Source organism: Arcobacter caeni (assembly GCF_003063245.1).
Taxonomy (GTDB): Bacteria; Campylobacterota; Campylobacteria; order Campylobacterales; family Arcobacteraceae; genus Aliarcobacter; species Aliarcobacter caeni.
In genome coordinates, this window is record NZ_MUXE01000013.1 from 1 (window position 1) to 57,671 (window position 57,671).

The 57,671-nt window shown below is 26.5% G+C and carries 58 protein-coding genes, 1 tRNA gene and 1 other RNA gene (1 of these 60 running past the window's edge); 32 read left to right on the forward strand and 28 right to left on the reverse strand.

All coding sequences use genetic code 11. The features are described from left to right. Positions 1 to 204 precede the first annotated feature (204 nt). The 5 genes from B0174_RS08955 to pgeF form a co-directional block, all read right to left on the reverse strand. On the reverse strand, positions 205 to 2,562 hold the full coding sequence (locus tag B0174_RS08955; RefSeq protein ID WP_108559858.1) for a methyl-accepting chemotaxis protein: 2,358 nt from the start codon (positions 2,560 to 2,562) through the stop codon (positions 205 to 207). A 73-nt stretch (positions 2,563 to 2,635) separates the two neighbouring features. Next, positions 2,636 to 3,100 (reverse strand): tRNA (cytidine(34)-2'-O)-methyltransferase, encoded by a 465-nt coding sequence (locus B0174_RS08960; protein WP_108559860.1) that lies wholly within the window; start codon positions 3,098 to 3,100, stop codon positions 2,636 to 2,638. Further along, positions 3,100 to 3,933 (reverse strand): formyltetrahydrofolate deformylase, encoded by an 834-nt coding sequence (gene purU / locus B0174_RS08965; protein ID WP_108559862.1) that lies wholly within the window; start codon positions 3,931 to 3,933, stop codon positions 3,100 to 3,102. The genes B0174_RS08960 and purU overlap by 1 nt, the downstream gene beginning before the upstream one ends. A gap of 82 nt (positions 3,934 to 4,015) precedes the next feature. Then, positions 4,016 to 5,275, reverse strand: coding sequence for a malic enzyme-like NAD(P)-binding protein (locus B0174_RS08970; protein ID WP_108559864.1), 1,260 nt, complete (start codon positions 5,273 to 5,275; stop codon positions 4,016 to 4,018). 142 nt (positions 5,276 to 5,417) lie between these two features. Beyond that, positions 5,418 to 6,089 carry a peptidoglycan editing factor PgeF gene (gene pgeF, locus B0174_RS08975; protein ID WP_108559866.1) on the reverse strand — a complete coding sequence of 224 codons (672 nt, stop codon included), beginning with the start codon at positions 6,087 to 6,089 and terminating at the stop codon, positions 5,418 to 5,420. A 68-nt stretch (positions 6,090 to 6,157) separates the two neighbouring features. Between pgeF and B0174_RS08980 the strand changes: the two genes are divergently transcribed. The 7 genes from B0174_RS08980 (at position 6,158) to B0174_RS09005 (ending at position 10,646) form a co-directional block, all read left to right on the forward strand. Beyond that, on the forward strand, positions 6,158 to 6,772 hold the full coding sequence (locus tag B0174_RS08980) for a class I SAM-dependent methyltransferase (protein ID WP_108559868.1): 615 nt from the start codon (positions 6,158 to 6,160) through the stop codon (positions 6,770 to 6,772). Between the two features lie 27 nt (positions 6,773 to 6,799). After that, the gene (locus tag B0174_RS08985; protein WP_108559870.1) at positions 6,800 to 7,081 is read left to right on the forward strand and encodes a DUF3144 domain-containing protein; all 282 of its coding nucleotides are present in this window, start codon (positions 6,800 to 6,802) and stop codon (positions 7,079 to 7,081) included. An 18-nt stretch (positions 7,082 to 7,099) separates the two neighbouring features. Then, complete coding sequence (locus B0174_RS08990) at positions 7,100 to 7,903, forward strand: shikimate dehydrogenase (RefSeq protein ID WP_108559872.1); 804 nt, start codon at positions 7,100 to 7,102, stop codon at positions 7,901 to 7,903. A 79-nt stretch (positions 7,904 to 7,982) separates the two neighbouring features. Next, a complete protein-coding gene (locus tag B0174_RS12205) occupies positions 7,983 to 8,153 on the forward strand; it encodes a hypothetical protein (protein ID WP_165790410.1) in 171 nt (56 codons plus the stop codon). Between the two features lie 20 nt (positions 8,154 to 8,173). After that, positions 8,174 to 8,866 (forward strand): UPF0323 family lipoprotein, encoded by a 693-nt coding sequence (locus B0174_RS08995; protein ID WP_108559874.1) that lies wholly within the window; start codon positions 8,174 to 8,176, stop codon positions 8,864 to 8,866. A gap of 3 nt (positions 8,867 to 8,869) precedes the next feature. Then, positions 8,870 to 10,048, forward strand: a complete 1,179-nt coding sequence (locus B0174_RS09000; protein WP_108559876.1) for a glutathionylspermidine synthase family protein — start codon at positions 8,870 to 8,872, stop codon at positions 10,046 to 10,048. Positions 10,049 to 10,160: 112 nt separating this feature from the next. Continuing rightward, positions 10,161 to 10,646: a hypothetical protein gene (locus B0174_RS09005; protein WP_108559878.1), complete on the forward strand. Its 486-nt coding sequence runs from the start codon at positions 10,161 to 10,163 to the stop codon at positions 10,644 to 10,646. Positions 10,647 to 10,677: 31 nt separating this feature from the next. On the opposite strand, the gene rnpB is transcribed toward B0174_RS09005, so the two are convergent. After that, an RNA gene (gene rnpB, locus B0174_RS09010) (RNase P RNA component class A) lies at positions 10,678 to 11,004 on the reverse strand. A gap of 30 nt (positions 11,005 to 11,034) precedes the next feature. After that, complete coding sequence (lolA, locus tag B0174_RS09015; protein ID WP_108559880.1) at positions 11,035 to 11,568, reverse strand: LolA-like outer membrane lipoprotein chaperone; 534 nt, start codon at positions 11,566 to 11,568, stop codon at positions 11,035 to 11,037. Between the two features lie 57 nt (positions 11,569 to 11,625). Between lolA and secA the strand changes: the two genes are divergently transcribed. Both secA and B0174_RS09025 read left to right on the forward strand, forming a co-directional pair. Then, positions 11,626 to 14,244 (forward strand): preprotein translocase subunit SecA, encoded by a 2,619-nt coding sequence (gene secA, locus B0174_RS09020; protein WP_108559882.1) that lies wholly within the window; start codon positions 11,626 to 11,628, stop codon positions 14,242 to 14,244. Position 14,245: 1 nt separating this feature from the next. Beyond that, positions 14,246 to 15,451: an ABC transporter permease gene (locus tag B0174_RS09025; protein WP_108559884.1), complete on the forward strand. Its 1,206-nt coding sequence runs from the start codon at positions 14,246 to 14,248 to the stop codon at positions 15,449 to 15,451. Positions 15,452 to 15,460: 9 nt separating this feature from the next. Here the strand turns inward: B0174_RS09025 and B0174_RS09030 are convergent, their stop codons facing one another. Continuing rightward, a complete protein-coding gene (locus B0174_RS09030) occupies positions 15,461 to 18,277 on the reverse strand; it encodes a YhdP family protein (RefSeq protein WP_108559886.1) in 2,817 nt (938 codons plus the stop codon). A gap of 55 nt (positions 18,278 to 18,332) precedes the next feature. Here B0174_RS09030 and mltG point away from each other — a divergent pair, with 55 nt between their 5' ends. From mltG to B0174_RS09050, 4 genes are all read left to right on the forward strand, one after another. Continuing rightward, complete coding sequence (gene mltG / locus B0174_RS09035) at positions 18,333 to 19,454, forward strand: endolytic transglycosylase MltG (RefSeq protein WP_108559888.1); 1,122 nt, start codon at positions 18,333 to 18,335, stop codon at positions 19,452 to 19,454. Between the two features lie 122 nt (positions 19,455 to 19,576). Then, positions 19,577 to 21,769, forward strand: a complete 2,193-nt coding sequence (locus B0174_RS09040) for an NADP-dependent isocitrate dehydrogenase (RefSeq protein WP_108559890.1) — start codon at positions 19,577 to 19,579, stop codon at positions 21,767 to 21,769. 150 nt (positions 21,770 to 21,919) lie between these two features. Beyond that, positions 21,920 to 22,870, forward strand: coding sequence for a malate dehydrogenase (locus B0174_RS09045; RefSeq protein WP_108559892.1), 951 nt, complete (start codon positions 21,920 to 21,922; stop codon positions 22,868 to 22,870). A gap of 11 nt (positions 22,871 to 22,881) precedes the next feature. Next, entirely contained in the window at positions 22,882 to 23,160 is a 279-nt protein-coding gene (locus B0174_RS09050; RefSeq protein WP_108559894.1) for a heavy-metal-associated domain-containing protein, read from the forward strand. 66 nt (positions 23,161 to 23,226) lie between these two features. On the opposite strand, the gene B0174_RS09055 is transcribed toward B0174_RS09050, so the two are convergent. The 5 genes from B0174_RS09055 to B0174_RS09075 form a co-directional block, all read right to left on the reverse strand. Beyond that, positions 23,227 to 24,375 (reverse strand): acyltransferase family protein, encoded by a 1,149-nt coding sequence (locus B0174_RS09055; RefSeq protein WP_108559896.1) that lies wholly within the window; start codon positions 24,373 to 24,375, stop codon positions 23,227 to 23,229. A gap of 103 nt (positions 24,376 to 24,478) precedes the next feature. Continuing rightward, positions 24,479 to 25,447, reverse strand: coding sequence for a L,D-transpeptidase (locus B0174_RS12315; RefSeq protein ID WP_205663517.1), 969 nt, complete (start codon positions 25,445 to 25,447; stop codon positions 24,479 to 24,481). A 7-nt stretch (positions 25,448 to 25,454) separates the two neighbouring features. After that, the gene (locus B0174_RS09065; RefSeq protein ID WP_108559899.1) at positions 25,455 to 26,033 is read right to left on the reverse strand and encodes a hypothetical protein; all 579 of its coding nucleotides are present in this window, start codon (positions 26,031 to 26,033) and stop codon (positions 25,455 to 25,457) included. Continuing rightward, the gene (locus B0174_RS09070) at positions 26,030 to 27,220 is read right to left on the reverse strand and encodes an FAD-dependent oxidoreductase (protein ID WP_108559901.1); all 1,191 of its coding nucleotides are present in this window, start codon (positions 27,218 to 27,220) and stop codon (positions 26,030 to 26,032) included. The genes B0174_RS09065 and B0174_RS09070 overlap by 4 nt, the downstream gene beginning before the upstream one ends. Further along, a complete protein-coding gene (locus B0174_RS09075; RefSeq protein WP_108559903.1) occupies positions 27,213 to 27,542 on the reverse strand; it encodes a hypothetical protein in 330 nt (109 codons plus the stop codon). Before B0174_RS09075 ends, B0174_RS09070 begins: the two co-directional genes overlap by 8 nt. Before the next feature lie 116 nt (positions 27,543 to 27,658). On the opposite strand from B0174_RS09075, the gene B0174_RS09080 reads away from it, so the two are divergent. The 9 genes from B0174_RS09080 to B0174_RS09120 all read left to right on the forward strand — a co-directional run bounded on the left by B0174_RS09080 (position 27,659) and on the right by B0174_RS09120 (position 34,993). After that, positions 27,659 to 28,030, forward strand: a complete 372-nt coding sequence (locus B0174_RS09080; protein ID WP_108559905.1) for a response regulator — start codon at positions 27,659 to 27,661, stop codon at positions 28,028 to 28,030. Next, positions 28,030 to 28,647 carry a chemotaxis protein CheX gene (locus tag B0174_RS09085; RefSeq protein ID WP_108559907.1) on the forward strand — a complete coding sequence of 206 codons (618 nt, stop codon included), beginning with the start codon at positions 28,030 to 28,032 and terminating at the stop codon, positions 28,645 to 28,647. The genes B0174_RS09080 and B0174_RS09085 overlap by 1 nt, the downstream gene beginning before the upstream one ends. Positions 28,648 to 28,649: 2 nt before the next feature. Continuing rightward, positions 28,650 to 30,131: a sensor histidine kinase gene (locus tag B0174_RS09090; RefSeq protein WP_205663518.1), complete on the forward strand. Its 1,482-nt coding sequence runs from the start codon at positions 28,650 to 28,652 to the stop codon at positions 30,129 to 30,131. Between the two features lie 77 nt (positions 30,132 to 30,208). Next, on the forward strand, positions 30,209 to 31,069 hold the full coding sequence (locus B0174_RS09095; protein ID WP_108559911.1) for a DnaJ C-terminal domain-containing protein: 861 nt from the start codon (positions 30,209 to 30,211) through the stop codon (positions 31,067 to 31,069). Positions 31,070 to 31,080: 11 nt separating this feature from the next. Further along, the gene (locus tag B0174_RS09100; protein ID WP_108559913.1) at positions 31,081 to 31,467 is read left to right on the forward strand and encodes a heat shock protein transcriptional repressor HspR; all 387 of its coding nucleotides are present in this window, start codon (positions 31,081 to 31,083) and stop codon (positions 31,465 to 31,467) included. A 39-nt stretch (positions 31,468 to 31,506) separates the two neighbouring features. Beyond that, the gene (locus B0174_RS09105; protein WP_108559915.1) at positions 31,507 to 31,848 is read left to right on the forward strand and encodes a hypothetical protein; all 342 of its coding nucleotides are present in this window, start codon (positions 31,507 to 31,509) and stop codon (positions 31,846 to 31,848) included. A gap of 161 nt (positions 31,849 to 32,009) precedes the next feature. Beyond that, positions 32,010 to 33,134, forward strand: a complete 1,125-nt coding sequence (gene dnaJ, locus B0174_RS09110) for a molecular chaperone DnaJ (RefSeq protein WP_108559917.1) — start codon at positions 32,010 to 32,012, stop codon at positions 33,132 to 33,134. 30 nt (positions 33,135 to 33,164) lie between these two features. Continuing rightward, on the forward strand, positions 33,165 to 34,382 hold the full coding sequence (gene trpB / locus B0174_RS09115; protein WP_108559919.1) for a tryptophan synthase subunit beta: 1,218 nt from the start codon (positions 33,165 to 33,167) through the stop codon (positions 34,380 to 34,382). 17 nt (positions 34,383 to 34,399) lie between these two features. Beyond that, on the forward strand, positions 34,400 to 34,993 hold the full coding sequence (locus B0174_RS09120; RefSeq protein WP_108559921.1) for a hypothetical protein: 594 nt from the start codon (positions 34,400 to 34,402) through the stop codon (positions 34,991 to 34,993). On the opposite strand, the gene B0174_RS09125 is transcribed toward B0174_RS09120, so the two are convergent. Both B0174_RS09125 and B0174_RS09130 read right to left on the reverse strand, forming a co-directional pair. After that, on the reverse strand, positions 34,990 to 35,655 hold the full coding sequence (locus B0174_RS09125) for a hypothetical protein (RefSeq protein WP_108559923.1): 666 nt from the start codon (positions 35,653 to 35,655) through the stop codon (positions 34,990 to 34,992). The genes B0174_RS09120 and B0174_RS09125 overlap by 4 nt on opposite strands. Then, entirely contained in the window at positions 35,655 to 36,473 is an 819-nt protein-coding gene (locus tag B0174_RS09130) for a ferritin-like domain-containing protein (protein ID WP_108559925.1), read from the reverse strand. The genes B0174_RS09125 and B0174_RS09130 overlap by 1 nt, the downstream gene beginning before the upstream one ends. 54 nt (positions 36,474 to 36,527) lie before the next feature. On the opposite strand from B0174_RS09130, the gene B0174_RS09135 reads away from it, so the two are divergent. Genes B0174_RS09135 through B0174_RS09145 form a run of 3 tightly spaced genes read left to right on the forward strand, consistent with a single transcriptional unit; the run spans position 36,528 to position 39,021 of the window. Next, positions 36,528 to 37,121, forward strand: coding sequence for an MBL fold metallo-hydrolase (locus B0174_RS09135; RefSeq protein WP_108559927.1), 594 nt, complete (start codon positions 36,528 to 36,530; stop codon positions 37,119 to 37,121). A 15-nt stretch (positions 37,122 to 37,136) separates the two neighbouring features. Continuing rightward, positions 37,137 to 38,039 (forward strand): GGDEF domain-containing protein, encoded by a 903-nt coding sequence (locus tag B0174_RS09140; RefSeq protein WP_108559929.1) that lies wholly within the window; start codon positions 37,137 to 37,139, stop codon positions 38,037 to 38,039. A 7-nt stretch (positions 38,040 to 38,046) separates the two neighbouring features. Next, the gene (locus B0174_RS09145; RefSeq protein WP_108559931.1) at positions 38,047 to 39,021 is read left to right on the forward strand and encodes a GGDEF domain-containing protein; all 975 of its coding nucleotides are present in this window, start codon (positions 38,047 to 38,049) and stop codon (positions 39,019 to 39,021) included. A 37-nt stretch (positions 39,022 to 39,058) separates the two neighbouring features. Here the strand turns inward: B0174_RS09145 and cmoB are convergent, their stop codons facing one another. Continuing rightward, positions 39,059 to 39,973: a tRNA 5-methoxyuridine(34)/uridine 5-oxyacetic acid(34) synthase CmoB gene (cmoB, locus tag B0174_RS09150; protein ID WP_108559933.1), complete on the reverse strand. Its 915-nt coding sequence runs from the start codon at positions 39,971 to 39,973 to the stop codon at positions 39,059 to 39,061. 133 nt (positions 39,974 to 40,106) lie between these two features. Here cmoB and ccsA point away from each other — a divergent pair, with 133 nt between their 5' ends. Together ccsA and B0174_RS09160 are read left to right on the forward strand one after the other, a co-directional pair. Further along, the gene (gene ccsA / locus B0174_RS09155; protein WP_108559935.1) at positions 40,107 to 42,866 is read left to right on the forward strand and encodes a cytochrome c biogenesis protein CcsA; all 2,760 of its coding nucleotides are present in this window, start codon (positions 40,107 to 40,109) and stop codon (positions 42,864 to 42,866) included. Between the two features lie 89 nt (positions 42,867 to 42,955). Further along, positions 42,956 to 44,248 (forward strand): M20/M25/M40 family metallo-hydrolase, encoded by a 1,293-nt coding sequence (locus B0174_RS09160; protein ID WP_108559937.1) that lies wholly within the window; start codon positions 42,956 to 42,958, stop codon positions 44,246 to 44,248. A 3-nt stretch (positions 44,249 to 44,251) separates the two neighbouring features. On the opposite strand, the gene B0174_RS09165 is transcribed toward B0174_RS09160, so the two are convergent. From B0174_RS09165 to B0174_RS09175, 3 genes are all read right to left on the reverse strand, one after another. Next, positions 44,252 to 44,336: transfer RNA gene (locus B0174_RS09165), tRNA-Leu, on the reverse strand. A 39-nt stretch (positions 44,337 to 44,375) separates the two neighbouring features. Further along, entirely contained in the window at positions 44,376 to 44,654 is a 279-nt protein-coding gene (locus B0174_RS09170) for an HU family DNA-binding protein (protein WP_108559939.1), read from the reverse strand. Between the two features lie 121 nt (positions 44,655 to 44,775). After that, positions 44,776 to 45,354 carry a class II aldolase and adducin N-terminal domain-containing protein gene (locus tag B0174_RS09175; protein WP_108559941.1) on the reverse strand — a complete coding sequence of 193 codons (579 nt, stop codon included), beginning with the start codon at positions 45,352 to 45,354 and terminating at the stop codon, positions 44,776 to 44,778. Positions 45,355 to 45,414: 60 nt separating this feature from the next. Between B0174_RS09175 and rsmH the strand changes: the two genes are divergently transcribed. Both rsmH and B0174_RS09185 read left to right on the forward strand, forming a co-directional pair. Further along, complete coding sequence (gene rsmH / locus B0174_RS09180) at positions 45,415 to 46,317, forward strand: 16S rRNA (cytosine(1402)-N(4))-methyltransferase RsmH (RefSeq protein WP_108559944.1); 903 nt, start codon at positions 45,415 to 45,417, stop codon at positions 46,315 to 46,317. Then, a complete protein-coding gene (locus B0174_RS09185; RefSeq protein ID WP_108559946.1) occupies positions 46,310 to 46,570 on the forward strand; it encodes a hypothetical protein in 261 nt (86 codons plus the stop codon). The genes rsmH and B0174_RS09185 overlap by 8 nt, the downstream gene beginning before the upstream one ends. Positions 46,571 to 46,606: 36 nt before the next feature. On the opposite strand, the gene B0174_RS09190 is transcribed toward B0174_RS09185, so the two are convergent. Further along, positions 46,607 to 47,884, reverse strand: a complete 1,278-nt coding sequence (locus tag B0174_RS09190) for a C40 family peptidase (protein WP_108559948.1) — start codon at positions 47,882 to 47,884, stop codon at positions 46,607 to 46,609. Positions 47,885 to 48,043: 159 nt separating this feature from the next. On the opposite strand from B0174_RS09190, the gene B0174_RS09195 reads away from it, so the two are divergent. After that, the gene (locus B0174_RS09195) at positions 48,044 to 48,442 is read left to right on the forward strand and encodes a hypothetical protein (protein WP_108559950.1); all 399 of its coding nucleotides are present in this window, start codon (positions 48,044 to 48,046) and stop codon (positions 48,440 to 48,442) included. A 28-nt stretch (positions 48,443 to 48,470) separates the two neighbouring features. On the opposite strand, the gene B0174_RS09200 is transcribed toward B0174_RS09195, so the two are convergent. The 6 genes from B0174_RS09200 to B0174_RS09225 all read right to left on the reverse strand — a co-directional run bounded on the left by B0174_RS09200 (position 48,471) and on the right by B0174_RS09225 (position 53,765). Continuing rightward, the gene (locus B0174_RS09200; RefSeq protein ID WP_108559952.1) at positions 48,471 to 48,749 is read right to left on the reverse strand and encodes a c-type cytochrome; all 279 of its coding nucleotides are present in this window, start codon (positions 48,747 to 48,749) and stop codon (positions 48,471 to 48,473) included. A 62-nt stretch (positions 48,750 to 48,811) separates the two neighbouring features. Beyond that, positions 48,812 to 50,392, reverse strand: a complete 1,581-nt coding sequence (locus tag B0174_RS09205; protein ID WP_108559955.1) for an AMP-binding protein — start codon at positions 50,390 to 50,392, stop codon at positions 48,812 to 48,814. A 10-nt stretch (positions 50,393 to 50,402) separates the two neighbouring features. Next, the gene (locus B0174_RS09210) at positions 50,403 to 51,587 is read right to left on the reverse strand and encodes a glutamate mutase L (RefSeq protein WP_108559957.1); all 1,185 of its coding nucleotides are present in this window, start codon (positions 51,585 to 51,587) and stop codon (positions 50,403 to 50,405) included. Then, complete coding sequence (locus B0174_RS09215; RefSeq protein ID WP_108559959.1) at positions 51,584 to 52,948, reverse strand: methylaspartate mutase; 1,365 nt, start codon at positions 52,946 to 52,948, stop codon at positions 51,584 to 51,586. The genes B0174_RS09210 and B0174_RS09215 overlap by 4 nt, the downstream gene beginning before the upstream one ends. Beyond that, positions 52,945 to 53,352, reverse strand: a complete 408-nt coding sequence (gene glmS / locus B0174_RS09220) for a methylaspartate mutase subunit S (protein WP_108559962.1) — start codon at positions 53,350 to 53,352, stop codon at positions 52,945 to 52,947. The genes B0174_RS09215 and glmS overlap by 4 nt, the downstream gene beginning before the upstream one ends. Positions 53,353 to 53,417: 65 nt before the next feature. Then, entirely contained in the window at positions 53,418 to 53,765 is a 348-nt protein-coding gene (locus tag B0174_RS09225) for a hypothetical protein (protein WP_108559964.1), read from the reverse strand. Between the two features lie 105 nt (positions 53,766 to 53,870). Between B0174_RS09225 and ligA the strand changes: the two genes are divergently transcribed. Both ligA and B0174_RS09235 read left to right on the forward strand, forming a co-directional pair. Then, positions 53,871 to 55,817 (forward strand): NAD-dependent DNA ligase LigA, encoded by a 1,947-nt coding sequence (ligA, locus tag B0174_RS09230; RefSeq protein ID WP_108559966.1) that lies wholly within the window; start codon positions 53,871 to 53,873, stop codon positions 55,815 to 55,817. A 75-nt stretch (positions 55,818 to 55,892) separates the two neighbouring features. Continuing rightward, positions 55,893 to 56,687: a hypothetical protein gene (locus B0174_RS09235; RefSeq protein WP_108559968.1), complete on the forward strand. Its 795-nt coding sequence runs from the start codon at positions 55,893 to 55,895 to the stop codon at positions 56,685 to 56,687. On the opposite strand, the gene B0174_RS09240 is transcribed toward B0174_RS09235, so the two are convergent. Both B0174_RS09240 and B0174_RS09245 read right to left on the reverse strand, forming a co-directional pair. Further along, positions 56,684 to 57,604, reverse strand: coding sequence for a Ppx/GppA phosphatase family protein (locus B0174_RS09240; RefSeq protein ID WP_108559970.1), 921 nt, complete (start codon positions 57,602 to 57,604; stop codon positions 56,684 to 56,686). The genes B0174_RS09235 and B0174_RS09240 overlap by 4 nt on opposite strands. Positions 57,605 to 57,612: 8 nt before the next feature. After that, positions 57,613 to 57,671, reverse strand: the final stretch of a protein-coding gene (locus tag B0174_RS09245) for a CDP-alcohol phosphatidyltransferase family protein (protein WP_108559972.1). 499 nt of this gene lie beyond the right edge of the window; the window shows 59 of its 558 coding nt (coding positions 500-558); the start codon falls outside the window, past its right edge; it ends in the stop codon at positions 57,613 to 57,615.

The following is a 57,671-nucleotide window of genomic DNA, read 5'->3' on the forward strand; positions in this document are numbered from 1 at the left end:
AGTTTGTATAACTTCTTTGAGTATATTTTTAAACTCATTTGTTATCTCATCTAGAGAAGTTAATTCTCCAGATTTTAATTGTCTTATTAGCTCTTCGTGGTTTATTAAACTCATGTAAATCCTTTACAATTATTTACTTGATTATATATCAAATAAATCTATTTTTTTAGGTTTACACAGTTATTTTTACACTCTCAAAAGCTGTTAAGCTTTTCCATCAAAGTTGTTTTCATTTACATTTTTAACAATATCATTTGCTATTTCATTTGTTTCTTTTGCAATGTTATTTGTTTTATCAGCAATTGCTGCATTTTCCTGTGTAAATTTATCTAATTGATTAACAGCATCACTGATTTGATTCATACCTATATTTTGTTCTCTAGCGGCATTTGCAACATCATTAATTAAATGATTTGTATTAATGATTTTTTCTTCTAGTTCACCAAATCCTTCAATCATCGTTGTACTAACTTTTTTTCCTTCATTAGCTTTTACTGTTGCTAATTCAACTAGATTTTTAATTTCTTTTGCAGCTTCGGCTGATCTACTTGCAAGGTTTCTAACTTCAGCAGCAACAACAGCAAATCCTTTTCCTACTTCTCCAGCAGTTGCTGCTTCTACGGCTGCATTTAAAGAAAGGATATTTGTTTGGAATGCAATTTGATCAATAACTGTAATTGCTTCATTAATTGCAATTACTGTATTGTTTATATCTTCCATTGAATTAGCAGTTTTACTCGCAAGCTCTTTTCCTACATGTGCAGATTCTTGAGTTGTAGTAGATATTAAAAGCATTTCTTGCGCTTTTTCACTTGTTTGTCTAATATTTCCAGTAATTTCTTCGATTGAAGCAGCTGTTTCTTCTAATGAAGCTGCTTGTCTTGTAGCATTTTCATTTAATATTCTTACATTTAATGTAAGTTCATTTGATCTACCTTGTAAACTAATACCATCTTTTTGATTGTCTTGTAAAATTTTTGTAATCATTTTATTCATATTAATAATATCAGTTCCAATTTTACCACTATTTGAAGAGTCTATTTTTTCTAAGAAATTTCTATTTGCATATTCTTCTAAAACATTACTCAATGAATTTATATTTGTACCTACAAGTTCTTGAATATTATCAAGCATATTATTAAGTAATAACTTTAATTCTTCTAATGATTCATTATTCGTAGAATGAGAGATTCTCTTATCTAAATAACCTTTACTAACATGATTTACAATCTCTTTTACATCATGAATTAAAATATTATCTTGTTCTAATATAGCTTTTGTTTTTATTATATTATCATTAATTAAAGAAGCCATAATTCCTATTTCATCATTTGAAGTAATTTCTAAGGCTTTAATATCTTTTTCTTCTTTATTTACATATTTAAAAAAGTGTAATAAACCATCTTGAAATTTATTAAGAGGTTTAATAATAACACTATTCATAACAAAAATTGCAAGTAAAGACATAAGAATTATAATAACAGCTATTGTGATAATTGATATAATAATTTCTTTATTAATAGTTTCATCAACCTCTTTTTTCATATTATTCATTTGGTCATCAATATCAACTACATAAACTCCAGTACCAACAATTAAATCCCAAGGTTCAAATTTTTTTACATAAGATATTTTTTTAAAATCACCTTTTTTATCAGGAATTGTCCAATAATAATTTACTACTCCACCCTCTTTATTGGCATTAGCAGTTTTTACTATTTCTCTATAAAGATATGTTCCTTTTAAATCTTTTACATCTGTCATATCTTTACCAACTAAAGATGGATTTGCTCCATGAACTTTAACAACTTGATTAGAATCATTTATCCAAAAGTAACCATTTACTCCATATTTCATTTTTTCAATTGCATCTAAGGCATCTTGTTTCATTTGAGATGATATATCATCAATGTAAGCACCTGTTCCTAAAATCCAATTATAAGGTTTGAATACTTTTACCATAGAAGATTTATAAACTGTACTTTGACTACTAGGATTAAAAAATGAGTATTCAATAAAACCTACATTATTTTTTGTTTTATTTAATTCTGCAATTCCTAGTTCTACGAAAGGAACATCAGGTGTATTTTTAAAAATTTGTCCTGTAAGTTCTTTTTTTATTGGATGCATTACCATTTTATAATTAAAATCATTAATCCAAAAGTATCCAGATTTTCCATATCTTGTTGCTTCTACAATAGCTTTTATTCTTGATTTTAATTCTTCTTCACTCATTGTATTTTTATTTTTTTCATATTCAGAATTTATAATAGAAAAAAGATAATCTGTTTGTTCAGTTAAATATTCTTCAACAGAAGCTTTTATTTTTTCTTTTGAAGTTTTTGCATAATAACCTTCTATCGTTTTATATGCTAAAGAAACATAATTTTTAACTTCATCTTCTTTTGCTTTATATATAAGATTTTCACTATTAGAAATCATAAAATTCGATTCTTTTTTTAAAGAATTGATTGCACCTATTTCGATAACCAATGCAACTATTAAAATAGCACCTATTACAGTTGTAAGTAATTTCATTTTAATTGATAATTGTTTAAACATATTTGCTCCTATTTTTACCCATTTTACTATAAATTTTATCTATTTTATTAGACCAATATCAAGTTTTCTTAAATTATTTAAAGTCTTTAAAATTTTGTCGTAAAGCTTCATAAGCTACAATTGAAACAGAGTTTGCGATATTTAAACTTCTTGCTTCATTTGTCATAGGAATTGTAATACAAGTTTTTTGGCTTTTGTCTAGGATAGATTGAGGAAGACCTGCATCTTCTCTTCCAAAATAAAAATAATCTCCTACTTCAAAAGAAGCATCAAAATAAATTTGTTTTGTTTTTGTAGTAGCTAAAAAATGTCTATCATTAAATGGATTTTTTACCCAAAAATCTTCTATATTTTCATACTCTCTTACATCTAATTCAAACCAATAATCAAGCCCTGCTCTTCTTACTTCTTTCTCCGTAATCTCACCAAAACCATAAGGTTTGATTAGATGCAAAGTACAATTCAAAGCAAAAGCTAATCTTCCAATAGTTCCCACATTTCCAGGAATTCTGGGTTCTAATAAAACTATATTAAACATTATAAAATCACCGTTTTATTTCCATGAACAAAAACTCTATCATTTAATAACATTTCAAAAGCATTTGAAAGTACGATTTTTTCTACATTTCTTCCTGCATTTCTCATATCTTCCCAAGAATAACTATGATCAACTCTTACAACATCTTGGAATATAATCGGACCTTCATCCAAATCATTTGTAACATAATGAGCAGTTGCTCCAATAATCTTAACACCTCTTTCGTGTGCTTGTTTATATGGATTTGCTCCAATGAATGCTGGTAAAAATGAATGGTGAATATTTAAAACTTTTTTAGGAAAAACATCTACAAATTTTGGAGTTAAAATTCTCATATATTTTGCTAAAACAATTAATTCAGGTTCATATTCAGAGATTTTTTTTATCATTTTATCTTCATGTTCTTCACGACTTAATCCATCTGCACTAATACAAGTAAAAGGAATATTGAACTTTTCTACTAAATCTTTTAAATGGTCATGATTTGCAATAACAGCTTTGATATTTGCGTTTAATTCCCCTGCAATATAACGAATCAACAAATCTCCTAAAACATGAAACTCTTTAGTTGCTAAAATAACAACATCTTTTTTTTCTTTTTTGTTTAGTTTAATTGAAGCACCTGATGGTAAAACTTCTGTTAATTCTTTTAATAAGATATTTTTAGAAACTTTTCCAGAAACGATACTTCTCATAAAAAATTTCTTTGTATCAGGGTCTACATATTCGGCATTTTGTTCTATATTTAGATTATTCGCGAAAAGAACTTTTGAGATGTTATAAACAAGTCCTTTTGAATCTTCTGTGTCAATTAAAAGTATATACTCTTCCATTTTTATCCTATAATTATTATTCAAGCTTAAAATTTTAAAAACTTGAATAATATCATTTTATTGATTAATAGCTAGTTTGAGCTTATATCATAGAAGCTAGTTTTTCTCTATATTTTCCTAAATCAAAATCTTTAACTCTAGCAACGCCTGTTTCAACAGCTCCAAATGCCACAGCAGATGAAACTTCAACCATCAATCTTTTATCAAAAGGAATTGGAATAATATATTCTCTTCCATAAGTTAAATTACCAAATGAAGCTCTTAATTCCTCAGTAATTGGCTCTTTTGCTAGGTTAGCAATAGCAGATGCAGCAGCTTTTTTCATATGCATATTTATAGTTCTAGCTTGAACATCTAAAGCACCTCTAAATATAAAAGGGAAACCTAATACATTATTTACTTGATTTGGATAATCTGATCTTCCAGTTCCTATAATTGCTTTTGGTTTTACAGCTTTTATCTCTTCAGGAAATAGTTCAGGTGTTGGATTTGCTAAAGTAAATACAATTGGTTCTTCACTCATAAGTTTTATATGTTCAACAGTAAAAGTTCCTGGTTTTGATAAACCTAAAACCATATCAGCATCTTTAAATGCTTCATTCATAGTTGTTATATCATTTTTATTAATGAACTCTTTTTTGTATTTATTTAAATCAGTTCTTCCTTTATGAATAACACCTTTAGAGTCACACATAATTAAGTTTTTAACTCCAAGCTCTTTATACATAGTTGAACAAGCAATTGCAGATGCACCTGCACCTACAACTACTACTTTCATATCAGATATATTTTTACCCATCATTTCAGCAGCATTCATTAATGCAGCACTTGTAATAATAGCAGTTCCATGTTGGTCATCGTGCATAACAGGAATTTCTAACTCTTCAACTAATCTTCTTTCAATTTCAAAACACTCAGGTGCTTTTATATCTTCAAGATTTATTCCACCAAATGTTGGAGAAATAGCTTTTACAATTTCACAAAATTTATCAATATCAGTTTCATCAACTTCAATATCAAAAGAATCAACAGCTGCAAATTTTTTAAATAATACAGATTTTCCTTCCATTACAGGTTTTGAAGCAAGAGCGCCAATATTTCCAAGACCTAAAACAGCAGTTCCATTTGAGATAACTGCAACTAAATTTCTTTTTGAAGTATATTCATACGCTAATTCTGGATTTTTTTGAATCTCTTCACAAGGATATGCAACACCTGGAGAATACGCTAGTGATAAATCTCTTTGAGTTTCCAATCTAGTTGTTGTGGCAATTGCAACTTTTCCTGGATTTGGAACTCTGTGATATTCTAATGCTTCTTCTTTTGTAACTTTAGTAGTCATTTCTTTTCCCTTTTGTTTATTATTTCATTATAAAATTCGCAAAATAGTAACGAAAAGAAACTTAAATAGATAAATTTTTACAAATTAATGTTCATATTTAAAAAATTTAAGCAAGTTATGTAAAATTTATGTAAGTTTTTCATCAACTAATACTTATTACACCTGCAAACCTACCAGTTTTAGGATTTTTTCTAAAAGAAAAAAATGGCTCATTTGAACATTTTGTACAAATATTTGAAACATTTATATGTCTAATTCCAACTTCTTCTAAAAGCTTAATATTAATCCCTTGTAAATCAATATTTTTTCCAATACAAAATTTCTTTCCAAAAGATGTTTTTACAATATTTAGTAATTCATCACTTACTTCATAACAACAAGAATGAATCGATGGTCCAAAAATTACTTTTATATTATTTGTATTACATCCAAGTTCATTTATCATTTTATTTGCTGTAATTTGTGCAATTTTTAAAAAAGTTGAGTTTCTTCCTGCATGAACGGCTGCAATTACACCTTGTATTTCATCAAAAAATAAAATAGGAATACAATCAGCCACCATTACCATCAAAGGAAGATTTTTTTCTTTTGTAATAATTCCATCACAATTTTCTATAAGTTTTGGTGAATTAATATCAACTATTTGAACATTATTTCCATGAACTTGGTTCATATAAACTAAATCTTCATTTTTATATTCCATTATATTTGCTACTGTTTGTCTATTTTTATCAACATTTTGTTTTAAATCATCTACTAAATATGATAAATTTCCATCTTCTGTTGTACTAAAATAGTATTTAACTTGATTCATAATTGCTCTTTTATTAGGTTTTGATATAATTTAGCAAAATTTTAATGATTTATTGTTTAAGGATAGGTATGAATAGATTCGATAATGTGGCACACGACTGGGAAGCAAAAACTTCAAGGGTACAAATAGCAAAATCAAGCGTTGATAATATAATAGAAATAGTAGATTTAAAACCTGATTTTAAAATCTTAGATTATGGTTGTGGAACAGGACTCATAGGTTTTGGGCTTAGTAATGAAACAAATACCGTTCTTGGAATGGATTATTCAAGTGGAATGGTTGAAAAGTTTAATGAAAAAGCAAAAGAGCTAAATTTTACAAATATAAGTGCAATCAAACATGATATAAATAAAGAAGAATTACCACAAAAAGAGTTTGACTTAATTGCAATTTCAATGACACTTCATCATATAAAAGATACAAATATGTTTATAAAAAAAGCAAGAAGTGCTTTAAAAGATGGTGGATATTTGTGTATAAATGACCTTGTAAGTGAAGATGGAACATTTCATAGTGAACATAAAAATGATGGAGTTGAGCATTTTGGATATGATAAAGATGAACTTTGTAAGATTGTTGAAAATAATAACTTTGAAGTAATTGAGTATAAAATAGTTTATACAGATGATAGAAACAATAGCCAATACCCGATATTTCAACTAATCGCAAAAGCTATTGCATAAAATAATATAAATATAAAAGGATATAAAATGAAAGAAAATAACAACGGATTTTTAAAAAGAGCAGATGCATTTATAGCACTTGCAAACGAACAATTAAACCAAAACCTAACTCAAGGTGAAATAAGTGCATCATTTATGTATGGATCAGCTAGATTTAGTGCATGGATGGCTGCATCTTCTTTTGAATCAGCTGAAGATATGAAAGCTGAAAAAGACAATATTGTAGAATATTTTATGAATGAATATAAGTTAGCATTAGAAGAACACTTAGATAATCACATACAAAATTTTGATTTCTCTACAAAATAAATTAAAATAAGGAAAGAAATGTCTAATATAAAAAATCAATTTGTAATATTTGGAAATCCAGTTGAACACTCAAAATCTCCACAAATGCAAAATGCAGGATTAAAACATATAAATTTTGATGGAAATTATAAAAAACATCATTTAGTTGATGGAAATACAATAAAAGATGTATTTTTACAAAATAACTATATGGGAGCAAATATCACAGTTCCACATAAAGAAGATGCTTTTGCAAATGCAGATGAAGTAAGAGGTTTGGCAAAAGAGATAAAAGCTGTAAATACTTATATAAATGAAAACGGAAAAGTAATCGCCTATAACACAGACGCACCTGGATTTTTAAAAGCTATAGAAAGTTTTGAAAAAGTAAAGAATGTACTTCTTTTAGGAGCTGGTGGAACTTCTAAAGCAATCGCTCTTGCTTTAAAATCAAAGGATATTAAGGTAACTGTTTTAAATAGAAGTGAAGAAAAACTAGATTTTTTTAAACAACATCAAATTCCATGTTTTTTTTGGGAAAATTTCAAACCTGAAACTTATGATTTAGTAGTAAATTCAACAAGTGCTGGACTAAAAGATGAATATTTACCAGCACCAAAAGAAATGCTTGAACCAATACTAAAAACTGCAAAATTTGCTTTTGATTGTGTATATGGAAAAATAACACCTTTTTTAGCCTTAGCAAAAGAGAATAACTGTAAAATAAAAGACGGTGAAGATATGCTTTTGTTTCAAGGCTTACTTGCATTTGAATTGTTTACTAATACAAAAGCTAATATATCGTTAATTAAAGCTATGAGAAAAGGATTGAAAGCAGAATAATTTTCTTCTTTTTATCTTTATTTTATTAAGAATTAAACTATAATTTCAATATAAATACTTAATACAAAAGAGGTTTAAAATGAAAAAAATAATAAAACTCTGTGGAACTAAGAAAAACTATATTATTTTACCTCAAAATGAAGAATTGACACAAAATCAAATCTTTATTTGTAATAAATGTAAAAGAATCACTAAAGAGAAAACTCTTGTGTGTTATCCTGAACTCAAAGATGAAAGAGATTTAAACTAAAAAAGAAAGGATTATTAATCTTGAAAAAAAGAAATCATATTAAAAAAATATCAAATTATGCAATGGTTGGTGGATTAGGTTCACTTCTTATTGTAGGACTTGTTGGATGTGGTGATAGTTCAAATGATAAAAATCAACAACAAAATAAAGCTCAAAATGATGCTTTTACAAATGCAAGTCAAAAAGAAGGTGCTTTTGTAATTGTTGAAGAATCAGCAGATGGTAAATACAAAATTGCAGATGAATTTCCAGCAGCTAAAACAACTATAGTTTTACGAAAACCAGATGGTAGTGAGAAAATATTATCTCAACCAGAAATAGATAAACTAGTAAAAGATGAAGAAGTAAAAATTGATGCAGGAACTTCACCTCTTACAAATCCAAATGCAGAAGTAAGCAGTGGAGGAATGGGTCTTGGTGGAGTTTTATTATCTTCAATTGCAGGTGCAATGATTGGTTCTTGGATTGGAAATAAACTATTTAATAATCAAAATTTTCAAAATCAAAGACAAACTCAATACAAATCACCACAAACTTACAGTAAATCGCAAAGTTCGTTTTCAAAAACTCCAGCAACATCAGGAGCTAATAATTCTGGTGCTAAAAAAAGTGGTTATTTTGGTGGAAATAGTTCAACTCCAGCTGTAACTTCAAATGCTACGAAATCTACACCATCGTCATCGTCATCATCATCTTCAAGTTTTGGGAGTTAAGTTATGAAATTAGAAAAATTAAAACCATTAGATGATGCTTATTTAGAGTCAATAGGTTTTGTATGGCATACAGATAGTGATAATTCATCTTATGTTAGCAATGAAATTGTTGTAATTAGTGAAGATGAAGCAAATGCTTATTATGAAGCTTGTAATGAATTATATGAAATGTTCTCAGAAGCTGGGCAATATGTTATTGATAATGAATTATTTCACGATATAAATATTCCTTTTAATCTAGTAGAAATCATAAAAGAATCTTGGGAAAATGATGTTCATTGGCATTTATATTCAAGATTTGATTTAGCAGGTGGAATAGATAATAAACCTATTAAATTAATCGAATTTAACGCCGATACACCTACTTCACTTTTTGAAACAGCTATTATTCAATGGGCAATGTTAAAAGCAAATGGTTTAGATGAAGCTAGTCAATTCAACAATCTTTATGAAGCGTTAAAAGATAACTTTAAAAGAATTATTACCCTTGATGCTGATATTGAAAAGTTTGAAGAATATTATTCTAATCTTGGTTGGAAAATATTATTTTCATCAATTTCAACTTCAAGTGAAGATATAAATACTACAAAACTTTTAGAACATATTGCCTCAGAAGCTGGTTTTAATACTGATTTTGAATTTATAGAAAATGTACAATTTAGTGATGATGGAATTTTTAAAGATGATGAACTTTTTGAATTTTGGTTTAAACTTATTCCTTGGGAAAATATTGCTATTGAAGAGAGTGAATTGGCTCTTACTTTAACTGAAATAATAAAAGAGAAAAAAGCAATTATTTTTAATCCTGCATATACCTTGATGTTCCAATCAAAAGGATTTATGAAGATTTTATGGGATTTATACCCAAATCATCCACTACTTTTAGAAACTTCGTTTGAACCTTTAATTGGTAAAAAACAAGTAGAAAAAAGATGTTTTGGAAGAGAAGGAGCTAATACAAAAATCATAAATATTGATGGAAGTATTGATGAACAAACAAATGGAATTTATGAAGGTCATAAAGCAATTTTTCAAGAATATGTAGATTTTCCAAAAGATTCAAATGGAAATTGTTATCAAGCTGGTGTATTTTATGCCTATGAAGCTTGTGGATTAGGATTCAGACGAGGCGGAAAAATCTTAAATAATATGTCAAAATTTGTGGGACATATTATAAAATAATAATAAAAGGCTTATTGTAATAGCAATAAGCCAACTTACATATAAAAACCATTACACAAAAAACATACAATTTATTGAAATAATATAAAAAATTTAAATTAAAAAGAGAATAATGAAAATATTAATATTAATAAGTATCATTTGTGTAAGTTTATTTAGTTGGGATTTTAATTACAATGAACTTACAGAAAATGAAACAAAACTAACAGAAAAACTTATAAAAATTGGTGAACCACATGGATTAGGACTTGAACTTGCTGCAATTGGAATAATTGAGACAAGATTAGGGAAATATGAATCAAATAATAACTATATTTGCGGAATACATCAAATTAATACAAAAATAGCCATGAAAAGAGTTGGAAGTAATGGAGATAAAAGTAAATTTTGTAATGAAATAAATACAAATAAAAATCTTAGCTCAATTCTTGCATTAAATGAATTAATTTATTGGAAAAAATACACAAGAAATAATATGAAAAAAATGATTATAAATTACAATTCAGGATTTGAAAAATCTAGCCATAGTGATGAATATTTAAGAAGATTTATGATTGTTTATAAAGAGTTGAAAAAAGAAAAAGTATTACATGGATAATTTTTAAAATAAAAAGAAGTCAATACTTCTTTTTGTAGGTAAACCAATAAGCCGCGTTTTGTTTTTAAGACAATAATTTATCTAGCTACTAAATTACTTTAGTAGTCTTGCGAAGACCAAAAATGTGAAGTAAATACCTAGTCTTCTTGCTGCAGGTTGGGTTTACAAAGCACTTAAGATTACTCAAAAGTCTGGTAGGCTCTTACCCCACCGTTTCACCATCACCGAAAAAATCGGCTGTCTATTCTCTGTTGCACTATCCCTTAGGTTACCCCAGCCATTATTTAAATGGAACCATACTTCACAGCAGCCCGGACTTTCCTCTTGATTTTACTCAAGCTATTGTCTGGTTTACCTAAGGCGTATTATAGCTATATTTTCTTAAAATCTATTTTCTAATAACATCATAGTTTTCTGGCACTATAAATTTGAAAATTTCATCTGATATTTCACCATTTTGAACTACATTTGAAAACTTAATTTCAACATCATTTTCAAGCTTATCTTTATATTTAATATAATTAATTTTATCATCATTTTTTGAAGTTTTAATCAAATAATCTATATCTTCAATCTTTGTAATATAACTATTGTCATTCACTTTTTTTGAACTATTTAAAAGTTTAATAATATTTATTTCACTTTCTAATTGAGTAAAAATTGCTTGTTCAAGTTCTGGTTCATCAACAATTGCAAAATTATCGTTTATATATACATTTTTTACAACAGGCGTTTTATACTTCCATAAAATTTTTCCACTTTTTTTAATAAAAACTTCACCCTTATACTCAATCTTATTTTGAGAACTTGATGTGATTAATTGGGAAAAACTAGCTTTAAAACTGTCTAAATCTTTAATATCATTTGAAGCTATACAAGACAAACAAAATAGTGTTGTAACAATTATTAACTTATAAAACATATTTTAACCTTTTTTTTTATATAATCTTAGCGATTATAACGAAAAGGAACTAATTTTATGTTAAATGTTTTTTCAAAAATTTTTGGTACAAGAAACGATAGAGAAGTAAAACAATATAGAAAAAAAGTTCAAGAGATAACTGCTCTTGAAAGTCAGTATGAAAATTTAAGTGATGAAGAGTTACAAAGTGAATTCAACAAGTTAAAAGAACTTGTACAAAAAGAAGAAAAATCATTAAATGATGTATTAATGCAATCTTTTGCAATTACTAGAGAAGCTAGTAAAAGAGTTTTAAATATGAGACCTTATGATGTGCAACTAATTGGTGCAATGGTTTTACATGAGGGAAGAATTGCTGAGATGAAAACAGGTGAAGGAAAAACACTTGTTGGTTCTTTAGCTGTGGCTTTAAACGCACTTAGCGGTAATGGTGTTCATGTTGTTACTGTAAATGATTATTTAGCTTCTAGAGATGCAAATGAATTAAAACCTTTATATAACTTTTTAGGATTTAGTGTAGGTGCTGTTGTTGGTGGATTAAAAAATGACCAAGAAAGACGAGAGCAATATGCTAGTGATATTACTTATGGAACTAATAATGAGTTTGGATTTGATTATCTAAGAGATAATATGAACTATGATATTAGTGAAAAAGTTCAAAGAGGACATAATTTCGTTATCGTAGATGAAGTTGACTCTATTTTAATTGATGAAGCAAGAACTCCTTTAATTATATCAGGACCAACAAATCATAAAAACTCAAACTATGTAAGAGCAAATGAAATTGCTTTAAAATTAGAAAGAGGTCAATTAATTGAACCTAAAAATGCTTCTGATAAACCAACTACAACTGGTGATTTTATTGTTGATGAAAAAAATAAAGCTGTACTTTTAACAGAACAAGGTCATGAAAATGCTGAAAATTTATTTGGAGTAGATAATCTTTATTCTATTGAAAATGCAATGCTTTCTCACAGTTTAGATCAAGCTTTAAAAGCAAACTTTATTTTTGAAAAAGATGTTGATTATGTTATAAAAGATAATACAGTAATTATTGTTGATGAATTTACAGGAAGACTTAGTGAGGGAAGAAGATTTAGTGAAGGACTACACCAAGCTTTAGAAGCAAAAGAAGGGGTTGCAATTCAAGATGAATCACAAACTTTAGCTGATATTACATTCCAAAATTATTTTAGAATGTACAATAAATTAGCTGGTATGACAGGAACTGCTCAAACAGAAGCCACAGAGTTTGCAGAAATTTATAGATTAGATGTTGTATCAATTCCAACAAATGTTTCTGTTCAAAGAATAGACAAAAATGACTTAATTTATAAAAGTGAAAAAGAAAAATTTGAAGCTGTGTGTAATAGAATCAAACAATTACATGAAAAAGGTCAACCAGTTCTTGTAGGAACAGCATCTATTGAAAAATCAGAAAAATTACATGCTATTTTAGTTCATAAAAAAATTCCTCATACTGTTTTAAATGCAAAACAACATGAAAAAGAGGGAAAAATTATTGCGGATGCTGGACAAAAAGGTGCTGTTACAATTGCTACAAATATGGCAGGACGAGGAGTTGATATTAAATTAACTCAAGAAATACTTGATCTTGGTGGATTAGCAATTATTGGAACAGAAAGACATGAAAGCAGAAGAATTGACAATCAGTTAAGAGGAAGAGCTGGACGACAAGGAGATGTTGGTGAATCACAATTTTATTTATCTTTAGAAGATAATCTTTTGAGAATATTTGGAAGTGATAAAATCAAAGGAATTATGGAAAGATTAGGTATTGAAGAAGGTGAACATATCGAATCTAGAATGGTTACAAGAGCTGTTGAAAATGCTCAGAAAAAAGTGGAACAAATGCACTTTGAATCAAGAAAACATCTACTTGAATATGATGATGTTGCAAATCAACAAAGAAAAGTAATTTATTCATTTAGAAATGATTTATTAAAACCTGATTTTGATATTGAATCAAAGCTTGATGAAAATATGCTTGAATATGTGCAAAACCTATTATCAATTGCAAATATTATAAAAGGAATGCCAAGTGAAGATTTTGATTATGAATTTATAAAAATAAAATTTGAAGAAGAATTAAGATTACTTGTAGATATTGAAGATATGATAAGTAATTCATATGAAGATTTAGAAGCAAATTTAACTTCATTTTTAAAAGAAGTTTATAACAAAAAAATGTTAATGGCAGCAACTGAACAAAAAAATGAAATTGAAAGAATTCTTTATTTACAAATTTTAGATAATGCATGGAGAGAACATTTATATGCTATGGATACTCTAAAAACAGGAATTGGACTAAGAGGATATAACCAAAAAGATCCATTAGTTGAATATAAAAAAGAGTCTTATAATATGTTTATTGAATTAATTGCAAATATTAAAAATGAGATTATTAAAATACTATTTACGATTCAACTTCAAACTCATGAAGACAAGCAAAAAGAACAAGAAGCAATTGCTAGAATGAAAGAACAAATGGAAGAAGCAACTGAACACATTACAACAAATGTTGCACAAGAAGCTGTAAGAAACAGTGATAAAAAGATTTCAAGAAATGAAACTTGTCCTTGTGGAAGTGGATTAAAGTTTAAACAATGTTGTGGGAAAAGTGGTCCTAAAATCGGTTTAGCTGCGGTAAATTAATTTGAATAAGAAATTAGTAAATTTTATTGTAAAGAAATATCTGAGATTTGATAAAAAAAATCCTTTTATTTCTATAAGTGCTATTTTAGCATTTATAGGTGTTTGCATTGGTGTTATGGTTCTAATACTTTCTATGGCTATTATGAATGGAACAGCTAAAGAGTTTGAAAGAAAACTTTTTACGATGAATTATCCTTTAACTATTCATCCTAAATTTAGTACAATTTCTTTAGATCAGGAGTTATTAAATAGTCTTCAAAAAGAGTTTCCACATTTAAAATTTTCTCCATTTATTTCATCTCAAGCAATTATTCAAAGTGGTGAAACTATGAGTGGAGGTATGATTTTTGGAGTAATTCCTCAAAAAGAAGCATTAATAAATCCCGTTTATAAAAAAGCTTTAGGTGATTTAAATCTTGATAAATTTGATATTATTACAGGTTCTGGAATCTCTGATAAACTATTTTTAAATCCTGGAACTAAAACAACTTTATACTTTACAGAATTAAATCCAACTGGCTTCTCAATGATGCCAAAAATGAAAAGATTTACCTTTGCAAATTCTTTTACATCGGGGCTTAATGCTTATGATAAAGCTTATATGTATACTTCTATTGAAGCTTTACAAACTTTATTGAAAAAAGAAGAAGGTACATTTGATGGTATTCATGTTCATTCAGATGATGCCTTTGCTGATATTGAAAAACTTAGAACTTATCTTGGAAATAAAGCATCTGTTGTAGGATGGTGGCAACAAAATGGTAATTTCTTTGCTGCTATGAAAATGGAAAAAACAGCTTTATTTATTGTATTAATGCTTATTATTCTTGTAGCTTCATTAAATATTATTTCTTCTTTATTAATGACTGTAATGAGTAGAAGAAAAGAAATTGCCCTACTCTTATCAATGGGAGCAACAAGTAAAGAGATAAAATCTATCTTTTTAAGAGTTGGGACTATTATAGGATTTTCAGGAATTTTAACAGGAATTGCTTTAGGTTTTATTGGTTATTGGTTATTAGATAATTTTGATATTGTAACTCTTCCAGCTGATGTTTATGGAAGTGCTAAATTACCACTTGATCTGGCAATGAGTGATTTTATTTCTATTATTATTGGTGCTGTTATTATTGTACTTATCTCTTCTTATTATCCTGCTTCAAAAGCTACAAATATCGATGTAATTGATGTTTTAAGAAATGAATAAAATAAGCCTTTATTTTAAAGGCTTATTTATTTGATTCTTTTTAACTTTTTCTTCTTCAAGTGTATCTTTTCCTCTTATAAAATCAAAAATTATTGATGGGAAATTTAATATCCTTTTACCAATATTCATAGGTACACTAATTGTATCTTTTGTAAGATTTGTTGATATTTCTGGATTATCTAAGTTACCAGTTAAATTAACTTCCGTCTCTACTCTATTATTATCACCCAATAACACATAGTTTATTACAGGAATGATTCCAACAAATTTCGAATAATCTTTAAAAAATATAAGTTTTAGATTAGAATCTATTCTATAATTTTTCAAATCAACTGTTCCACTTCCGTCAAAATCAATACCATTTCCAATAGTAATTAATTTTTTAACATCTAAGAACTCTTTATCTTTATTATAATTAAATTCTATTGTTCCATCTACAATGTTATATGCTAAAAGATTAAACCCTGAATTTGTAGCAAGCCCAACAACCGCTGGAATAGCTAATAAAGGATTTATAAGTGCAGGTGAAGTTTGAATAAATAATAAAAGGTTATTTAGTATAGTTATTCCCTCAACATTACTATTTTCAATTATAAATTTTCCATTTAAATCATTCATATATCCACTTGCATAAAACATTAAATTTCCACCACCAAAAATATGTTTACCTATGAGTGCATTTATAAACTCATCACTTACATTATTTGAAAAAATATCTATTTTTTTATTTTTTGATTCCCTAAAAGTAATACTAGTTTGTTTATAATCTAAACTAATAAATTTACTATCTTCTCTAATTCTAAGAATAAAATCATCTGCTAAAAGTTTATTTGCTTCATCATAAAATATGACTAGATTTTTACCTTTTATATCAATCTTTTTATATTTAATATTTTCAATTTTTTTGCTATCAGCACTTGAATAATGTAACTCATAACCATCTGCATACAAAGAAACAGAATTTTTTTCTAACTGTAAAACTAAATCTTTATTTTTTGTTTCAATAGTAGTTATATCATTTTTTAAAGTTCCAACTAAACTTAATTTGTCAATTTTATTATTACTTTTTCTAATTGGTAAATTAAGGTCTTTTACATCTGCTTCAAAATCAATGCCAGAATTTTTTATAAAAATTTTTGCATTTTCTAAACAATAAATATCTGTATCCATTTTTAATTTAGAATTTAGTAAATTTATCACTACTTCTTGTTTTAAATTACTTGTTTCTATTTTTTTATTTTCTAAAATTACATCTAAATTTTGTAAATAAATATTTAATTTGTCATCTATTTCTATTTTTATATCTTCATCTTTTGAAGATATTTTTGTTTTTCCATCTTCTATTTTTCCATTGATTTCTAAAGAATCAATATTTTGTCCATTTTTTTGAAGTGGTAAATCTAATCCTTTTACCAAGGCTTCAAAACTAATATTTTTTTCATCTTTTATTTGTAAAGCAATATTTCCTTCTTTAATAGAATTATCTTTTAAAAGTTTAGAATATGGATAAATTTTTGATAAATCGTCGATATTAACATATATTAAATCAGAGATTTTTATATTTGTTCCTAAATCTTTTAGTAAAATATTCACTTCATTATTAAAATCTAAATCAATAGCTGTATTTTTATCTTTTATTTCAACAATGCTTTCTTTATTTTCTTCTTTTATTAGAAAAGATTTTATGTTAGCTTCACCTTGTGATTTTAAAGTTTGTATATCAAGATTAAGATTGACCGTTGCATTAATCATATCTTTATATTTAAAATCACCATTCTTAATTTTTATCAAAGAATCATCTAAAATAACTTCAGCATTTTTACTTTCAAATTCAAAATTATTTATAGCAACTTTGGCATCATTTAGAAAAAATTCTCCATAAGTAGACATATTTTTTGCTGTATCATAGGGAAATTTCATAAGTAAAGAGGCTTGTGTATTTCCACTTTTTTGAAGAACAGGAAGAGTAATATGATAAGCTTTCAATATATCTAAAATATCTTTATCTAATTTACTATTAGTTTTTAAAAATACATCAACTTGTCCATTTTTTTCACTTGTTAAATTATTAATTACAACAAAACTTCCATCAAGTTTTTTACCTTTAAATATAGGTTCAATTAAATTAAAATGTAATTTATTATCTTTAAAATATATATCTAAACTTTTTGTATCTACAACATCAACATCTTTATGAAATCTAATTTTTGCATCTTTAATTTGTGCTTTACCTTGGATTGATTTTTCAAGTATTTGATTATTTACTAAATCATATTCTGCATACAATCCTTCAACTTTTATATCTCCTTTTACATTATCATACATCCATGACTCTGCAATATCAGGTAAATGTAAAAAATTTTTTAGAAATTTTAAACTTTTAAAAGGTTCACTTACTAAATAAATTTTAGCTATTTTTTTAGTCATTTCTACATTTATACTACTTTGTAAATTTTCATAATAAAAATTCCCATAATAATCTATTTTTTCATTAAAATAATCTATTTTTACCTTACCATCAAATAATAAATTTAAATCTTTTAAATACAAAGAATATAACTCAAATACCACTTGATTCGATATCGTGTCAATTTTTGAAGCAATATTTATATATTTATTATCAAGATATAAAATCTCATCATCTAAGATTATTTCAAATTCATTATCATTCACTTTTAACTTGTTTATTTTAATTTTTTGAAAAAATTTTAAAACCTTTGGAAGTATTTCTATGCTATTCTTCAGCTCTTCGAAAGAACTACTTGTTGTTGTTTTCTCTGATTTATATTCGATATTATCAATAGTTAAAATAAGTTTTTTATCCATTTTAATATAGAATTGCGAAACTAAAATATTTGAAAAAGAAAAAGAGTCTATTTTTATGCCTGTATACAAAAATGAAAAAAATGAAATTATTATTAAAAAAAGAAAGAGAAAAGTAGGTTTAATCATCTTCAACATTATTGATTTTGTCCTTGTATGTTTAATTGCAGTATTATTTTATGTGACGATGCCTATTACTTCTACCAAAATATTATTCATCCCTAAAGGCAGTACTAGTTATATTATATCATACTTAAATAAAAATGGTTTTGAGATGGGTGTTGTTGATGAATTAGTTATAAAATCATTAGGTTATGTTCAAAGTGGTTGGATAGATATTAATCAAAATAAATTAACAAGAATGGATTTTATTTATAAATTGATTACTTCAAAAGCTGCGATTAAAAACATTACTTTAATTCCAGGTGAAACTTATTATATCTTTTTAAAAAAATTAGCATTAGAATTTAATTTATCAGAAGAAAAATTAATCGAATTGTATAATCAATATGCATATAAAGCAGATGGAAATATTTTAGCAGAGACTTATTCTTTACCTCTTGGAATGAGAGAAGATTATATGATTTTTTATCTATTTTCTCAAACAAATAAGAAATATGAAGAGTTCTCTAAAAAAATCTTTGGATACTATGATAAAAGAAAATGGTTTAATTACTTAAGTTTAGCTTCTGTAATACAAAAAGAAGCAGCAATAACAAATGAAATGCCGATCGTTTCAAGTGTTATTTACAATAGACTTAAAAAAGGTATGAAACTTCAAATGGATGGAACTTTGAATTATGGAGAGTTTTCAAATACGATAGTTACTGCTGATAGAATAAGAGATGATAACACTACTTATAATACTTATAAATTTACAGGTCTTCCAAAAGATCCTGTTTGTGCTGTAAGTTTAGAAGCTATTAAAGCGGCAATTTTTCCTGTAAAAAGTGATTATTTATATTTTGTAAGAGAAAATAAAACAGGTCTTCATAAATTTGCCGTAACTTTTGAAGCACATCAAGCTAATATAAATGCCAATGTAGGTGTTGCAAAAACATATACAAAAGTTAAAGCAGATGAAACTTTAATTGATGCTGAAGCTGAAACTATTATGAAAACAGATGTTTCAAAACAAAAACCTGTATCTATCAAAGATTTATTTAATAATGTAAATTAACAAACTTGTGAAAATTTGAAACAATCAAATTTTCACATTCCAAATATATTCGTCTTTCAATTTCCTTAAATTCAAATCTAGCTATCATACTGCTAACATTAAATTCAAATTTAGGAAACAATATGTCAAAAATCATTTACACGAAAGTTGATGAAGCTCCTGCTTTAGCAACATACTCTTTTTTACCAATTATCAAAGCTTTCACAAAAAGTTCTGGTATTGAAATGGTTACAAAAGATATTTCTTTAGCTGGAAGAATTTTAGCTAACTTCCCTGAAAACTTAAAAGAAGATCAAAAAATTTCTGATGATTTAGCTGAACTTGGAGCATTAACTCAAGATCCAACGGCTAATATTATTAAATTACCAAATGTTTCTGCTTCTGTTCCTCAATTAAAAGCAGCTATTGCTGAATTACAATCAAAAGGTTTCAATATACCAAATTATGATGCTAGTGAAGAGATCACAGCTAGATACTCTAAAATCACAGGATCAGCAGTAAATCCAGTATTAAGAGAAGGAAACTCAGACAGACGAGCTCCAAGTGCTGTTAAAAACTACGCAAAAGCTAATCCTCATAGAATGGGTAAATGGTCAAAAGATTCTAAAACTGATGTAGCTTGTATGGATTCAGGTGATTTTTATGGTTCTGAAGTTTCAAAAACTTTTGATGCTGCAAATGATTTAAAAATCTCTTTCTTTGATACAAAAGGTACTGAAACTGTATTAAAAGCTTCTACAAAAGTTCTTGCTGGTGAAATTATTGATGCAACTGTATTAAGTGCAAAAGCATTACAAGAGTTTTATGCAAAAGCTATAAAAAGAGCTAAAGATGAAGATGTATTATTATCTTTACACCTAAAAGCTACGATGATGAAAGTATCAGATCCTATTATGTTTGGATTTGCTGTTAAAGTTTATTTCAAAGATTTAATTGCTAAACATTCAGAATTATTTGAAAAAATCGGTGTTAACTTCAACAATGGTATTGGTGATTTATACGCAAAACTAGACTCTTTAGATGCTTCTAAAAAAGCTGAAATTTTAGCTGATATTGAAGCTGTTTATGCTGTTCAACCAAGACTTGCAATGGTTAACTCTGCAAAAGGTATCACAAACTTACATGTACCATCAGATGTTATTATTGATGCTTCTATGCCTGCTATGATTAAAGGTGGTGGGAAAATGTGGAATGCACAAGATAAAGAAGAAGATACAATTGCAATCATTCCAGATAGAGCGTATGCTGGAAGTTTCAAAGCTGTAATTGATGATTGTAAAGCAAATGGAGCATTAGATGTTACAACTATTGGAACTGTTCCAAATGTTGGATTAATGGCTCAAAAAGCTGAAGAGTATGGATCACATGATAAAACTTTCCAAGCACAAGCAAATGGTCAAATCAAAGTTATTGATAAAGATGGAAATGATGTATTTACATTTGATGTAGAAAATGGTGATATTTTCAGAATGTGTCAAACTAAAGATGCTCCAATTCAAGATTGGATTAAATTAGCAGTTTCAAGAGCTAGATTATCTAATACTCCTGCTATTTTCTGGTTAGATTCTGCAAGAGCTCATGATGCTCAAATGATTGCAAAAGTAAATAAATATTTACCTTTACATGATACAACTGGGTTAGATATTACAATTATGGCTCCAATTGAAGCTACTTTAAAATCATTAGAAAGAATGAGAAAAGGTCTTGATACTATTTCTGTAACTGGAAATATTTTAAGAGATTATAATACAGACTTATTCCCAATTTTAGAGCTAGGAACATCTGCAAAAATGTTATCAATTGTTCCATTAATGCAAGGTGGAGGATTATTTGAAACAGGTGCTGGTGGATCTGCTCCTAAACACGTTCAACAATTTGCTGAAGAAGCTTATTTAAGATGGGATTCATTAGGTGAATTCATGGCACTAGCTGCATCTTTTGAACACTTAGCAAATACTCAAGGTAACTCAAAAGCGAAAGTTTTAGCTGATACTTTAGATGCTGCAACTGGAACTTTCTTAATCAATGACAAATCTCCAGCAAGAGAAATTGGTCAAATTGATAATAGAGGTTCACATTTCTTCCTAGCTATGTATTGGGCTCAAGAATTAGCTGCACAAAACAGTGATGCAGAGCTTAAAGCTGAATTTACTCCAATTGCAAAAGCAATGACTGAAAATGAAGCACAAATCGTAAAAGAATTAACACAATGTCAAGGTAAAGCTGTTGATATGGGTGGATACTACTTACCAGATGATGCAAAAACATCAGCTGCTATGAGACCATCTGCTACATTAAACGCAATTATCGGATAATAACTTCAAATTGTAAAAGAGAAGATTTTTCTTCTCTTTTACTTTTCCTAACTAACTTTTTTTCTAATATTTAAAACTTTTTCCCAATTAAAAATAAAAGCTAAGAGCTAAACTGTTATAATTTCTAATAAAAAATTTAAAGGTTCTATTTTGAATAAAAAAAGAGTAGGAATTGTGGGAGTTGGAAATGTTGGAGCAACATTAGCCTTTACTCTTGCAACAAAAGATATATGTTCTTCGATTCTTTTAAAAGATAAAAGAGAAAATATAACTCAAGCTATGGCTCTTGATATTTCACAAGCAACAAATGCAGCAAATTCTAAAACAGTTATTCATGCTTGTTTAAATGATGAAGAATTTAAAGATTGTGATGTTATTGTAATAACAGCTGGATTGCCAAGAAAACCTGGAATGAGTAGAGATGATTTACTTCTTACAAATGCAAAAATTATGATTTCTGTTATAAAAAGTATTATTCCACATAATCCCAATGCTATAATAATAATTGTTTCAAATCCTCTTGATGCGATGGTTTATACAGCCTTAAAAGCATCTAATTGGTCAAGAAATAGAATTATTGGAATGGCTGGAATTTTAGATAGTGCAAGAATGGCTCATTTTATTTTTGAAAAACTAGGATACGGGCAAGGACAAATTGAAGCTTCTGTTATGGGTGGGCATGGTGATGATATGGTTCCTCTTACTAATTTTTCAACAGTTGCTGGAGTTAGTTTAAATGAAGTTTTGTCAAAAGAAGATATTGAAGATATTGTAAATAAAACAAAAAATGGTGGAGCTCAAATTGTAAAATTATTAGAAACAGGTTCAGCATATTATGCACCTGCTTATTCTACTATTTTGATGATTGAAGCTATTTTAAGTAATAAAAAGAAAATTTATCCTTGTGCTATTATGTTAGAAGGTGAATTTGGGTTTAAAGATATAGTTTCAGGAGTTCCTATAATGTTAGGAAGTAATGGAGCTGAAAAAATTATTGAATTAAACCTAAAAGAGGAGCAAAAAATACAATTTTCAAAATCTATTTCTTCTGTTAAAAGTTTGATAACTACTTTAGAAGAAAAAATATTTAATACAAAATAAAAGGAAAAAATATGAAACAAACATTAGAAGTTTTAAATGTAAAATGTAGTGGTTGTGCTAGTACATTAATAAAATCATTAAAAGATGAATTTGGTGAAGTTGAAGTAAATCTTGAAGTAATGCCAAGACAAATTACACTTAATGTTGAGGATGATAAAAAAGAAGTTTTAAAACAAAAATTGAGAAGTTTAGGTTATCCTTTGACTACAGATGAATTAAGTGGTTTAGAAAAAGCAACAACAACTGCAAAAAGTTTTGTTTCTTGTGCTATTGGAAAGTTTAATAGCTAATAATTTCAATATAAATAAATTTATTTAAGAGTGAAAATAATTTTTCACTCTTAAATTTTAGCTTGATTAATGTTTTACTAAACGACTATCAATCCATGCACCAATTGGTGTAGTTATTTTTTGTAATAACCAACTAACTACGATAAATGTAACTAACCAAGCAATTACAGCAGCCCATGAAGGTAAATAATCAAAGAATATATCATAACGACCAATTAATGGCCAGTGAATTAAATATACTTCAAATGAATAAAGTCCATATATTGATAAAAACTTATTATCAAATTTTTTAAGTGAAAAAATGACAATAAATGCAAACATTAAAATTATAGAAGTAAGTTGATCAACAAAATACCCTTTTCCTAAAATTGCTGTTAATGTAGGCCAATGATTAGCTGTTGTATGTAAAGACATATAAACTACAACTCCAAGCATTAAAGCAATAACGACATAAGGCATAAATTTAGCTTTATTTCTAAATTCTTTTAAATGCACAACAAATTTATTCTCTTTATCTTTTGTCTCAAATAAAACCCATGCAAATACAATACCTAATGAAAAAGCTACTGTATGTAATCTATGAAGCCAATTATCACCCATATTTAAAGGATTATAAACTCCAATTAATGTTGCAATTACAGCTAAGATAATTGCACTTAACCATGGTCTTTTTGTGCTAAACACTAAAGGAAAAAGTACATAAAACATCATCATCCAAGTTATATACCAAAATGGTGAGTTAACATCATCAAATCCTTCAGCAGTTGGAAACCAACCAAGTAAAGATTGAATCATGTAAGGAACAGTGTAATGAATATCTAAAAATATTGCATTTGCAGCAAAGATAAGAATAAGTGCTACCCAAAATGGAATAAAGATTTTTATTACTCTTCTTTTATAAAACTCAAAAATTGGAAGTGGTTTTTTCAACATTCCAACAGTTAAGCCATATCCTGACATGAAAAGAAATAAATCAACCCCAACTCCAGCAATAATAGAAAGAGGAAAAAGAAAATCAGCATTTGTAACTAGCATGTAAGCAAAATGTGCAAAAACAACTGTTAAAATACCTAACCCTTTTAACTCTTGAGTAACTGAAATAGGAAATAAATCTGTATGTTTTGCTCTTTTAAAAGTAAAAAGAACAACTGCAATTAAAACTGCAATAACAATAAGATTTGATTGATAAATATCGTCGGTAATAGTAATAGGCATATATGCTCCCAAGTTTTTTTGATAGTTTTTTGAAAACTTGAATTTTTACAAGTTACAATAAACGCATAGTATAATTATAACTACTTATAAATAAAAAACGAAATTATTTAAGAAATACTTTAATATTATCTATATTTTTTGCATCAGCAAACTTATCTAATAATGAAGCTAATTGAATTACTTCATTATTTTTCATTCTAATACAACCACTTGATTCATTTGTTCCAATTGTATTTTCACTTAAAGTTCCATGTATTCTAAAAGTATTTTTGCCATCTACAATATGAGTAAGATTAATTTTAGCAGCACCCATATAATTATATTTATTCCCAGGAGGCACAACTTTTGGTAAATCTATTCCTCTTTTTTTAAAAGTATCAATAGTATCTTGTGTTGGATACCAAAAAGGTCTTAAAGTAATAGAAGTTACACTACCCTCACCTGTTGGCTTTTTTATTTCATCTTTTCCTGTTGAAACAACATAAGTTTGAATATTTTTAGTTTTATTATTAACTTTTCCTTTTAAAACCATAAGATTTTTTGATGAATCAACTTCAATTATTAATTGTTCATATAAAGTTATATTAAGAGTTGGATCACTTTTTAAAATACTATTATTTATCGCTTTATTTTTTATTTCACTATTTTTCTCAAATTTATATTTTTTAATTTCATCAAAATAATTCATTCCAAGAAAGTTTTCATTTAAAATATTTGATTTCTCATTTTTTGAATTTAAATCTATAAAAAGAGGATTATTATCATTAATTTGCTCTAAATTATAAGATAATTCTTTCACAAATGATTTTTCTGTTTTTATAAAACTAGAAACTTTTTTGATTGTATTATTAGCTTCATCAATAGTTTTAAATGAGCCATAATAAGTTTTAAATTTTTTATCTTTATCTTTTACAATAAAAACTTCTAAATTATTATCTTTTACAATCTTTCTTTTACAATTCATTGCTCCATCAAAATTCAAAGTTGTACAAACAGCAATTGTATAGGTTTTAATATTTGTACAATTAAGTACTAATTGAAAAAATAATATAAAAAAAATAACTCTTTTCATCTATAACTTATAATGACTTAACTATTTGTTCTAAGCTAATTTTAGAATTTTCTTCAGAAATTCCTTTTTCTAAACTATTTAATTCAACTAAACCTTCATCTGTTTTAATAATAGTTCCATCACTATTTAGCTTATAAATGAAATATTTATTTTGTGTATTATCTTTTAAATCTAAACTATTCATAAAAAAACCATTTGAATCATTTATCAAAGGAATTTTTGAATTTTTATACATTTCTTCTAATTTTCCATTTACTGCTAATTGTTTTATTAACCAAGGAGTATTTGAAATATTCGCTATTAAAACTATATTTTTATCTGTATATTTGTATAAATCTTTAAATAAAACCAAACTATCATGATTTAAAACTATTATATATTTTTCAACACCTTTTTTAAAAAGTGTTTCAGCTTTTGTATAAGGATTATTTGATACAAGGTCAAAATGTCCTGGAATAAAATCTATATTTAGAACCTTTTTATTTTGGTCTATCTCATTTTTATTTGGATTTTTTGGCGCTGTTAAATAAGCCAAAAGACCAAATCCTATTATTCCTAAAAATACTATTTTAAATATATTTTTCATTTTTTTCCTATTACTTTGTTTTTTTGTTTTTTTGCCCATCTTTTAAATAATCGATAAGTTGTCAAATTATCTTTTATTTCTTTATTATTAATTATATGTTCTACTAATTCGTTTGCCAAATAAGGTGATAAAACAAATCCTCGTCCACCTACTCCATTTATTACATATAAATTATTTATAGTTTCTAACATAGAGTTTTTAATATGAGTTCCATTTAATAAATGAGGATATTTTTCAATACTTTTTTTAGAATCAACTAAAGCTCCAAGCATTGGAAAATAATCATTGCTAGAAGCTCTTGCTCCTATTTTTACATCAATTACTTCCACATTTTCAAGCTTAATAATATCATTTGCTAAAGCTATTAGTTTTAAAGAATCACTATTAATAATAGAATCATTATAACATCTACTACAAGCATTTATATTCGCCGTTTCTATGCAATAATTACATATATTTTTATCACAATTAAACTTATGATGAGTCGCACCTATTGATACTTTAAAAAGCTTCGTATTTTCTATTTTAGAAGCTTTTGAAACGGAACACTCTTTGTGATAATTTATTTTAGTTTCAGTGCTAGTAATAACATCAATTTTTTGTCCCCAAACGCCTCTTATATCAAAATACTCTTCTTTTATGTGTTTAACATCAGCTCCCGTTGTTAAAATAATATTTTCAGCATAAATTTCATCATTTATTATCCAAATAAAATTCTCATTTTGCTCTAACTTTATAACATTATATGAAAGCTTTTTTTCAATGTTTTCTGTTAGTTTTTCACAAATTAAAGAAGGAGTTATTTGAGATCCTATTTCAAAGAAATATCCATCATTCATTTGCTTATATTCAAAATCCATATATGGTTTATAAGAGTCAAACTTATCTGCATCTTCTTGATTTTTTGGAATTCTGCATACTCCACAATTATTTATTAATTCTTGTCCTAAATTTTTATAAAAATTTGTAGAAAAAATCAAAGATTTTGTAATTAAATCTTTAAAATCATTTGGTTTACCCAAAAGTGGAGATAAAAATGCACCAGCTGCGCCACTTGCTCCAAATGCAACAGCACTATTTCTATCTATTAATAATATTGATTTTGAATATTTAGATAAAAAATGAGCCATTGAACATCCAGCAATTCCAGCTCCTACAATTACATAATCAAACTCTTTTTTATTCATTTTTATCTTCTTCTTTCTCAAAAAGTTGAAGATTTGGTCTGAAATAACCTCTTCCACCTTTTAAACTAATACATTTATGATTTGGAAACTTTTTTTTATAATATTCAAGTCTTTCTTTTGTTGTTTTTCCAGTATCACAATAAAAAACAAAAACGGAATTTTCAGGAAATTGTTGCATTAAAGGTGGATTATAGATCATAGTTTCAATATTTGCAATAGGCTTTAAAATTGTATCTATTAAGATTACTTTGATATTTTTTGATTCAAGATCTCTCTTGTTTTTTAAAAATTCTTGTTGAGTCCATTCATCTTTAGAAAACATAAATAATTATTCCCTTTGCTTTAAAGCAGAATATTAGTATATTCCCTATTAAAAAAAAGTAATTTTTATAAGATTTTAGATAAAATGACTCTTCAATTGAATATTAGGAATGATTTATGAAGATTTTGGTTACTGATGATTCTAAAATGGCAAGAAAAATGGTTATAAAGATATTAAATGATGTATTAAATGAAAATGTTGAAATTTTTGAAGGTCAAAATGGGCAAGAAGCTTTGGATTTATATAAAGAACATTTACCAAAAATAGTTTTTCTTGATTTAACTATGCCTGTTATGGATGGATTTGAAGCTCTAGCAAAAATTAAAGAGTTTGATAAAAATGCAAAAGTCGTGATTATTTCAGCAGATATTCAAAAATTATCTATGGATAAAGCTCTACAATTAGGGGCATTTAATTTTATTAAAAAACCTATTGATTTAGAAAAAATGCAACAAATTCTTAGTAAAATCAATGAATTGGATAAATAATGAAATCTGATATAACTTTAACGGAAGATGAAAAAGATTGCTTACAAGAACTTATGAATGTGGCTTACGGAAGTGCAACAGCTGCAATTACTGAAATTCTTGATGCTTTTGCAAAACTATCTATTCCAAAAATTCAAATTATAAATTCGAGTGAATTAAAAACTTATTTATCAAAAGAATTAAACCTTGAAGTTGAACATTTAGTATCTTTACAACAAATAAATGGAACTCTTTGTGGTGAAAATATGTTTGTAATTGATAAACAATCAGCAAAAAATATAGCTTATAAATTTGGTCTTGAAGAAGATGAAGTGAATGATGAAGAAATAGCTGATGTTGTTTTAGAAATAACAAATATCCTATCATCATCAACTATTAGTAAATTAGCTGAAGATATTGATACAAATGTATCTTTTTCAGCACCAACAATAAAAACCTTAAATTCAATAGATCAACTAAAAAATTTATTTATTTCAAAATATGAAAAAGTAATTATTATATCAACTCAACTGAAATTTGAAGATTTAGATATAAATGCGGAATTATTTATTTTTACAACTGATAATTCTATTTTATATATAAAAGAAAAACTAAAAAAAATATTAGATGAGCTTTAATTGTGAATACAAATAAATTTGATGTAATTTGTAATACTGTTGATAATGGAATAATTCTTATTAACAAAAATCTAGAAGTAAAGTTTTGGAATCGTTGGCTTGAAATTAGAACAGGAATTAACTCAAAAGAGATTATAAATAAAAATTTAAAAGATTTTTATCCACAAATGGATGATAAAAAATTAATTAGAAAAATAACTACTGCTCTAAAATTAAATTCTTCTACTTTTTATACACCACAAATTAGTAAATTTTTATTAAATATCGAATTATCAAAAGTTGCGGATAAAGTTTTTGATGAAATGCAACAAAGTATTACAATTACACCTTATGATATTGAAAATGAATTAGCCATTGTTTATATCTATGATACAACTATTTTATCTGAAATTAATTATAAGTTAAAAGAAGTAAAAGAAGAAATAGAAGAGAGAAATGAAGAGTTAAAACTTCTATTTGATACAACAATGGAAGCTATTATTGTTTTTAAAGATGACAAAATTAAAGATTGTAATCAAATTGCATTAGATTTATTAAATTATAAATCAAAAGAGGCTCTTTTAAAAAAAGATATTAATGATTTAAACATAAATATTTTAGAAAAAAATCATAAAAAACCAATCGAAATAACTATTACAAGAGAAGATAAAAGCTCTTTTAAAGCCCTTGTAAATATTAAAAATGCAACAATAAAATCTCAAAGTTTAAGAATACTTACAATCATTGATATAACAGATATAAAAAGAAAAGAAAACCTTTTATCCGAGCAAACAAAACTAGCAGCTATGGGTGAAATGCTTGGAAATATTGCTCATCAATGGAGACAACCTCTAAATATAATATCAATTACAGCATCTAGTACAAAATTAAAAAAAGAGATTGATTTATTAACAGATAAAATGTTAACTGATGCGTTAAAATTAATTTCTGAAACAACAGAACATTTATCAAATACGATTGATGTTTTTAAAGACTTTTTAAAAGAGGATAAAGAAAAATCTTTATTTAACTTATCTCAAAATATGAATAATAATATCTCATTAATAGAAACTATATTAAATGAAAATCGAATAAAAGTAGATTTAGATTTAGACAATGATATTTATCTTTACAATTTTTCAAATGAGTTTAGTCAAGCTTTTATAAATATCTTACATAACGCAAGTGATGCTCTTGCTTTAAAAGTAAATGAAAATGAATTAAGACTTATAAAAATCTCAACTAAAAAAATAGATGATTGTGTAATTATTGAGATTTTAGATAATGCAGGTGGTATAAATAAAGATATTATAAATAAAATCTTTGAACCATATTTTACAACTAAACATCAATATCAAGGCACGGGATTGGGATTATATATGACTCATAAAATAATACAGTCAAGTATGAAAGGTAAAATATCTGTTAAAAATGATAAATTTATTTTTGAAGATAAAGAGTATAAAGGTGCTCATTTTAAAATAATACTAAAAAGCGATACTTGATTGACATTCACTCAACCTTTTGATATAATAAATTTTTAAATAATTAAAATATATTATTCAAATTTATAGGATTGAAAATGGCAAAAAGTTTATATGAAACACTAGAAATTAACGAAAAAGCAACACCTGATGAAATAAAAAAAGCTTATAGAAAACTAGCTAGAAAATATCATCCAGATGTTAATAAAGACCCTCAAGCTGAAGATAAATTTAAAGAAATCAACGCTGCATACGAAGTTTTAAGTAACCCAGAAAAAAAACAACAATATGACCAACATGGTGACTCAATGTTTGGTGGACAAAATTTCCATGACTTTGCAAGAGGTCAAGGTTCAAATGTTGATTTAGATGAAATTTTAAGACAAATGTTTGGTGGTGGAGGTGGATTTGGAAGATCTGGATTCTCACAAGGAGGATTTGGAGGGTTTAGTGAACCTGACTTAGATACAAATGCTCAAATAACTATTCCTTTTGATGTAGCAGTTCTTGGTGGAAAACAATTTATAAATTTAAACAATGATTCTTTTGATGTAAAAATTCCAGAAGGAATTGAAGATGGACAAAAAATAAGAGCAAAAGGAAAAGGAAAATCATACCAAGGACAAAAAGGTGATTTAATATTAAAAATAAATATTACTCCAAATCCTGAATATGAAAGAAATGCTGATACTCTAATAAAATCTTTTGATTTACCATTAAAAACTGCTTTATTTGGTGGAAAAATTGAAGTAAAAACAATTCATAAAGATATAACTTTAAAAGTTCCTCAAAATACAAAACAAAACCAAAGATTTAGGGTTAAAGAACTTGGAGTTTTAAATAGAAAAGCAGGAGTTAGAGGAGATTTATACCTAAAGGCAAATATAGTTTTACCAAAACTTGAAGATTTAGATGAGGATTTAGTAAAAATTTTAGAAGAAAAACTTCCTTCAAATTAAAAGGTTTATTTATGGAAACAAACAGCTATATTGAACCTGTTTATTTAATCTCAGCAGTTGCTGAAATTTTAAATATTCATCCTCAAACACTAAGGCAATATGAAAGAGAGGGCTTAATAAAGCCCTCAAGAACAAATGGAAAAATAAGACTTTATTCACAAAAAGATATAGACCATATAAAATATGTTTTGACACTTACAAGAGAATTAGGTGTTAATTTAGCAGGGGTTGTTCTAATTTTACAATTAAATCAGAAAATTGAGATTTTAGAAAATGATATTCACATTTATAAAACAAAAATAAAAAGTATTAATAATTTATCTGTTGTTCCAGATACAAAAGCTTTAGTTGTGCAAAATACATCATTTGAAATGGTTATTATTGAAAAAAATAATTAAAATTACATATTTTTTTACTAATTTAGATACAATTTTAAAATGAAAAATAAACTATATAAAATTATTCCATTAATCTTAATTGTATTATTATATTCTTCTTTAGTAAGTTTTGGAAAAGAAGATTTTAATAAAAAGAACAATGATATAAAAATAGAACAATTACAAGTAAAACAAATAGCTTCACAAGAAATTTTAAAAAAAATTGCACAACATGAAATAGAAATAAGTTGGATTAATTCTTCAATAATTTCAGTTGAAAAAGACACTTCAAATACTCTATGGGTTATTGTTTTTAAAAATAATGAGAATAATCTAAAAGATAAAAAACTTAATATTTCTATTAATTTAAATGGTAATATTGTTGAAAGTAAACTTATTTAAAAGATTTATAATTCGTCAAATACAAAACTAATTCAAATATGCTCAAATACTAATTTTTAAACTATTACTTCTTTTATTTTTACTAATTTTAATCAAATTTTATTAACCTTTAGATAAAATCGCGACTTAACATAATTCAAATATTTTTTAAGGGGATAAAATTGACTGAAATAGATTATTATGAACTGTTAGAAGTTACAAGAGGTTCAGATAAAAGTACAATCAAAAAAGCTTATAGACAAATGGCTATGAAATATCATCCTGATAAAAATCCAGGTGATAATGAAGCTGAAGAAAAATTCAAAGCTATTAATGAAGCTTATCAAGTATTAAGTGATGAAGAAAAAAGAGCTATTTATGATAGACATGGAAAAGCTGGACTTGAGGGTCATGGTCAAAGAGGTGGTGGATTCTCAGGTGGTTTTGACGATTTAGGTTCTGTTTTTGAAGAGATGTTTGGAAGTGCTTTTGGTGGTGGTTCAAGAGGAAGAAAACAAAGAAAAACTTATAACTACAATCTTGATGTTACCGTTGAAGTTAAACTTGAATTTAATGAAGCTGTTTTTGGATGTAAAAAAGAGATAAATTATAAATACAAAACAGCTTGTAAATCTTGTAGTGGAACAGGTGCAAAAGATGGAAAGTTAGCAACTTGTACAACTTGTAATGGTCATGGTCAAGTTCATGCAAGACAAGGATTTATGACATTTGCTCAAACTTGTCCAAAATGTGGAGGATCTGGTCAAGCAGCTGCCTCTTCTTGTAAATCATGTGGTGGAAGTGGTTACGATGAAGTTAAAGAATCATTCAAAGTTGATATTCCTGAGGGTGTTAATGATGGAATGAGAATTCGAGTTTCTCATAAAGGAAATATCGCACCTGATGGCTCAAGAGGAGATTTATATTTACAAGTAAAAGTAAAAGAAGATTCTCATTTTGTAAGACATGATGATGATATTTATTTTGAAGCTCCAATATTTTTCACAAAAATAGCACTTGGTGGAAAAATCACAGTTCCAACTTTAAGGGGTGAAATTGAACTTGAGATTCCAAAAGGTGCAAAAGACCAACAACAATTTACTTTTAAAGGTGAAGGTGTAAAATCTGTTCAAGGTTATGGAAAAGGTAATTTAGTTGTACAAATAAAAATCGAATATCCAAAATCTATAAATGATGAACAAAAAGAACTTTTAGAAAAACTTCAAGAAAGTTTTGGAATTGAAAGTAAACCTCACGAAAAAAGTTTTGAAAATATGTTTGACAAAGTTAAAAAGTGGTTTTCGTAAAAATTAAAATAAACTAAAAAAGGAAGATAAATGAACAAATCATATTTAGAAACAATGCCTGATGAAAATGGTTTCTTTGGAAAATTTGGAGGTTCATTTATTCCTCCTATTTTAGAAAAACCCTTTACTGATATTACAAAAGCTTATCTTGAATTAAAAAATTCTCCTGCATTTATAGAAGAGCTAAAATATGTAAGAAAACACTATCAAGGACGACCTACTCCTATTTCATTTGCTAAAAATTTAACAGAATTTTGTGGTGGTGCGAAAATCTATCTAAAAAGAGAAGATTTAAATCACACGGGAGCGCATAAACTAAATCACTGTATGGCTGAAGTAATTCTTGCTAAATATCTTGGAAAGAAAAAAGTAATTGCTGAAACAGGAGCTGGACAACATGGTGTTGCATTAGCAACTGCAGCTGCTTATTTTGGTTTAGAGTGTGAAATTCATATGGGTGAAGTTGATATTGCTAAAGAACATCCAAATGTAGCAAGAATGAAGATTTTAGGAGCAAAATTAGTTCCTGTAAGTCATGGTCTTAAAACTTTAAAAGAAGCAGTTGATTCAGCCTTTGAAGCGTATTTAAAAGATACTGAAAACTCTATTTATTGTATTGGTTCTGTTGTTGGTCCTCATCCATTTCCTATGATGGTAAGAGACTTTCAAAGTGTAATTGGATTTGAATCAAAAGAACAATTTTTTGAACATGAAAATAAACTTCCTGATAATATTGTAGCTTGTGTTGGTGGTGGAAGTAATGCTATGGGGATTTTTTCTGGTTTTATTGATGATAAAGAAGTAGCTCTTTATGGTGTTGAACCTATGGGAAAAGGTAAAAATATTGGAGAACATAGTGCCTCTTTAACTTATGGTGAAGAGGGAATAATGCATGGATTTAACTCAATTATGTTAAAGGATATTGATGGAAATCCTGCTCCTGTTTATTCTATTGGAAGTGGAATTGATTATCCATCAGTTGGACCAGAACATGCCTATTTGAAAGAATCAGGAAGAAGTAAAGTTGGACTTTGTGATGATAATGAAGCTGTTGATGCTTTTTACAAATTATCTCAACTTGAAGGAATTATTCCAGCACTTGAATCAGCACATGCGGTTGCTTTTGCTATGAAATTAGCAAAAACATTACCAAAAGATAAAACTATATTAGTAAGTTTAAGTGGTCGTGGAGATAAAGATATTGATTTTGTAATAGAAAATTATCCTATTCCAAACACTAAATTTTAAATAAAAAAAGGATTGAGATGAAATTAGAATATGCAGGATTAAAACCAGTTATCAATGAACATGGTATTTCATTTAAAGATGGGAAAGAAGACAAATTTATTTATTTACCATTTGCCGTTGATATTTTAAATGCTATTGACCACACTTATGAACAAAAAAAGAAGTATTCTCACCAATTAAATACTACTGCTTTATCTCCTAATGAGATATTAGATGTTCTTTTAAAATTCCATCCCGATTTAGAAACTGTTATGAATAAAGAAATTGAGTCATACACAAAACATTTGGATAGTGAAGAAGAAGCTGTTAATAATAAAACTATCTTATCACAAATAGAAAAAGATACTTTTATTGCTAATTTAAAATTAATGAGAAAATATAAAACGCAAAGAGCAAAAAATAAGATATTTTATTTTCACTGTATTGAAACTATTGTTGAAGTAATACTAAAATATAAAATAAAAGAGTTAGACACACCTTTTAATGAAAGATTTTGGCATATATTTCAAACAATTGAGGGAAATTTATCAACTCATAAAATAGCTTCAGATTTAAAAATGACAGAAGAAAATGATGTTTTAAAAGCTATGCTTCAAATCAATATTTTCTAAAATTGTTTAATTAGAGTTTTGTTTATATTTTCAAGTTCTTGATATTTATAAACTAACTCTTGATATTTTAAATTATAGTCATTATATAAAAACGAATAATCATTTTTTTTATCCTTATATTTATCATAAGCTTTTTTTGAGGTATTTGATAAAGCACTAATAAAATCAAACGAGTTAACTTTTGTTAAAATTTCATCTAATTTATCTTGAGAAATAACATCTGCCGAATTTGGATTATCAATTTTTTGACTTATTGCTTCATGAAGTAAATCAGCTAAACTACTCTTATTTGAAGATAAAAACATATTTTTATCCCCATAAGAACTACTTAAATATGAAAATCCAATATTAAAAGGTTGCCCTAAAACCGTATTAAACAAAGCTTTTGATAAATTATCATCACTTGAAAAAAGAGTAGCTAATCTAAGATTTTTCACCATATTTTTATCATCTTCATTTGTAAATAAAGTATCAATTTCTTCTAAACTTATACCTTTTATATTTTCATAACTTAAAGAATCTGTTTTAGTAGTTGTTTGTGAAGAAGTTGAAGTTGCATTATTAACTAAAGTATTCAAAAATGAACTTGAATTTTTTGTAATATTAGAATTATTAGAACTTGAAACCTGTGCCATTATCGAATCTATATTTGAAGTTATCATTAGTTGCAATCCTCTTTTTTTGATAGAAATTTCAATTCATTACAAGAAAAACCTGCCTCTTTTCTAGCAGAAAAATTCAAATCCATTTTTCTTTTTGTACTTCCAGGAAATACTTCTTCAATTATTTGTAAATATGTTGATTCAGGCTCTATTTTTAACCTTTCACACTCATATTTAAACCAATAATCACCTTTTTTTACATGGTCAACTTCTTCATCTAAAATAATTTGTAAAACCTTTAAAAACTTCTTATTAAATTCATCTCTATTAGAATTTAATTTTTCCATAATTTTTGGATTTTGATCAAGTCCATTTGCCTCAAGATACCTTGGAACTGCTGCCATTCTTCTCAAAAATTCAGGTGTTTGCTCCATTGCTTCAAAAAGATTTTTATGAACAGGAAAATCTCCGTAAATTCCTCCAAGTTCACTTAATAACTCCTCTAACATTAAAAAATGTCTTATTTCATCAGAAGCCACTTCTAGCCAATCTTCATAATATTTTTTTGGCATATTTTTAAATCTAAGTGCTGCATCTAAAGCTAAATCAATGGCTGAATATTCAATATGTAAAATCGTATGAACTAAATATTTTTTTCCTTCAATAGATTTAAAGTTTTTTATTGGAGGTAAAGATGTTGGATTAGTTATTTCTAGGAAAGTATGATATGACGGTTCAGTAAAATCACAAGGAATATAAGCTTTATTCATAATATAATTATCACTTAAAAAGTTATTATAAAAAAATTTGAATTTTTCAATTTTATCTTTTGGTTTACTTGTTTTTAAAATATCCTCTAAAAATAAAAAATAATCCATAAATAACCTCTTTTTTGATATAATCTATAGAATTTTAGCAAAGTAAGGTTAAAAATGGATATAAAAATTCAACCAATGGGTGATTATCAAACAAATTGTTATATTGTTACAATAAATGATAAAGATTTAATTATAGATCCCGGAGTAAATGCTTTTTCATGGATAAAAGGAAATGTTAAAAATCCTATTGCTATTTTGAACACTCATGGACATTTTGATCATGTTTGGTCAAATCAAGAGATAAAAGATAACTATAATATAAAATTATATATTCCAAAAGATGATGAATTTATGTTAACTTTAGACCCTTATAATCTTGGAATGCCTCCTTCTTATGCAGATATTTTAGTAAATCCAGATGAAGAATTAGATATTGAAGGAATAAAAATAAAATTTCATCATTTCCCTGGTCATACTCCTGGATGTAGTGCTATACAAATTGATAAACATCTTTTTTCAGGTGATTTTATTTTTAGAGGGACAATTGGAAGATTTGATTTTCCAAATTCAGATGCTAAATTAATGAAGCAAAGTTTAAATAAAATATTAAAATGGAATGAAGATTTTCATATTTATCCTGGACATGGCGATAAAACAACTTTAAGAAGTGAAATTCAAACACTAAAACAATGGGAAAAACATATTTAAACAAAGGCCTAGTTCATGAATTTTTCGTGTGAGACAATTATAAATGAGAATGAAAAATTAAAATTAACAGATTTAGATAAAAGTTGTTTAAATATATTTGATTATTTAAAATTGCACCATCATATTAATTTTTTACAAATTGATATAAAAAAGAATAGTTATACTCAAAATCTTTTTTTATGCACAAATAATGATGAAGAACATTTAATTAATACCTTAGAATTCCAACAAAACTGTGATACTACGATTATTTTTCATTTTCTTTCAGTAGATTTAGAAGATTTTGAATCAGTAAAAAGTCATTTAAGTGCAATCCAAATGTCATTATTAATATTTTCTCAATCTTTATTTAACAAATATATGGAAAGAACTTTAAATGAGATGTCTTTAATAGATCATCTAACAGGTTCTTATAATAGATGTTATTTGGATAATTATGCAACTAATTTACTAAGCCTTTCAAATAGAGAACAAAAGAAAATTGCTTTTGTTAAAGTAGGAATTGACCAATTTAAAGCTGTTATTGATGAATTTGATTATGAAGTTGGAGATAAAGTTTTAAAAGCATTAGCAAAAACTTTAAAAGAAAGTGTAAGAGAATCAGATTTAGTTATTAAAATTTCTAATGATGAATTTTTGGTTATTTTATTAAATATAATTAATGAAAACAATGCTATAATCATATCTCAAAAACTTATTAATAACTTTAGCAAAGAAAAAGTTATAATAAATGAGCAAACAAAACAAACACTTATGAAAACTATTTGTAGTGGAGTTTCGATATATCCAGATAATGCTACAACAATAGATGAGATAATAAAAAAATCTGACATTGCTTTATATGAAGCTAGAAATAGAGGAAGAAGTCAGGTTTTTATGTTTAGTGAAGAAGATACAAATAAAATAGATTTCTTTTAGGTGTTAAATGAAAAATAAGATTTTAGAGTTAATTAAATCCTCAGCAACAAATGAAAATGATTATAAAGCACTAGTAAGTATTTTTAATCTTCATGAGCAACTACAATATGCTACAAATATTAAACAAATGGGTGAAGATATATTTACCTGGTTAAATAAAGAATTTAATATAGATAATGTTACTTTTTCATTATTTGATGTAAATAAAAATTATAAAGAAATAATTTTAATAAAAGGTCAAGAATTCTATTTAGATGATGATTTATCTTACTTTTTTATTATAAATACTCATACAAGTCTAAATGCAACCGTTTCTTTTAGTGCTACTTCAAAAGTACATTTTAAAATTTTAGAAACAAAATACGATATTATTGAAGCTGCATTTTTTCAAGTTTCTCCAATAATTCAAAGTGGTATTCTAAAAAAGAATTTTATAGAATCATCATCTTTGGATTCTGTAACAAATGTATATAATCGAAATTATTTAATTGAAAATTTGACCACTCATTTAAGATTATCAAATAACAAACAAAATGAAATTTATTTTTTAATGATTGGAATTGATCATTTTAAAGCTGTAATTGATGAATTTGATTATGATATTGCAGATAAAGTTTTAATAGAACTTGCAAAAGTAATTCATACAAATATAAATGAATTTGATATGGTTGGAAGACTAAATGGAGATGAATTTTTAGTTTCTATTTTAAATAATACAAGTGAATATCAAGCTGAAGAATTAGCAAAAAGAATAATTTCTGACTTTGCAGAAATTAGTATTTTAGTTAATGAAGAAAAAAAACAATCATTGAAAAAAACTGTTTGTGTTGGATTTGAAGTTTATAGACTACATTCAGATATTACGATAACAGACTGTATTAAAAATGCTGATATTGCACTTTATGAAGCAAAAAACAAAGGAAGAAGTCAGTTGTTTAAATTTAGTGATTTAAGTGCCGAAGATACTATAGATTTATTTTAATCTTTAGTATCTTTTTATATTCTCATCTCTTCTTATTTTATAAAACTTTTCTAGCTTTCATATAAACTCTTTTAGGAGCTGGATAACCCTCAACTGTTTTTGTTTTATCATTAGGAGCTAAGAAATCTTCTAAGCTTTGATCAAAAGACCATTCAGTTTTTCTTTGTTCTTCTGATGTAGTTACAGTTGTTGCAATTACCTCAATATCTTCAAACCCTGCTCTTTCAAGCCAATTCTTAAGTGCTGGGATTGTTGGTATAAAATAGATATTTGGGATTTTTGAATATCTTTTATTTGGAGTTAAACATAACTCTTCTTCTCCATCTATCATAAAAGTGTCTATTAAAATCTCACCTTTACTATTTAACCCCTTTGCTAAAGATTTTAAAGTTCCAACAGGATCAGCTCGATGATATAAAACACCTAACATAAAAATAAAATCAAATTTATGGTTATAAAATTCTAAATGTTCAACACCCAACATTTCATAAACAATATCTGATTTTACAAAATGATTTATAAATTCGAATTGGTGTAAAGTTAAAGGAGATGGATCAAATCCTACTAATTTTTTTGGTTTATCTTCAAGCATTCTAAACATATAATAACCATTATTACATCCAATATCAGCCACAACTTTATCTTTTAAATCAAAAAAAGGTCGTATTAAATTGTATTTTATGTTACTTTGCCATTCACTATCTATTTCTAAATCAAAGATTTTAAAAGGACCTTTTCTCCAAGGGATTAGTGATTTTGCAGTTTGAAGAATAATTTCTTGTTCTTGAACACTTAAATTCTCTTTTTTGCCAACACTAAACCAATCACCATAATCTATAGATAAATTTTCTTTTTTTATTTTAGAGGCAATTTCTAATTGTAAATACCAAGGTTCAACATTTTTCCAAGTTCTACATTCACTTTTTTTATTTTGTAATATTTCTAAATTCATGTTGCAATTATAGATATTTAAGTTAAAATTCCATCTTAAATTATATATAATTTACAAGAAAATACTAATTCATTAACTAGGGATTAACTTCTAATGAATATAATTAGAAAAATAAAAAATTAAAGGATATTTTTTGAATCTTTCAAATGTCTTATTCTCTTTTAGGACAACATTAATCTTACTTGCACTTTTAGCAATTGGAGCTGGATATGCTACTTTCATAGAAAATGATTTTGGTACATCAACGGCTAGAGTTTTAGTTTATAATAATCTTTGGTATGAAACAATACTTGTACTAACTACAATAAATCTAACAGGTATTATTTTCAAATATAAAATGTGGAAAAATAAAGCAAGGTTTATTTTTCATAGTTCATTCGTTATTATTTTAATAGGTGCAGCAATAACAAGATATGCAGGATATGAAGGTATTATGCAAATACCTGAAGGTCAAACTGAAAATAGAATGTTATCGCTAGAACCATATTTACAAGTTACAATAAAAGATGGTGATCAAGTTTATTACCAAGAATATCAAAAAGAATTTACTACATTATTTAAAAATATGAATAATTTTTCATATATAATACCTTTTGGTGATAAAAAACTCAATCTAACTTATAAAGATTTCTTATTTGCAAAAAAAGAGTCTTCTAAAATGGGTCTATTAACAGTAGAAGCCACAATAAATGGAAAATCTCAAGATATTAAACTTCCAGGGTTAAGAAGTCAAAAAGGTCTTGAAAGAGAACTTATGTTTGATGATATTTCTGTTAAACTTGAGTATGGTTCAAAAATCGTTGAACTTCCTTTTTCTATTAAACTAAATGATTTCCAACTTGATAGATACCCAGGAAGTATGTCTCCTTCGTCATATGCTTCTGAAGTTACAGTATTAAAAGAAAATGGGGAAACTTATGATTATAGAATTTTTATGAATAGAACTATGCATGAAGGTAACTTCTTATTTTTCCAGAGTTCGTACTTTCCAGATGAAACAGGAACTGTATTATCAGTTAATAATGACCCAGGAAAATGGCCTACTTATTTAGGATATTTTTTATTAACACTTGGTTTATTATTAAATTTCTTTGATAAAAAATCAAGATTTTGGAAATTAACTAAATTTGTTAGTTCAAGAAACTTAGCTTCAATTGCAATTGTCTGTACATTTTTATTTTCAACAAATTCACTTTTTGCAAACGAAGAAGCAGCTAATCCATCAAATATAAATGAATTAGCTCAAACTAATCAAATATTAGAATATTTAAATAAATTTAAAGATGAATCAAAATATACATCAGAAAATTTTGCAAAACTTGTTACACAAAGTAGTGGTGGAAGAATGAAACCCTTATCTTCACTTAATATGGAAATTATTCAAAAATTAAGTGGAAAAGCTACACTATTTGGAATGAATTCTGATCAATTAGTTTTAGGAATGCTTACTCGTCCTGATATTTGGAGTGATTTAAAAGTAATAAAAATTAAAACTCCTAAATTAAAAAAATTCTTAGGTGTTGATGAAAATGAAAAATATATTGCATTTTCAGAAGTATTTAAAGATGGAAAATATTTACTTTCAAGTGAGGCAGAAGCTGCTTTACAAGTTAAACCTATGGATAGAGGAACTTACGAAAAAGACATTATTCAATTAGATGAAAGATTAAATATCATTTATGCAGTATTTAATGGAAGTTTATTCAATATTTTCCCTAGAGTTCAAGATGGAACAGATTACAAAGATAATAACAAATGGTACAATCCACTTGATGCTATGCAAAACTTCAAAAATCAAAATCAAGTAGCTGTTGAAACAATGACTAGAGGATTTATAAACTCTATTGTTGATAATAACTGGGAAGAAGCTAATAAGTTTTTATCTATGATAACTATTTATGAACAAAAAGCCGGAGCTAGCGTTATTCCATCTGAAAGTAAAATAAATAATGAAATTATATTTAATAAATTAGATATTTTCTTCAAAGTTACATTAGCTTACTTAGTACTTGGATTTATTATGTTGATTGTTGCATTTTTTGTGGTATTTAATCCAAAAATCAAACCAAAGAAAACAACAACTATATTTTTTATTATATTAAGTTTATTATTTGCTGCTCATACATTTGGAATGGGTTATAGATGGTTTATTTCAGGACATGCACCATGGTCTGATACTTATGAATCATTATTATATATCTCTTGGTCAGCTGTTTTTGCAGGTGTTTTATTCTTTAGAAAATCACTTTTGGCATTAAGTGCTGCAGTTATTGTTGCAAGTATTTTTATGTTTACAGCACATTTAACAGGAATTGACCCACAAATTACAAATCTTGTTCCTGTTTTAAAATCATATTGGTTAACAATCCATGTTTCAATTTTAACAGCATCTTATGGATTCTTTGGACTTGCAGCAATCTTAGGATTTATGACTTTAATTATGTTTATTTTTAGAAAAAATAGACCTCATATTGATGAAACAATTAAAACAATAACTGCAATAAATGAAATTGCCTTAATCATTGGACTTTCTGCTATTACAATTGGAAATTTCCTTGGTGGAGTTTGGGCAAATGAATCATGGGGAAGATATTGGGGCTGGGATCCAAAAGAAACTTGGGCTTATGTTTCAATCGTAGTTTATGCAATAGTTTTACATTTAAGATTTATAAAAGCTTTATCAACACCATTTGTATTAGCAACTGCTTCATTATTAGCTTTTTCTTCAATATTAATGACATATTTTGGAGTAAACTTCTACCTATCAGGAATGCACTCATATGCAACAGGAGACCCTGTTCCAATTCCTTCATGGGTTTATTATGTATTAACTATTGTTATTGTAACTATTGCACTAGCATTTAGAAATAGAAACTTAAAAGAAACTCTATAAAATTTGAGGAACTAACTTAGTTTAGTTCCTCTTCTTCTTTTTTACTTAAAACTTAAATTTGCTATAATACAAAAAATCAAAGGAATTTTATGAGTAATAATATAATTGAAATTTTTAAAAAAATAACTACAATACCTAGATGTTCAGGAACTCACGAACCATTTATAAACCATATGAAAAACTTATCAAAAGAGTTCGGTTATTTATGTTTAGTTGATAAGACCAATAATATTTTATGTAAAAAAGAAAATTCAACAGCAAAACTAGCTTTTCAATCTCACTATGATATAGTTTGTTTAAGTGATAATTGTGTTCCACAAATCATTCAAAATGATGATATTTTAACAGCCCTTGATTCAACTCTTGGAAGTGATAATGGAATTGGATGTTCATATATGATTGCATTAATGTCAGAGGGGTATGATGGAGAATTTTTATTTACAAGTGATGAAGAAATAGGACTTATTGGAGCAAATAATTTAGATTTACCTTTAAATGCTTCTTATATGCTAAATCTTGATAGTGAAGAAGAAGGTGAAATTTGCATTGGTTGTGCAGGTGGAGTTGATATTTTTGCAACAAATTCTAATAAAAAAATCATTCCAAATACGCAAAATCTTGATTTATATGAAATAACTATTGGAAAACTTCAAGGTGGTCATAGTGGTGTAGATATTAATAAAAATATTCCAAATGCAATAAAATTAATGGCAATTACTATAAAAGAATGTGAGGGAAAACTCCTTGATATAAACGGTGGTGAAAGAATCAACTCTATTCCTGTAAATATAAAAGCAATAATTGCCAGTTCAACACACCCTATTTCTAGTCATGATAATATGAAAATAGAAAAAATAAATACAAAATCTGAACATTTAAATATCCATGATGATGAAATTATAGATTTCATTTACAATTTTCAAAATGGTGTAAGAGCCATAAATAAAGAGTTAAATGTAGTTCAAACTTCTATAAATTTAGCAATCATAAAAACAGGAATAGATGAGATTAAATTAGAGATAAGTGGTCGTTCTATGGATAACGAAGATTTGAAAAATCTAAAAAATGAAACTACTCAAATGTTAAAAGATTATAATTTTGAAGTAACAACGAATGGAAAATATCCAGCATGGAAACCTGATATTAACGAATTTACATCAAAAGTTTTAGAAATTTATAAAGAATTTAATCCAAATGCCTCACTTGAAGCAATTCACGCAGGACTTGAATGTGCAATTTTCAAAGATAAATATCCTTTTATAAAAGTTGCATCAATTGGACCTACAATAAACTTTCCTCACTCTAAAAAAGAACAAGTTTCTATAAAATCAGTAGAAAATGTGTATGAAATAGTAAAAAGAATAATTCGAGAGATAAAATAAGAGTGGTGCCCGTGGTCGGACTCGAACCGACAAGCCGTTAAGCGGTTGATTTTGAATCAACTGAGTTTACCAGTTTCTCCACACGGGCTTAAAGTTATAAAAGGCTAAAGAAGCCTTTTATAAAAAATTATTTACCAGATACCGCTTCTTTTAAAGCTTTACCAACTTTAAATTTAGCAACAGTTGTAGCTGCAACATTAACAGTTTTGTCAGTTCCAGGAACTTTAGCTGTTCTAGCTGCTCTATCAGCAGTTGTGAATGTTCCAAATCCAATAAAGCTTACAGATTCTTTTTTTACTAATGCCTCTGTAATTGTATCTAATACAGCGTCAACTGCACCCTTTGCATCTTTTTTAGATAAACCAGCTTTTGCAGCTACTGCGTCGATAAATTCTGCTTTGTTCATGGATGAACTCCTTTTATAAAATTAAATTGTGAAAACTTTATAGTATTTAAGCTTTGAAATAGCTAAAACTAGGGCATTTCATCAATAAATAAGCAAAAATATTTGTAAAAATATGATTTTTTTATTCAAAAGAGGTTTTTATACTCAAAAGACGGCAAGAATTTTCTAAAATAGCTATCTTTTTTACAAGCTCATGAATATCTCTATCATAAACATAAGTACCTATTCCTTTTATCACCATTATATTATTATCCGACTCCTTTAGATATTTTGTAATTTCCAAAGCATTTCTTTTATACCATGTTGAAAAATCGCCTGGGTTATAAATTGAAATCTCTCCGAATGTCACTTTTCCAAAGAAATCTTCAAAAATAATTTTATCATGCTCAAAAGTATATGCTGTTGTATAAATAGGCATTCCAAACGCTATATATTTTGCTTCATGAATATTTGCATAAATTGTCGCATGAATATGTGATTCCATACTTGCAATATTCCATCTATAATCTTGTTTACTAATATTTAAACTACAAAATGAGTTTTCATCCATTTCATCAAAAATCGCATCACTTGTATTAATCATAAAATCATGTTGATCAATCTTTGCAGATATTGAACCATGATAAATACCAAAGAAATTTTTTCTAAACATTGTTAAAGATAAGTCAGCGAGTAATTTCACAGTAGATTTATCAACCATTTTAAAAGCCTTAAATATATTTTTAGATATTATATACTAATTTAAATAAGGACCGTTTTAATGAATATCCCACACATCCCTGTTTTGTATAAAGAAACATTAGAAGCCTTCATAAATATAAATGATGGATATATAATAGATTGTACAACAGGATTTGCAGGTCATAGTAGTGGATTATTAACTTCTAATGAAAATGTAAAATTAATTTGTAATGATCAAGATGATGAAGCTTTAGAATTTAGTAAAAAAAGATTAGAACCATATATTCAAAGAGTTATTTTCAATAAAGGTAATTTTGAACATGTTATTGATACTTTTAAAGATTATGAAATTAAAGGAATTTTAGCAGATATTGGTGTTTCTTCTTTACAACTTGATAAATTAGATAGAGGTTTTGGTTTTGATAGTGATACTTTAGATATGAGAATGAATCAAAATCAAAGTCTAGATGCAGCAACAGTCGTAAATACATATTCTTTAGCTGAGCTTGAAAGAGTTTTCAAAGAATGTGGGGAAGTTCGAGAATATAAAAAGGTTGCATCATTAATTTTAAATAATAGACCTTTTACAAGTGCAAAAGAGATTTCAGAACTTTTAAGCAAAAAAATGTCAAAAGGTAAAATTCATCCAGCAACTCTGCCTTTTCAAGGAATTAGAATAGAAGTAAATAATGAACTTGGAGTTTTAGAACGACTTTTTGATTCTTTAGAAAATGCAAAATTCAAAGATTGTATAGTGGCAATTATTTCTTTTCACTCTTTAGAAGATAGAATTGTAAAAAATTATTTTAAAAAGTGGACAAAATCTTGTATTTGTCCAGATAATGTTTTTAGATGTGAATGTGGAAATAATCACGCTTTAGGAAAAATTTTAACAAAAAAACCTATAATTCCAACTGCACTTGAAATTAAACAAAATCCAAGAAGCAGAAGTTCAAAATTAAGGATTTTTAAATTTGACTAAATTAAATGCTAGCAACTCATTATTTATGGTTTTTGTACTATTGTTTGTTGCCCTATTTCTGTACTTTCCTAAAATATATTTAAGAAGTAATATTTATTATACAAGTAAAGATATAAACAGATTATATGCTCATTATATTTCATTACAAGAAGAAAATATTTTTTTATCACAACAACTTGAAGATATGAAATTTAAAAATCAAATTATTGATTCTTTATTATTTAATCCTTTAGAACAAAATAAGCAAAAATAATAACTCTTTTCTTTATAAGCTTTAAAAATCTAAAGCTTATAAAATAACTATTCCTTGAATTCTATTTAATATATTTGTATCTTCATCAAAGTCTTTAATACCTTTTCCTGGTTCTAAAGTCGTAACCATGGCTTTTCCAATGATATGTCTATATTTTCTTCCATCACTATCTTTTAATCTTACACTCCACATATTATGTAAAACTAAAGGTTCATTTTCTTTAACTCCAATATAGAGCATAATATGACCTTTTAAATATACTAAAGTTGAAAAAGGAACACCATTATTTTTTATAAACTCTTTTTTTTCATTGTTAGTTAATTTCGACATATCAAGATATTTCCCATTTGAAAGTTGCGCTTTTGAATTTCTATGTAAGAATTTTCCAAAAGTTGCAAAATAATCTTGAGTAAAACTAGAACAATCTCTATTATTTAATAATCCACCCCAACCATAAGGTTCATCAATTAATTGTTTTGCAATTTTGATTCTATTTTCAGAATTAAATGCAAGTGGCATAGATTCAACTTCATCACTATTTAGGTCAATAAATGAAATATAAGCATTTTGATTATCATCTCTTTTGGCAATAATATATTTATTATTTTTTTTAGGAAAAATTGTAGCAACTTTTATATATTCTCTAAATATTGGGTCATAAATTGGAAATTTTTCTTTTACAGAAACAAAATAATTTGAAGTTTTAAACTCTTGAATAAAATTATTATCAACATAAGCAATAGTTCCTATTTCAACCCAACCACCTACTGTACTTGATTCTACATAAGCCCAAGCTCTATCTTTTGATAAATGAGAAACAATTAAAGGAGTATTGATTTTAAGTGAAGAGTTTTGATTATAATCAAATGGAAAACCTTCTCCTGGCTGCGTTGGGTCATAAAACATTGGTGAATTTGTAGGAATAACTCTAATATTTACATTTTTTAAAGTTATTGCTTTTTTAGCCAAAATATTATAATCATCAAAATTAGAATTTTCTATTTGTTTATCAAACCAAGAAGCTGTTGCTAATTGATGATTTTCTAAATATACTTTTTTATTTTTATAAGATTGTCCCCACATAGCTTCGATTTTAGAATAAGATACTTTTGTTGAATTCCAAGGTTTAAAATATTTATCAAAAAAATCTTTTGAAACAATCTCTGAATTAAAAGAGTTATCATTTGCTGTTGTTGCTAAAACTTCAATATCACTATTTTTTACTTGTAAAACTATGGGTTCTTTTATAGAACATGCATTAAATAATAAAGTTATAACTAAAATAAGTAATATTTGTTTATATGATTTACTCATCTTTATCCTTTGTATAATATGAATTTTTATTTCATTGTACCATTTTATGGTTAAAAATATTGTCAAATAATTTTTTCCTAAATTTTAAATTAAAATTTTATAGCTCTTTTTTTTTAGTAATTTATGGTTATAGTAAATAAAATTTCCTAGGAAAGAGATATGTATAAATTTTCAATAAATAAAGATTTATTTGATAATATTTTATTAAAAAAGATTAAAATCTTAGAAAAAGAAAATACAAATTATTGGAAGAAAGAATTACTTGAACCTATAATAATTGATGATAAATTAACATATAAAATTAAACAATTTGAGAAAATTATCCTAACAAATGGATTAGGAGAAGAGAAACCTCAAATGACAATTGAATGTTTAAGAGTTGATTATTCAGTAAAAAATACTTGTTTTGAGTTTTATTTAGGGAAAATATTAGAACAAAAAAATACAACTATTAATGAAAATCAAAAAGATGTTTTAATTGAACAATTACTAAAAGAAAAAGAAGAATTGGAAAATATTTTAATAGAGATCAGAAATAGTAAAATCTTCAATAACTAGAAGTTATTCTAGTTATTGAAAGAATGGATTATTTGATGATTGTGTCAGCAATTTCATTCATAGTAGCTTCAGTCATATCTTTTACTTGACCTACCATTAAACCTTTTTGAGCTCCACCATAAGTTCCAGCTTGGTAACCTTTAAGTGCAGAAACAAAATCAGCTTTTGATAAATCTTTAATAATTTTAGATTTTCCTAAAGCAGCTTTTTCACCATTTGCACCATGACAAGCAGAACATTTAGCATAAGGGTTAGCAAAAGCAACACATGCAGTTAATAAAGATGCAGCAATAATAATTTTTTTCATAGACAATCCTTTTTTATTTGTTATTATGATTATAATAGAATTTAGATTAGACTTTATTGATTTCAATCAATAAATTTTAAAATAAACTCTTTTTTCAATTCATCTTTATTTATTTTATTTTTATCAGATGGAATTAAGGGTAAAGATTTTTTATAAATAATTTTTGATGGAATCATATAAGAAGCTAAATGTTTTTTTAATTCAAATAAAATTTCGCTTGAATTTAATTCATTTCTTCCTGTATACACTAAAACTATTTCTTCTTCAATTTCTTTGTTTTCTATTGAAAAAACTGCACATCTTTCAATCTCTTTAATTTCTCTTTCAACTACTGATTCTATTTCAAAAGGACTTACTCTAAATCCTCTAGTTTTAATCATATCATCATGTCTTGATACAAAATAGAAATATCCCTCTTCATCTTTATAGACATAATCTCCTGTTTTTACAACAATTTCATCAGTTAATTGCCCCTCAAGATTAATTACATTTTTTAAAATATCAATAGATTTAAATCTTTGTTCAGTTACTTCTTTAGCATTCCAAAAACCTTTGTAAATATATCCACCTCTATGAATTAGTTCACCTACAATTCTTGGCGCACACTCATTTGCATTTTCATCAATTACATAAAGTTCTACATCAGGAATTGCTTTTCCAATTGATTCAGGTCTTATTTTTAATTGAGCTGGATCTAGATAAGTTGATCTAAAGGCTTCTGTTAATCCATGCATTGAAAAGAATTTTGCATTTGCAAAATATTTTTCAATATCAGCTATCATTTTTGCTGTTACATTCCCACCAGAAGATGTGATGATTCTTATGTTTTTTAATAGTTCAGTGCTTGGAAGCCTGTGAATATCTTCATCAAACATATCACTTATATTTATAGGCATTAAGGGTAAAACTGTAACTTTATCATTAATAATGTGATTAAAAAAATCATTTGGTAAAACAAATCTATGAAGTGCTAAAGTTGCTCTTTTATATAAAGAACAAAAGATTTGGTTTAATCCATAATCAAGATTAAAAATTAAAAGTCCTGAAATAATATCATCTTCATTTAGGTGTAAATATTGAGAGACAACTCGTGCTGAATCTATTAAATTTCTATGAGAAATCACAATTCCATTTGGTTTTCCACTTAAACCAAAAGAGTAAGTAATAACAGCATTATCATGTCCATTTACATCACAAGTATATGGTTTATTGTAGTATTTATAAATTTCTTCAAAAGATGGTAAATCCTTATGAGTTGTTTTATAAGAGATTATGTGACCGTCAAATTTGATTTCTTCAATTGATTCAAGTTTGATTTTATCTGTGATAATACATTTAATATCACAGTCACTTATTATGTATTCAACTTGTTCTGGTTTAAGTAGTTTTGTTAGAGGAACTAAAACATAGTTTGTTGATAAAATTGCCAAAATTGCTACAACTTGGTCAATTCCTTTATTTGAATAAACACCAATTCGACTACCTTTTGGCAAATCAAGCTCACTTAAATAATAAGCGATTTGATTTACCTTAGTAAAAAGTTCATTATAAGTTAATTTTTCATTTCCAAAAATTAACGCATTTTTATTTGGGTTTGATACATTTGCATCTTCTATTAATGTTCTAATACAATTTATTGACATTGTGTTCCCCTTATTGTTGAGTTATACCAAGAGTCCAAATATCGTAATTTGAATCGAGGATAATAGATGGATGAATATCTGAATTTAAAATCTTTTTATAGAAAAATGAAATAATATCCTCAGATTCTTCAAAACTAAGCACTTTTGTAATTCCACCTGTTAATACAATTGATTTTAATAAATTTAACTTTAATTTTATATACAAAGGATGAGCTTCACTAACTTTATATAAAACTAAAAAAATTGCCAATTGCATTAAAATTCTCAAAGATTTAGGTGAATCTTCATTGAAAATATTTTCTGTTACTTTTAAATGAGCCAATAATTCATAAACAAATTCGTTGTTTTTAGCTGCAAATATTAAAGACTCTTTTGATTTAAAAACTCCAAGTTTTTTAAAAACTAATCTATCATATTCATTTTGGGTAACCATATTATCAGATGATAAATCTTTTGAGTAGTGAATATCAGTTGTAGCTCCTCCAATATCTATTAAAATAAATGGATTTACAACTGCAAATTTACTATCTATAAAAGGCAGAGTTTTATTTACAATATATGGCGTTGAAAAGATTTGATTTGAAGTTAAATCATATAAATGTTTTATGTCTTCTTTTCCTTCAATATCAGCTTGATAAAGGTTTGTTAAATAGTTTTTTAAAGGCTCTTCTACCACATGAAGTTTGTTATTTATGATATTTTCTACAACAACTAAATTTTGAATATTATTTTTCAAATAATCAGCATCAAAGCTTGAACCTGCAAATACAATATTTGAAAATCTTAAATTTTCTAAATAGTTAAATAGTTTTTCATCAAATACATTATTTACACTATTAATTCCACCTACAACAATAACAACATCAATTAAATCACTTGGAATTGATGATGTTTGAATATCTTGGTATAAAACTGTATTAATAATATTTATTCCAGAATTATAAGCAATATTTGTTGCAAATTTTAAAGAAAAAGAGTTAGTAATCCCAATAATTAAAGTTGTTAATCCACCATTTGCAGATGAGCAAATAAATACTTCTTCTTTTTTGAATTTAGAAATAGTTTCAGAACATTTTGATAATAAATCATCATAAATATCTTTATTAAAATCCCTAAAATATTGTTCAACTTGATTGTTAGCACAAACTTTGAAATATGTACTTCCGACATCTATTAATAATTTATTTTGGCTCATTGCATAATTCCTATATCATGGATAATATCATTTACTATTGATGAAGCATCTTTATTTAAGTCACATTGAGATTTTTCATATTCAAAACATCTATCACTAATTGGAAGGTTTCCTTTTTTGATGATTCTGATATTTTTATTTTTATCTCGCACAGTTACAACTTCATTGTGGTTAATAATATGTGGAGAATAAGGAACATCAATGATTCCTGATTTTATGCAGTTAAATACTTTTCTCCATAAAGTGTCAGCTTTGTCATTAAATACAGCTTCCATGATACTTTTAACTTCACTTGTTACAATCTCTTCTTCTTGTTCATCCGTAATTACAGGAATTCCTTGAAGCATTCTTAGTGTGTATTGAGTATTTGCAACTGTTTTTGCATTTGATTCTCGAGTTGGAATACCAAAAGCTTCATCTCTTGTTTTTGTGATAATTTTATCAGCTCTAACCATTGAAGCAATTACCGTTGAAGTATTGATTAATGATTCACTAAAATCTTTATTTGATGGAAATGCTCCCATCCATTGATGATAAACAAGATTTATCATAGCATCACCACATCCAATTTGGTTTGCATAATGTTTTGCCATTTTTCTCAAAACATTTGCAGTTACAATATCTTGAATCATTGAACCTGTTTGTGAAAATGAAACTGAAAAAGATTTAACTCCCTCTTCAAGAGATAAAAGCATTTCACAAATTTGAATAACAATAGTGATACAAGGAGGCACTAAAGTTGCAGTTAATGGACCAAAAGATTCTCTATTGATTGGTTCATTTAATTTTGAGTAGTTTGCGCAAATTCTTTCTACATACTTCCAATACATAAATGCTTTATCAAGTGGAAAGTTTTTAGAGTATGGTAAAAGATAAGTAATCGGACCACCTTCAATCTCAAAAATACCAGAAGCAAGTGCTGTTTCTATTAAAAGTCTAGCATCAGGAGTTCCATGTCTTAATGAAATAGGTTTATCAAAGTGAGTCATCATTTTTCGGCTAGTTCTATAACCATGATTTACAAGTGGATAACCATTTAACATATCAACTTCATTTTCTTCACTAAGTTTTAACATTTTGGCAGATGTTGCGTAGTCATTTAATCTTGTATTTGAATCAATTGTACAAGGTAATACATCAACATTTGCATCAACGAAAAATTCATAAAGTGAAAACATTTTTTTATAAGTAGGAAATCCACCTCTTGGTTGAACTAACATTTTTTGTTTGTTCTTAAAGTGATGAGAAATAAATAGATTTTTTGAAGCGCCTTTTATAAACTCTTCAATTTCAGCAAAATCAAAATTATCTGCATATTTATTTTGAACAATGATATTTCTTTCTTCTTGAAGTAAACTCATTTTCTCTCCTTCAAGTATTTTTCTAATTCATCAAGTCCAGTATTTAAATCTGTTTGGTGAAATACCAAATCAAATCCGTAGTTTTTAAATTTAGGAACAAGAACACTTGCATCACCTTCACCAACAGCTAAGTTTCCACCAATCATAAATACAACATCTTTTAAATTTTTATATTTTGACTTTAAAATAGCAAGTTCTCTACACCAACCCTCAGCTTCACCATTTAATGAAGAAATAAGTAAAACATCAGCATTTGTTTCAATTACTGCATCAATAAACTCTTCAAGGTATGTATTAACACCTAAATTAAATACTTCAAATCCTCTTGCTTGTAATGATATATCAATAAGTCTATTTGCAACTACATGTATATCGTTACCAACTACGCCTATAACTACTTTCATATTTTCTGCCTAATATTTTAATGTTTTTGCACATAAGTTTTATCTGAATTTTAGTAAAAATAATTTTATTCTAGATTATTTTTTGCTTTTTGAATATCACAAGAATATTTGTAAACCATATAATCAAACATCTTTGCTTCTTGATTTTTTTGAAAGAAAAAATAGATTTCAATTATTCTATATCCCATTCTAAAGAATGCTGTAAAAGGCACTAAATAGCTAATAATTGTTGAATAAATCCTATTAGGATAATATTTTTCCAACTCATCTTTTAACTCTTTTAAAGCTAAACTTTCTTCATACAATCTACTTTTATCTTGTGTTGAAATCGTTCTAATTGCAATTAAAAGATTAACAACAAACATTAAGGCATTTAAATTCCAACCAGTGATACAAATATCTAAATAACTCATCTAAACTCTTTATTTTAATATTAAAGTATCGATTATAACCTATTTATCTTTTATACTAAATCTATTAAGTATAATTGCTACAAAAACTTTTAATAATGAGAAAAAATGACTAAAAATGAATATGATTTAAATATAGAAAAATTAATATCTTGGGCAAAAGCATATTATGTTTATGATAATCCAATTGCAAGTGATGAAGAATATGATAAATTAGCAAGAATTTGTTTGGCATATGAAAGTGAAAATCCATCATTAAGTCATCCTAACTCTCCAAATAAAAGAGTTGGTGGATTTGTTCTTGATGGTTTTGAAAAAGCCTCTCATTTATCTCGTATGTGGTCACAAGAAGATGTTTTTAATACTGCTGAACTTGAAGATTGGATAAAAAGAGCAAATAAAATAAATACAAATTTAGAGTTTTTTTGTCAACCAAAATTTGATGGAGCTTCATTAAATCTTATTTATGAAAATGGAATTTTGAAACAAGCAATTTCAAGAGGTGATGGAAGTATTGGAGAAGATGTTACAAATAATGTGAAAACAATTCACTCTATTCCTTTACAAATAGCCGAAAAATCTTTGATTGAAATCAGAGGTGAAATAGTTATCAAAAAAGCTGATTTTGAAAAAATAAACGAAGAAAGAATAAGAAACAATGAACAAGTTTTTGCAAATCCAAGAAATGCAGCAGCAGGAAGTCTGAGACAACTTGATCCAAATATTACAGCAAAAAGAAAACTATTTTTTAATGTTTGGGGAGTTGGACTTAACTCTTTAGATTTTACAAAATACTCTCAAATGATGGAATATATTTACTCTTTAGGATTTGTAAAACCACCAAAACAAACAATAACTTCAAGTGTAGAGGGAATTGAAAAACTTTACCATGAAATCATAAAAGTAAGAGATGAAATAGAGATGATGCTTGATGGAATGGTTGTAAAAATAGATGATATAGAAACTCAAGATGAGCTTGGATATACAGTGAAATTTCCACGATGGTCGTGTGCTTATAAATTTCCAGCATTAGAAAAAACAACTAAAATCAAAGATATTATTTTACAAGTTGGACGAACAGGAGTTATAACGCCTGTGGCTGTTGTAGAGCCCACGGATATTGAAGGAGTTGTGGTTGAGAGAGCCAGTTTACACAATTTTGATGAAATAGCACGAAAAGATTTAAGAATCAATGATGAAGTAATTATCATAAGAAGTGGAGATGTTATTCCTAAAATCACAAAAGTATTCATAGAACGAAGAGATGGAACTCAATTAGAAATCCATCGCCCTATTTCTTGCCCAGATTGTAGCAGCGAACTTCTTGATGAGGGAGCTTTGATTAAGTGTCAAAACCTTGATTGTCCAAGTCGAGTTGTAAATTCTATAATATATTTTGCAAGTAAAAATTGTATGAATATTGATGGACTTGGAAATAAAATAGTAGAAACTTTGGTAAATGAAAAAAAGATTTTTGATATTTTGGATTTATACTCATTAAAATATGAAGACTTAGAAAATCTTGAAGGTTTTAAAGAAAAAAAAATAAATAATCTTTTAAATGCAATTGAAAATACAAAAACAACAACACTTCATAGAATCATAAATGCTTTAGGAATAGAACACATTGGAGAAGTTGCTTCAAAACAGATTTGTTTGGAATTTGGTTTAAAAGTTGTTGATATATCCTTTGAAGAGCTTATAAATCTTGATGGAATTGGCGAACAAATGGCGAACTCTTTTTGTGAATTTATGAGAGTAAATAAAGAGTTAGTTTTAAAACTTTTTGAAATCATTAATCCAACAGTTGAAGAAAAAATTGAAGTTGAAGAAAATAATTTTAAAAATAAAACAATAGTTCTAACAGGAACTATGAGTGTAAGCCGAGGAGACATAAAGAAAAAACTAGAACTTTTAGGAGCAAAAATTAGTTCATCAGTATCTAAAAAGACTGATTTTGTGATTTATGGTGAAGATGCTGGAAGTAAATATGATAAAGCAATAGAATTAAATGTTCCTGTTTTAACAGAAGAAGAAATGAATAAAATGTTTTAAAAAAATAATTTTATTTTTAGAGCTAATTCAAGAAAATTTAAGTATAATATAAGCAATTATAAAAAGGAGTGAAATATGGATGTTAATAGTATAAGTAATAATATATCTACTCTTAATCCCTCGTCTTCTTTAAATCTTGAAAGAGTAAGTTCAAGTAAATCTGTAAATAAAATAAGTGAAGATAGTACAAATCTTTATATAAATGAATACAACAAAAAAAGAGATGAATTATCTTTAAATGTTCAATCACTAAATGAAGGAATTGCTATTACTAAAATAGCTCAAAATTCTATTGGAAAACAACAAGAATATCTTGGTAATGTTCAAACAAAACTTGAAAATGCAAACTCTTATGAAGATAAAAATGATTTAAAGCAAAGCATAAATGAAGATTTAAGAAATTTCAATCAAATTGCTTATGAAACAAAATTTAAAAGAGAAAATATTATTGCTACTGATTATTATGATGATAAAAAAAGTATTGATATAAATACAAAAAGTGCTAATTTTTCTATTGAAAAACCAAATACACCAACTTATGCTAATGAGATTTTTGAATTATCAAATAATAGTGATTTAAATAATTCTACTGATTTAGAGCAAGTTACATCAAAAGTTAGAACTTCATCAAATCAATTACAAAATACTTATGATGACTTTACTGAATTTGGGAATAAACTTGAGTTTAGTGCAAAAGAGACTATAAAAGCACAAGTTGATTTATATAATGAAAATACAATAAACAAAGATAGAAACTTTGGAAAAGAATCAAATGATTTTTCAAAAACAAATGTTAACGCAAATATAGGATATTTAGCAGCTTCTCAAGCAAATATTATACAAGAACAAAGTGTAAGATTATTATCTTAATTTTTACACTTCGTTTCACAATAATTTATAGCAACACCTTCTCTTAAACCATCATCCAAAACTATTGATTCATCTTTTTCTAAAACTTCAAAAATCATTTTATAAATATAAATACCAACTTCAATAAAATCAACTCTTCCTCGACCAACAAGTTTTACAATATCTTCTTTTGAAGAATTTTTAAAAATATTTAAACAATTTATCATATCTTCAAGATTTACAATTGTTCCATTTACAATATTTCTATCATAAGAAAAAAAATCTTGTCCTAATTTTATAGCAGCTATTGTTGTAGGTGTTCCAGCGGTTGCTACAAAACTATAATCTTTAAAATCTATATTTAAAGAATTTAAAAAAAGTTTTATCTCTAATTTCTTGTTTTCTAAATCATTTTTCAAATCATCATGATTTAAGAATCTCTGAGTCAAAGTAACAATACCAAAATCAAAACTATGAGCTTTATAGCTATTATTTGTATTTATTATTATTTCAGTAGAACCTCCACCAATATCCAATAAAACAAACTTATCTGAATTTATTTTTTCTCTTTTTAAAGCATATTTTACAGCCAATAAAGTAAGTCTTGCTTCTTCTTTTCCATCTATAATAGAAAAATTAGTTTTAACTTCTTGGCTTAGATATTTTAATATTTCTTCACTATTTGAAGCATTTCTCATAGCAGCAGTTGTTACACAAATTGCATCTTGCGGATTATACTTAATAACTTCAATAGAGTGCAAAATTGCAACTATAACTCTTTGAATAGCTTCTTTTGAGATTAATCCAGTATCGACTAAACCATCAGCCATACCTACAACTTCATTATATTCTGAAATAATTTTATGATTTTTACAATCATATTTTAAAACACGAAATGAATTTGATCCTAAATCAATAGTTACAATTTCCTGATTCATCTATTTACTTATAAATGAGGTATTTTTATTTTTGAATTTAATAAATAACCAATTAATATCATCATTA

Excerpts from the sequence above, each read along its gene's own strand:
- B0174_RS08955 (WP_108559858.1), bottom strand. The coding sequence starts at position 2,562 with ATGTTTAAACAATTATCAATTAAAATGAAATTACTTACAACTGTAATA.
- B0174_RS08960 (WP_108559860.1), bottom strand. The coding sequence starts at position 3,100 with ATGTTTAATATAGTTTTATTAGAACCCAGAATTCCTGGAAATGTGGGA.
- purU (WP_108559862.1), bottom strand. The coding sequence starts at position 3,933 with ATGGAAGAGTATATACTTTTAATTGACACAGAAGATTCAAAAGGACTT.
- B0174_RS08970 (WP_108559864.1), bottom strand. The coding sequence starts at position 5,275 with ATGACTACTAAAGTTACAAAAGAAGAAGCATTAGAATATCACAGAGTT.
- pgeF (WP_108559866.1), bottom strand. The coding sequence starts at position 6,089 with ATGAATCAAGTTAAATACTATTTTAGTACAACAGAAGATGGAAATTTA.
- B0174_RS08980 (WP_108559868.1), top strand. The coding sequence starts at position 6,158 with ATGAATAGATTCGATAATGTGGCACACGACTGGGAAGCAAAAACTTCA.
- B0174_RS08985 (WP_108559870.1), top strand. The coding sequence starts at position 6,800 with ATGAAAGAAAATAACAACGGATTTTTAAAAAGAGCAGATGCATTTATA.
- B0174_RS08990 (WP_108559872.1), top strand. The coding sequence starts at position 7,100 with ATGTCTAATATAAAAAATCAATTTGTAATATTTGGAAATCCAGTTGAA.
- B0174_RS12205 (WP_165790410.1), top strand. The coding sequence starts at position 7,983 with ATGAAAAAAATAATAAAACTCTGTGGAACTAAGAAAAACTATATTATT.
- B0174_RS09000 (WP_108559876.1), top strand. The coding sequence starts at position 8,870 with ATGAAATTAGAAAAATTAAAACCATTAGATGATGCTTATTTAGAGTCA.
- B0174_RS09005 (WP_108559878.1), top strand. The coding sequence starts at position 10,161 with ATGAAAATATTAATATTAATAAGTATCATTTGTGTAAGTTTATTTAGT.
- lolA (WP_108559880.1), bottom strand. The coding sequence starts at position 11,568 with ATGTTTTATAAGTTAATAATTGTTACAACACTATTTTGTTTGTCTTGT.
- secA (WP_108559882.1), top strand. The coding sequence starts at position 11,626 with ATGTTAAATGTTTTTTCAAAAATTTTTGGTACAAGAAACGATAGAGAA.
- B0174_RS09030 (WP_108559886.1), bottom strand. The coding sequence starts at position 18,277 with ATGGATAAAAAACTTATTTTAACTATTGATAATATCGAATATAAATCA.
- mltG (WP_108559888.1), top strand. The coding sequence starts at position 18,333 with ATGCCTGTATACAAAAATGAAAAAAATGAAATTATTATTAAAAAAAGA.
- B0174_RS09040 (WP_108559890.1), top strand. The coding sequence starts at position 19,577 with ATGTCAAAAATCATTTACACGAAAGTTGATGAAGCTCCTGCTTTAGCA.
- B0174_RS09050 (WP_108559894.1), top strand. The coding sequence starts at position 22,882 with ATGAAACAAACATTAGAAGTTTTAAATGTAAAATGTAGTGGTTGTGCT.
- B0174_RS09055 (WP_108559896.1), bottom strand. The coding sequence starts at position 24,375 with ATGCCTATTACTATTACCGACGATATTTATCAATCAAATCTTATTGTT.
- B0174_RS12315 (WP_205663517.1), bottom strand. The coding sequence starts at position 25,447 with ATGAAAAGAGTTATTTTTTTTATATTATTTTTTCAATTAGTACTTAAT.
- B0174_RS09065 (WP_108559899.1), bottom strand. The coding sequence starts at position 26,033 with ATGAAAAATATATTTAAAATAGTATTTTTAGGAATAATAGGATTTGGT.
- B0174_RS09070 (WP_108559901.1), bottom strand. The coding sequence starts at position 27,220 with ATGAATAAAAAAGAGTTTGATTATGTAATTGTAGGAGCTGGAATTGCT.
- B0174_RS09075 (WP_108559903.1), bottom strand. The coding sequence starts at position 27,542 with ATGTTTTCTAAAGATGAATGGACTCAACAAGAATTTTTAAAAAACAAG.
- B0174_RS09080 (WP_108559905.1), top strand. The coding sequence starts at position 27,659 with ATGAAGATTTTGGTTACTGATGATTCTAAAATGGCAAGAAAAATGGTT.
- B0174_RS09085 (WP_108559907.1), top strand. The coding sequence starts at position 28,030 with ATGAAATCTGATATAACTTTAACGGAAGATGAAAAAGATTGCTTACAA.
- B0174_RS09095 (WP_108559911.1), top strand. The coding sequence starts at position 30,209 with ATGGCAAAAAGTTTATATGAAACACTAGAAATTAACGAAAAAGCAACA.
- B0174_RS09100 (WP_108559913.1), top strand. The coding sequence starts at position 31,081 with ATGGAAACAAACAGCTATATTGAACCTGTTTATTTAATCTCAGCAGTT.
- B0174_RS09105 (WP_108559915.1), top strand. The coding sequence starts at position 31,507 with ATGAAAAATAAACTATATAAAATTATTCCATTAATCTTAATTGTATTA.
- trpB (WP_108559919.1), top strand. The coding sequence starts at position 33,165 with ATGAACAAATCATATTTAGAAACAATGCCTGATGAAAATGGTTTCTTT.
- B0174_RS09120 (WP_108559921.1), top strand. The coding sequence starts at position 34,400 with ATGAAATTAGAATATGCAGGATTAAAACCAGTTATCAATGAACATGGT.
- B0174_RS09125 (WP_108559923.1), bottom strand. The coding sequence starts at position 35,655 with ATGATAACTTCAAATATAGATTCGATAATGGCACAGGTTTCAAGTTCT.
- B0174_RS09130 (WP_108559925.1), bottom strand. The coding sequence starts at position 36,473 with ATGGATTATTTTTTATTTTTAGAGGATATTTTAAAAACAAGTAAACCA.
- B0174_RS09135 (WP_108559927.1), top strand. The coding sequence starts at position 36,528 with ATGGATATAAAAATTCAACCAATGGGTGATTATCAAACAAATTGTTAT.
- B0174_RS09140 (WP_108559929.1), top strand. The coding sequence starts at position 37,137 with ATGAATTTTTCGTGTGAGACAATTATAAATGAGAATGAAAAATTAAAA.
- B0174_RS09145 (WP_108559931.1), top strand. The coding sequence starts at position 38,047 with ATGAAAAATAAGATTTTAGAGTTAATTAAATCCTCAGCAACAAATGAA.
- cmoB (WP_108559933.1), bottom strand. The coding sequence starts at position 39,973 with ATGAATTTAGAAATATTACAAAATAAAAAAAGTGAATGTAGAACTTGG.
- B0174_RS09160 (WP_108559937.1), top strand. The coding sequence starts at position 42,956 with ATGAGTAATAATATAATTGAAATTTTTAAAAAAATAACTACAATACCT.
- B0174_RS09170 (WP_108559939.1), bottom strand. The coding sequence starts at position 44,654 with ATGAACAAAGCAGAATTTATCGACGCAGTAGCTGCAAAAGCTGGTTTA.
- B0174_RS09175 (WP_108559941.1), bottom strand. The coding sequence starts at position 45,354 with ATGGTTGATAAATCTACTGTGAAATTACTCGCTGACTTATCTTTAACA.
- rsmH (WP_108559944.1), top strand. The coding sequence starts at position 45,415 with ATGAATATCCCACACATCCCTGTTTTGTATAAAGAAACATTAGAAGCC.
- B0174_RS09190 (WP_108559948.1), bottom strand. The coding sequence starts at position 47,884 with ATGAGTAAATCATATAAACAAATATTACTTATTTTAGTTATAACTTTA.
- B0174_RS09195 (WP_108559950.1), top strand. The coding sequence starts at position 48,044 with ATGTATAAATTTTCAATAAATAAAGATTTATTTGATAATATTTTATTA.
- B0174_RS09200 (WP_108559952.1), bottom strand. The coding sequence starts at position 48,749 with ATGAAAAAAATTATTATTGCTGCATCTTTATTAACTGCATGTGTTGCT.
- B0174_RS09205 (WP_108559955.1), bottom strand. The coding sequence starts at position 50,392 with ATGTCAATAAATTGTATTAGAACATTAATAGAAGATGCAAATGTATCA.
- B0174_RS09210 (WP_108559957.1), bottom strand. The coding sequence starts at position 51,587 with ATGAGCCAAAATAAATTATTAATAGATGTCGGAAGTACATATTTCAAA.
- B0174_RS09215 (WP_108559959.1), bottom strand. The coding sequence starts at position 52,948 with ATGAGTTTACTTCAAGAAGAAAGAAATATCATTGTTCAAAATAAATAT.
- glmS (WP_108559962.1), bottom strand. The coding sequence starts at position 53,352 with ATGAAAGTAGTTATAGGCGTAGTTGGTAACGATATACATGTAGTTGCA.
- B0174_RS09225 (WP_108559964.1), bottom strand. The coding sequence starts at position 53,765 with ATGAGTTATTTAGATATTTGTATCACTGGTTGGAATTTAAATGCCTTA.
- ligA (WP_108559966.1), top strand. The coding sequence starts at position 53,871 with ATGACTAAAAATGAATATGATTTAAATATAGAAAAATTAATATCTTGG.
- B0174_RS09235 (WP_108559968.1), top strand. The coding sequence starts at position 55,893 with ATGGATGTTAATAGTATAAGTAATAATATATCTACTCTTAATCCCTCG.
- B0174_RS09240 (WP_108559970.1), bottom strand. The coding sequence starts at position 57,604 with ATGAATCAGGAAATTGTAACTATTGATTTAGGATCAAATTCATTTCGT.